The organism is Frischella japonica (assembly GCF_014489845.1).
In the GTDB taxonomy this organism is placed as follows: domain Bacteria; phylum Pseudomonadota; class Gammaproteobacteria; order Enterobacterales; family Orbaceae; genus Frischella; species Frischella japonica.
In genome coordinates this window covers 1-57671 of record NZ_JABURY010000003.1, presented here as the reverse complement: position 1 = coordinate 57671, position 57671 = coordinate 1, and the positions used below count along the sequence as shown (strand labels likewise).

Below are 57671 nucleotides of genomic sequence, written 5' to 3'. Positions count from 1 at the left end.
GATTTTTCGTCTTTTAAATCATCCAGAAATATATCACGTCTTATTGCTGGAATACGATATTCACGAGCAATGGCCATAGCTTTACTTTGGGCAATCGTACGACTATCCAAAAAGAACAAAGGATAATTTAATAAACTTTCCATTACTTTCCGCATACCTTCCACATTAGTCGTCATCTTACTACCCATATGATTATTTACACCAATGGCATAAGGGACTTTTAAAATAGCTTCGGAAATAATTCTTTGTATTTCTTCTTGGCTCATATCAGGTGTTAACGTATCTTTTTCAAGATATTGTTTACTTATTGGTGCCATAGGCAGGTGTATCATAACATCATTGCCTTGCTCATGTGCATAAAAAGCTATTTTTTCAGCATTCGGTGAATTAGGTAAAATAGAAACCGTAATCTCTGTTGATAATAAAATAATTTGCTCTTCAATAGATTTTCGATATCCAAAATCATCAATTACAATTGCCAATTTACCAGCCTGAGCTGAAGGTAAACACAGTAATATCAAACAAAAAATAGTGGAAATTAAAGAAGATATTCTAATCATTTTATTTCTTTAGCCATACACTTGGATCAAGTGCCTTACCATCACGACGAACTTCAAAATATAGAGCAGCACTACCTTGCCCACCACTTGTTCCAACTAAGGCTATCTCTTGTCCGGATTCAATTTTATCACCTACATTAACCAATACACGCTGATTATAACCATATAATGTCATATCACCCTTACCATGCTCTAATGCGACAATAAATCCATATCCTTGTAACCAATTCGCTAAAATAACCCTTCCATCAGCAATTGCCCTTACTTTGCTTCCTTCCATTGCCTTGATCACTAATCCTTTCCATTTGAGTTCCCCTTGTTGCGGTTCACCAAATCGGTGTAATAATGTCCCAGTTACTGGCCAATTAAAACGATGATTGGGTTTACCAATACCGCTCACTCTAGCCATTAATGATCTTTCATCTTTAGTTGGATTGTAATTGTAATCTTGCTGTTTGGCTCGAATTTTTGCAGCTTGTTTTGCTTCATCTTCGGCAATTCTTTTATTTTCAGCTTCAGCTTTGGTTATTTGTGCTTGTAATTTCGCTTCATTTTCTCTTAGTACAGCAAGTTTTAGTTGATTAAGTTGCATAGACTTATCTAATTCTAAAATCGTTTCATGGCGATCTTTTTGATTCGTGATTAACGCATCACGTTTCAATTTTTGTTTATTTTTTAGGTCGTTTTGCTGTTTTTGCTTTTCTTCTAATGAAGACTTTTTTTGATTTAATTCATCATGAATCTGTTTAAGCTCATTCATCCGATCCTGACGTTCTTGGTTAATATAACCATAATAAGTAATAATTCTTTCATTACGTTGACTTTCATTTGCTGAAAATATCAACTCCATATTACTTGTTTTTCCCAATTTAAAAGCACTCTCAAGCTGTTTAGCTAATATTTGTTGTTGTTTTGCTTGCTTCTGCTTTAACTTGCCAATATCAACATTAAGTTTTGCAATTTCATTACCTAATGATAAAAGCACCTTCTCACTTTTTTCTAGCGAGGTTAGTAAATTGGCTATAGATGTTTCTTGTTTTTCAAGTACAGAAATTAACTTATTCCGTTGCTGTTTTTGTTCTGCAAGTTTTTGTTCCTGTTGTTGAATTGTTTGGCGAATGGTTTGTAAATCTTGCCTATTATCAGCATAACTAAAATTGGAAGTAACAAAACCTCCAAATATAATGACCAACAAACAAAAAGCATTATATTGCATCATGAACCATTTATCGAATATTTGATAACAAAAAAATATCATTTTTAACTAAGCATAAAAAACAAACAACAATATCGTATAATATTTAGCCAAAACATCTATATTCTTTTATTACATATAGTTAAACATATATTTAATTTAAAACTAAACCAAAAATAAGTATTCAATTGTTATTATAAAACATAAAGTGGGTCATAAAGACCCACTTTATGTTTTATATAATAGCATGAGAATACACTCAATGTGTAATTGCAATTATTAATTAATAAAAAGTGTTTTACCAGTCATTTCTTTTGGTATTGGCATATCAATCAATGCTAACATGGTCGGGGCTAAATCCGATAACTTACCGCCCTTAATAGCTTGAAGTTTTTTCGGTCCAACATAAATCAAAGGTACAGGAAGATTAGTATGCGCAGTATGTGCTTGACCGGTTTTTTCGTCACGCATTTTTTCCGCATTACCATGATCCGCTGTAATTAATAATTGACCCGATACTTTATTAACCGACTCAACTACGCGACCAATGCAGCTATCTAAAGCTTCAACTGCTTTAACCGCAGCATCAAATACACCTGTATGACCAACCATATCACCATTTGGATAGTTACAAATAATAACATCATACTTTTGACTTTCAATTGCAGAAGTTAATTTATCCGTTAATTCACTAGAACTCATTTCAGGTTGTAAATCATAAGTTGCTACTTGAGGAGAATTAATAAGAATTCGGTCTTCATTATCAAAAGGCTGCTCAATTCCACCGTTAAAAAAGAAGGTCACATGAGCATATTTTTCAGTTTCTGAAATACGTAATTGCGTTTTATTATGTTTAGCTAACCATTCACCTAAAGTATTAGTTAAAGCTTCCGGAGCGTAGGCTACTTCAGATTGAATATCCGTTGCATACTCTGTTAAAGAGACGTAATGAGCAAAATTAATCACTCGCTCACGTTGAAAACCATCAAAATCTTTGCTAATAAACGCACGTGAAATTTCACGAGCCCGATCAGCACGGAAATTCATAAAAATCAAACTATCACCATCCTGCATTTTTACAGTTTCTTCATCAGCAGCACATATTACCGTTGGTTTAACAAACTCATCATTTTCATCACGAGTATAAGCTGCTTGTAATCCTTCAATTGCAGTCGCATAGGTAAATTCACCTTTCGCATCAGCTAATAAGCGATAAGCTTGTTCGACTCGATCCCAACGGTTATCCCGATCCATCGCATAATAGCGTCCAACTATAGAAGCTATACGTCCTTTACCTAAATGTTTAAATTTATCAGCAAACACTTTTAAACTCTGCTCAGCACTCCTTGGTGGAGTATCACGTCCATCTAAAAATGCATGTAAGTAGATTTTATCTGCTTTACGCGCAGCAGCTAGCTCTACCATAGCCATAATATGCTCCTCATGGCTATGTACGCCTCCGGCAGAAAGTAACCCCATAATATGCACAGCCTTACCTTTCACCACTGCATCATCAATCGCTTGTATTAATACCGGATTATTAGCAAATTCACCATCCATGATATCCTTTGACACTCTCGTTAAATCTTGATACACAATGCGACCAGCACCAATATTAGTATGACCAACCTCTGAGTTCCCCATTTGCCCTAATGGTAATCCGACTTCCATACTTGATGCATCAATTAAAGTGTTTGGATAGGTTTTAATCAATTTATCCATATTAGGTTTATGTGCTACCGCAATAGCATTATCTTGCTGATCTTCGCGATGACCATATCCATCTAAAATAACAAGAACGATGGGTTGTTTATTTGTATTATTCACATATGCTCCTACATTATCATTATTAATCTTCTAAAAGGAGACTATTTTACTATATAAGTTCAAATTGGGTATAACATTTGCTTTCATAGAAATACACCGACGTTAATATTACCTAGTTGCTAAAACTGAATCTAATTTACTGGATGAAATACAACATTATCTCCCCATAGCAAAAATCACAATAATTTATAGATAGCGATGATTTTTATGTTGTTGTTAAATATAAAAATGATGAACCAATCATCTATATTTTTTGGAAATATGTATATTTTGGATTATTTATGGAATCATTTTGATTATTATTGCTGCAATAAATACAAAAACTGCCAGCAAAATCAATACATTAATATTCTTATACAACATAGCCACACATCAACAATTAATAACAGTTGAGCTACATCAAAACAAACGACTCGAAAAAGTGGATAATACAATTGATTATCAATAGTGTTCATTTATAGTAGCTAATGCTACCCCATATATGTTTAGTATTGTTAATCATAAAAATGAGAAAACTTTGATTGGAATTCTTATAGTTTTGGTCAAAATAAAACTCTCTTGCTCAGAAGAATTCTATTTTTTACTTGTTAAAAATAAATTAACTTTAACAAGTATAACGTTATTATTGCTAAATATTTACCCTCAGTATAATTCCGGATTACTTCAATCAATATAACAACAACTCGACATTCAGTGGGTATGGTTTCCCCATATATTAACCAACGACGGCCAAAAAATTTATCATTATTTATTACAAGTTATAACTTTGAGATAAACAGGTTAACTGTTTGCAATTGGTTAATTACATTTATAGCACTGAATGGATAAAAATGAAATGAGACTGTATTGTAGAAATAATAGCGTCTACTAAAAGACAATTAACAACAATAAAAAACCTAGCATCAAGCTAGGTTTTTTATAACAAAAACATATTATTTGATTTTAGCTTCTTTATAAATCACATGCTGACGAACAACGGGATCATATTTCTTGATTTCCATTTTTTCAGGCATAGTTCTCTTATTTTTACTGGTAGTATAAAAATGACCTGTACCAGCTGAAGAAACTAATCTAATTTTTTCACGTACACCTTTAGCCATGATAATTTTCCTTTATATAGTTTCTTAGTAAGATTCACCACGGGCACGGATTTCAGCTAATACTGCATCAATACCCTTTTTATCGATAGTACGCATACCTTTAGCAGATACACGTAATTTTACAAAACGTTTTTCACTCTCAACCCAAAAACGATGAGTTTGAAGATTTGGCAGAAAACGACGTTTAGTAGCATTCAGCGCATGTGAACGATTGTTACCTACTAGTGGTTTTTTGCCTGTTACTTGGCATACTCGTGACATGTCAATAATTCTCCGAAATTTCTATACTATTTTAGTATACTTAGGCCTTAGACATAATGTGTTTAATGGAACATTTACCTCGTCAGGCTTTAGTTATTCTATGAGGCGATTGAGATGAGTTTCGATAACCAAATAGACTAACTTCTCACATTACACCTACAATATTAAGGTAGCGCAGTATACGCTGTTATGCAAAGATTCTCAAGCACTATTATAGCTTTGGTGATAAAAAATATACTTCTTCTGTGTTAATAAGCAACATTATAAATCCATCATATGAATATCATTATCAAATTCATTATAACAAAAATTATTCAAGATATTACTTATCATATAAATCAATATCTTTACATTATTATTCTTAAGTATTTAAACATTGATTCGATGCTTTTTAAGTTGAATTTTGATATGATTAGTTAATTGTTATTGTTATGTTTAGAGTCAAATAAATTATGTTACAGTGGATAACATCTTGGTGGAATAAGCTATCTTTTGCCTTTATTCGCCTACCGGTTGAATTTTTTGTCCAGAGCAAATCAATTCCTACGGACCCAATTAAAGAATTAAATATTAACCGTTTGGCGCCTATTTTGTATGTTTTACCATATAATTCGAAAATAGATTTAATGGTCGTACAAACGTTAAGCAAGAAATATCAGTTACCTGATCCTTTAGATGGTATAAAAACCGATAACGGTTTGTTACCGGCTTATTTATATATTGATAAAGGCCCTGGCATTTTTGTGTCTAAACAACAAAAAAATAAATCAATTGAGATTCTTCACCAATACATTACTGCTCATAAACAAGATTCTCAGCTTGATGTACAAATGTTGCCTGTTTCAGTGATGTTTAGCCGTGCCCCGGACAAAGAAGGTAAGAAAAAACTTTCTTTACAAGTCTTAGGAGGTACACGTAAATTTTTCAAAATGCTTTTTACTGGTCGCGATTGTTATACCCGTTTTTCACATACAGTTTCCTTAAAAAATATTGCCTTATCAACTGAAACTGAACAAGTATCAGAATTAGCACATAAACTATCACGGGTTGCTCGCATTCATTTTGCCAAACAACGTACTGCATCCGTCGGACCAACCTTACCGATAAGACAACAGATGCTAAAAAAATTATTAAATAATCAAGAAATCAGTGAGGCAATCAAGGAAGAAGCAAAAAGTAAAAATATCTCCCTTGAAAAAGCGAAAAAAAATGCCTTATTTATGCTTAATGAAATTGCCGCAAATTTTACCTATCGTGCACTGAAAATTACCGATTATATATTAACTTGGGCATGGAATCGCTTATATCAAGGCTTAAAAGTTACTAATGCCGACCCAATAAGAGAATTAGCGCAAAATGGTCATGAAATTGTGTATGCGCCATGTCATCGTAGCCACATGGATTACTTACTTTTATCTTATGTTCTTTACCGACAAGGGCTCGTACCACCTCATATTGCAGCTGGGATTAACCTGAATTTTTGGCCTGCTGGACCAATTTTCCGTCGGTTAGGTGCTTTTTTCATCCGCCGGTCATTTAGGGGCAATAAATTATATACCGCAGTTTTCCGAGAATATTTAGCCGAATTATTTATTCGTGGTTATTCAGTAGAATATTTTATCGAAGGTGGACGTTCACGTACAGGTCGTCTACTCGACCCCAAAACCGGTATGTTAATGATGACTATACAAACACTGTTACGTGGAGATCCAAGACCTATAACAATTGTACCGGTTTATATAGGTTATGAGCATGTTTTAGAGGTCGCGACTTACGCTAATGAACTACGTGGTGCTGCGAAGAAAAAAGAAAATTTGTGGCAAACAGTAAAAGCTTTTTTCAAACTAAAAAAATTAGGTTTAGGTTATGTTAATTTTGGTCAACCCATTTTATTAAATCAATTTCTTAACCAACATGTTCCTGATTGGCGAAATGCAATTGAAAAAACAGGTACAGTTAGGCCACAATGGTTAACGCCAACATCTAATCTCTTAGCAAAAAATATTATGGAAAGTATCAATTCATCGGCAGCCGTTAATGCGATGAATTTATGTAGTACATTTTTATTAGCTTCTCAACAAAATGCGTTAACCAAAAAACAATTAATCGAACATATTCATTATGCTGTCATTTTATTAAAAACGGTCCCTTATTCAGACTTAGTGACTATTCCTGAGCAAAATGCTGAACAATTGTTCGAACACGCCAAGCAGATGGGTAAATTTATCATAACTACAGATGAAGCTGGTGAAATTGTCAGCTTAACACAAGAACAAGCTGTATTAATGACATATTATCGTAATAATATTCAACATCTGTTAATCATTCCTGCTATTATTGCGCGCATCATACTTAAGCATAATCGTATATCACTTGATGAATTAACCAAGCAAATTGAGTTAATTTACCCATTAATTAAAGCCGAACTATTCATTAATTATAATGAGCAAGAGCTCTTGAACTATATTGAAAAATTATTACAATGTTTTGCCGATATCAATTTTATCAGTTATTCTTCCGAACGAATAACTATTAATTATTTGAAGCTAACATCATTACAGTTATTAGCATCAATTTCCAAAGATACGCTACAACGTTACGTAATTACTTTTTCACTATTACAAAAAGATCCATCCATAAGTCGAGCAAACCTTGAAAAAGAAAGTAGACTGATTGCTGAAAGGCTATCTGTATTACATGGTATTAATGCCCCTGAATTTTTCGATAAAGGAGTATTTTCAACTCTAGTATCTACGTTGCGAGATTTAGGTTACCTTGATGATACTAAAATAGAGAGTTTTGAAAAAATTAAATTAATGAATGATACGCTTAAACCATTAATTACTAACCAAGTCATGCAAACCATTGAAGAAATTTATTGAATAATATGCAATAAAATACCAATAAATATCACTAACCCAACATATTGATTATTTATGAATGCGCGAAAACAGCGTTCTCTTTTTCTATCAACAAGAATCACTTGTTGATAGATAAATAATAAAGATGCTATAACCAAGCTAACATAAAAATAACCCGACAATTGGTTCAATATCCCAATAACCATTAAAATCCAAACGGTACTAATCTGTAAAATACCAATTATAAGTTTATCGTATTTCCCAAATAAAATTGCCGTCGATTTGATACCTATTTTTATATCATCTTCACGATCTACCATCGCATATTCGGTATCATAAGCGATCGTCCAACAAATATTAGCTATAAATAATAACCAACATGTTAAAGGAAATTTGGCAAGGGTGGCAGCATAAACCATCGGAATGGACCAACTAAATGCAATACCTAGTATTATCTGTGGAAGATGAGTATACCGTTTCATAAAAGGGTATAACAAAGTTGTTCCAAATGCGAAAATCGCAATTAACCATGTAAGGGGCGGTAAAGTTAACAATAAAGCAAATGAAATCGCAATTAAAACAACAAACATAATTAATGCATTTTTGTTATTCAATTTACCACTAGCCAATGGACGATTTTTAGTACGCATTACATGGCCATCTAATTTGCGATCAGCAAAATCATTTATTACACAGCCAGCGGCTCTCATTATAATAACACCCAACGTAAAAACAATAAACAAATGCGGTGTAGGTATTCCCGTTAACCACAATGCCCACATAGTTGGCCACAATAATAACATTGTACCTACAGGTTTATCCAATCTTGTAAGTTGACAATAAGCTTGAATTTTTGACTTCATTTAGATAAGTGTTGTTATCGATTCATAAAAATGATTATAAAGGAATAACAAATGATTGTTAATTCTGTTCTAAAAACTCTCCTTTTATATTTATAGTTAACCAAAATTTGATTCTTGTAACTAACTCTCCAAAAATAATCGTAGTTAATATATTTAGTTGTTTTATTTATTAATAAAAATAGAATACTTTAATCGATTTTTCATATAAAATTCCAACATCTTTTCTCGCTAACAATCGGAGATCAAATGAAAATAGCAAAAGATTCAGTAGTAAGTTTAGCATATCAAGTTCGCACTAAAGATGGTGTATTAGTTGACGAAACAACCGTTGTTGCACCATTAGAATATTTACATGGTGCCGGTAATTTAATTAAAGGTTTAGAAGATGCTTTAGAAGGTCGCCAAAAAGGCGATAAATTTGATGTTGAAATTGAAGCAGACAATGCTTATGGCGAATATAATGACAACCTTGTACAAACTGTACCGCGTGATGTTTTTGTTGGTGTCGATGAACTTGAAGTAGGTATGCGCTTTCTGGCTGATACTGATCATGGACCTGTTCCAGTAGAAATTACGGCGATTGATGGCGATAATGTGACTATTGATGGTAACCACATGTTAGCCGGTCAAGATCTAAAATTTAATGTTGAAGTTGTGGATATTAGAGAAGCAACTGAAGAAGAACTTGCTCATGGACATGTACATGGAGCACATGGTCATCACCATCATGATCATGGTAGCTGTGGTTGTGGCGGACACGACCACGAAGAAGATGACCAAGATGACGGCTGTTGTGGTGGCCATGGTTGTGGTTGTAAACACTAGCCTTTTAATTTGTTCATTTACAAGGTGCTTTCCTAATGCACCTTGATAACCATTTTTCCGCTGTAATGGCATCTTCAATTTTGTGATTTATCTAGCAATTTAGAATAAATTTTTATCCATTTCTTAGTTTTTATTTATAGTATTTAATAAAAATCATCAAATACGTATGAGGCATAATAATATGATGCCAAGAGAAAAGTTACTAAAATTCGGTGCGCAATCACTTGCCGATCATGAATTATTAGCCATTTTTTTACGGACAGGAATCAAAGGAATACCGGTATTAACACTATCACAAATGTTGTTGAATGATTTTGGTTCACTTTATCATATGATAAATGCTAGTCACCAAGTATTTTGTCAAAAAAAAGGATTAGGTACGACCAAATATACACAATTACAAGCCGTAATCGAATTATCGAAACGTTATTTAAAATTCAAAATGACTGAAAATAATGTATTGACATCACCAACTCTTACCCATCATTATTTAGCGAGTCAATTAGCGAATAAAGACCGCGAAGTATTTTTAGTTATATTTCTTGATAATCAAAATCATGTAATATGTAGTGAAGAAATGTTTGTAGGTACATATAATTGTGTAGAAGTCCATCCTCGGGAAATAGTTCGCAAAGCATTAAAATGTAATGCCGCTGCAATTATTCTAGCTCATAATCACCCGTCAGGAGTAGCAGAACCAAGTCAGGCAGATCGCAAAGTTACTCAACAAATAGAAGAAGCATGTAATTTATTGGATATTCGTATTCTTGATCACTTTGTAATAGGTAAAGGTGAATACGTGTCTTTTGCTGAACGTGGATGGATATAACATATTATCAATCTTATAAAATACATCATACTTAATAACAGATTACTATCATACTATAAATATTAAATCATTTATTGCGATTGCTTATTTATTTTAATATTCATTACCGTCGATTATACCATTATTTAAACTTGCTATTTACAGTATTGACCAGATTACATTATTATTAGTATCCATTGTCTATTTAATTTATAATATCTATTATTTATAATATAACTTACTGAAAAAAAATGAAAAATCGAATTGAAGAACTCGAAACAAAAGTCAGTTTTCAAGATATTACTATCGAAGAATTAAATCAAATAGTTATTCAATTGCAAAGTGAAGTTACTAAGCTAAAAGAGCAATTAAAACTATTATCGAAAAAATTACAAGCTACGCATCAATCTAACATTGCTTCTTTAACTGAGGAGACCCCTCCACCACATTATTAATTAACAGCTATTCCAAATCTTAAATATAATAACTTTAACCCATAATAGCAAAACGTGATTAACACAGTTAACTGTAATAAACTAATTATGGTTGGATATATTTAGATAATTAGATAGTTAAGGAATTGTTCTAAATTAAAAAATAATATTTCTTAAACTATATCTGGACATAAAAAAACCGATAATCTCTTATCGGTTTTTCTATAAAAAATATTACTTACTCAGTTACAGCTTCAACTGCTTCACTTGTCGCTGGACGATCAACTAATTCTATAAATGCCATAGGTGCATTATCACCAGCACGGAAACCACATTTCATGATGCGAATATAACCACCAGGGCGATTTGCAAAACGTGGACCAAGATCTGAGAATAGTTTTTTTACTGCATCCGCATTACGGATTCGAGCAAAAGCCAAACGGCGATTAGCTACACTATCAGTTTTAGCTAATGTAATTAAAGGTTCAACTACACGACGCAGCTCTTTAGCCTTAGGTAAAGTTGTCTTGATAATTTCGTGTTCAACAAGTGAACTTGTCATATTACGAAACATCGCCTGACGATGGCTGCTATTACGATTAAGCTGACGACCACTTTTACGATGGCGCATAACTTTATCCTTCTTATATAAACTTTATATTAGTCTTCAACAATACTCGCCGGTGGCCAATTCTCTAAGCGCATACCAAGAGATAAACCACGTGAAGCGAGCACATCCTTAATCTCAGTAAGAGATTTCTTACCTAAATTAGGTGTTTTTAACAACTCAACTTCAGTACGTTGGACTAAATCACCAATGTAATGAACTGCTTCTGCTTTTAAACAGTTAGCAGATCGAACAGTTAATTCCAAATCATCTACTGGACGCAGAAGAATTGGATCAAATTCAGGTTTGTCTTCTTTCACTTCTGGTTGACGCACATCACGTAAATCAACAAAAGCTTCAAGTTGTTCAGCCAAAATTGTAGATGCTCGCCTAATTGACTCTTCCGGATCGATAGTTCCATTAGTTTCCATATCAATAACTAATTTATCTAAATCGGTACGTTGTTCAACACGAGCCGCTTCTACAGAATACGAAATTCTATCTATTGGGCTGAAACATGCATCAACTAATAAATGTCCTATTGGACGATCTTCATCTTCTGATCGAACACGAGCAGAAGCAGGAACGTATCCACGCCCTCTCTGTACACGGATACGCATACTAATTGAAGCATTTGCGTCTGTAAGATGACAAATCACAAGATCTGGATTAACAATTTCAACATCACCATCATGAATAATGTCATCAGCTGTAACAACACCAGCCCCAGATTTGTTCAATGTAAGCATTACATCATCTTTGCTGTGAACTTTAACTGCTAATTTTTTCAAATTTAGTAGAATGTCAAGCACATCTTCTTGGACGCCTTCTTTAGTACTGTATTCATGCAATACACCATCGATCTCAACTTCCGTTACAGCACATCCCGGCATTGATGATAATAAAATACGGCGCAGTGCATTACCTAGTGTATGACCAAACCCACGCTCAAGTGGTTCTAAAATCACTTTTGCATGTGTTTGATTATATTGAACAACTTCAACTAGGTGAGGTTTTAAAAACTCTGTTACAGAACCCTGCATTGTGTCCTCTCTTAAGTACTAAACTTTATTTAGAATAAAGTTCGACGATCAAATGTTCATTGATGTCAGCTGATAAATCAGAACGTTCAGGAATGCGTTTAAAAACACCTTCCATCTTGCTAGCATCAACTTCTAACCAAGTTGGTTTTTCACGCTGTTCAGCTAGCTCTAAAGCTGCTTTAACACGTGCTTGTTTCTTTGCTTTTTCGCGAACACTGATTACATCTTCAGGAGAAACCTGATAAGAAGCAATATTCACTACACGACCATTAACTAATACCGCTTTATGGCTTACTAATTGACGAGCTTCAGAACGAGTCGCACCAAATCCCATACGATAAACGACGTTATCTAAACGACGTTCTAAAAGGTTTAATAGGTTTTCACCTGTATTACCTTTGATTCTAGCAGCCTCTTTATAATAGTTACGGAATTGTCTTTCTAAAATCCCATAAATACGACGAACTTTTTGTTTTTCACGTAATTGAACACCATAATCAGATAATCGCGGTTTACGCGCACCATGCTGACCTGGAGCTTGTTCTAATTTACATTTACTATCTATTGCGCGAACGCCTGATTTAAGAAATAAATCAGTTCCTTCACGACGACTTAATTTGAGTTTTGGTCCCAAATATCTTGCCATTTTCTTTCTCCAATAAACCTAAAACGTCTAAGGGTTTAATTTAAAATTAAACACGACGTTTCTTTGGTGGACGACAACCGTTATGAGGAATCGGAGTAACATCAGTAATATTAGTGATGCGATAACCCGCAGCATTTAATGCACGAATTGTAGACTCACGACCAGGACCAGGTCCCTTAACCATAACTTCCAGATTCTTAATTCCATATTCTTTAACAGCTTCAGCGCAACGCTCTGCTGCTACTTGAGCTGCAAACGGAGTTGACTTACGAGAGCCACGGAATCCAGAACCACCAGCAGTTGCCCAACCTAATGCATTACCTTGGCGATCGGTAATTGTAACGATTGTATTGTTAAAAGATGCATGAATATGAGCGATACCATCAGAAACTTGTTTTTTTACACGCTTACGTGCGCGTACAGGTGTCTTTGCCATTCTTAATTACCCCGATTATTTCTTGATAGGCTTACGCGGCCCTTTACGGGTACGTGCGTTAGTCTTAGTACGTTGACCACGAACTGGAAGTCCACGGCGATGACGTATACCACGATAACAACCAAGGTCTAATAAACGCTTGATACTCATTGTTACTTCACGACGCAAATCACCTTCAACAGTGAATTTTGCAACTTGTTCACGTAACTTTTCAATCTGATCTTCAGATAGTTCTCTGATCTTAACATGTTCAGGAATACCTGCTTCAGCACAAATTGTCTTAGCGCGGGTATTACCGATACCATAAATTGCTTGTAACGCAATTACAGCATGTTGTTGATCAGGAATGTTAATGCCTGCGATACGGGCCACTATGCACTCCTATTGTTAATAAAAATATATCATTTCCTTTATGCTGAAAAGCCCGTTTTCAGGATACTCAAATAAAGGAAACTCAAATAATAAATTTGTAGGCTGGCTATTCTAGCCAGCTTTACTATACTTTGGCAAGTAAAATATGCAAAAGTTAGACAACTAAAAGTTAAAAATTAACCTTGACGTTGTTTATGCTTACCTTCAACGCAAATAACACGAACAATGCCATTACGTTTAATGATTTTACAATTTCTGCATAATCTCTTGACTGAAGCACGAACTTTCATGTTTTTCTCCGTAACTTCTGGCTAACTTATCGGCCATAACCTTTAAGGTTAGCTTTCTTTAAAACTGACTCATAACGATTTGGCATCATTAAAGTCTGTACTTGTGCCATAAAATCCATGATTACTACAACAACGATTAACAATGATGTCCCACCAAATTGAACGGGAACTCTTAACGTAGATGTAATAAACATTGGAACCAAACAAACTAAAGTAATATATAGAGATCCGACAAGCGTTAGACGTGTCATGATTTTATCAATATATTTTGCTGTTTGTTCCCCTGGACGAATACCAGGAATAAACGCACCCGATTTTTTAAGCTGATCTGCTGTCTCACGTGGATTGAATACTAAAGCTGTATAGAAGAAACAGAAAAATATAATCGCCGCTGCATATAAAATCATATAAAGCGGTTGATCATGTGATAAATACTGTCTCATTAATACAAAAATATAACGCCACCCCTCACCATCACCTTGTAACCATGATGCAGCCATAACTGGTAACATAATTATTGTTGAAGCAAATATAGCAGGAATTACACCTGACATATTAATTTTCAAAGGTAAATGAGTACTTTGCGCAGCATAAACACGACGACCTTGTTGGCGTTGCGCATAATTAACGACGATACGACGTTGACCACGCTCAACAAACACAACAAAATAAGTTATACCGACAAGAAGCGCGGCAACAACTAATAAAACTAGTCGATTCAATTCACCTGAACGAGCTTGTTCAATTGTTTCATAGATTGCTGGAGGAAGAGCAGCCACGATACCAGCGAAAATAATGATTGAGATACCATTACCAACACCACGTTCTGTAATTTGCTCCCCTAACCACATAAGAAACATTGTTCCTGTCACTAAACTTACTGAGGCAATGAAATAGAAAGAAAAACCAGGATTGATTACAGCATCTTTAAATTCTTCCATCCTTGGTAAAGAAGTCGCTACACCAACAGCCTGTATAATTGCAAGTACTAACGTACCATAACGCGTATACTGACTGATTTTCTTACGACCAGACTCACCTTCTTTCTTCAACTCAGCAAGCTTAGGGCTAATTGCCGTTAATAGCTGCACAATAATCGATGCAGAAATATACGGCATAATACCTAAAGTAAAAATTGAAGCTCGGCTTAATGCTCCACCAGAGAACATATTGAACATGCCAATGAGACCATTGTCACCTAACATTTTCGAAAGTGATCTTGTTAATACCTCAGTATTAATACCAGGAACGGGAATATAAGAACCGATACGAAAAACAATAAGCGCCAAAAGAACAAACATTAATCTTCTGGTTAGCTCACTACTACCGCCTCTTGTGCTTTTAAAATCAAATCCTGGTTGCTTTGCCATCTTTCTAATTATTCCTCAATTTTTCCGCCAGCAGCTTCAATTGCAGCTTTTGCACCTTTAGTAACATTAATTCCACGAACTGTTACAGATTTTGTAATTTCACCTGATAACATAATTTTCGCAAATTCAATATGGCTACCAATAACATTTGCGGCTTTCAGAGAATTTAGATCAACAACATCAGCCTCTACTTTCATTAATTCAGAAAGACGAACTTCTGCAGTTACTAAAGACTTACGAGATGTAAAGCCAAATTTTGGTAAACGACGATATAATGGCATTTGACCACCCTCAAATCCACGGCGAACACCACCGCCAGAACGAGAATTTTGTCCTTTAATACCACGACCACCTGTTTTACCTAAACCTGAACCGATACCCCGACCCAAACGCTTAGATGCATGCTTTGAACCTTCAGCAGGAGATAAAGTATTTAAACGCATTACTTATTACTCCTCTACTTTAACCATGTAGTAAACTTGGTTAACCATACCGCGCATCGCAGGAGTATCCTCACGCTCAACAGTATGACCAATGCCTCGTAATCCTAGTCCACGCAACGTCGCTTTATGCTTCGGTAAACGTCCAATAGAACTACGTGTTTGTGTGATTTTAATCGTTTTAGCCATGGTTCATTACCCCAAAATATCTTCGACGGTTTTACCACGTTTCGCAGCCACCATTTCTGGTGATTTCATATTTGCTAAACCATCAATTGTTGCACGCACCACGTTAATTGGATTTGTAGAACCATATGCTTTAGCTAGAACGTTACGAACTCCGGCAACTTCAAGAACGGCACGCATTGCACCGCCAGCAATAATACCTGTACCTTCAGATGCAGGTTGCATATAAACACGAGAACCCGTATGAGCACCTTTTACTGGATGCTGTAAAGTTTCGTTATTCAATGCTACGTTAATCATATTGCGACGTGCTTTTTCCATAGCTTTTTGGATAGCGGCTGGAACTTCACGCGCTTTACCATAACCAAAACCGACGCGACCATTACCGTCACCAACCACTGTTAGTGCAGAAAAACTAAAAATACGGCCACCTTTTACGGTTTTTGAAACGCGGTTAACTGCGATTAGTTTTTCCTGCAGTTCACCAGCTTGTTTTTCGATGTTTGACATCTTTAACTCCTACCTTAGAACTGTAGGCCAGCTTCGCGAGCAGCTTCTGCTAGCGCCTGAACTCGACCATGATATTGGAAACCAGAACGATCAAAAGCAACATCTTTAATATCTTTTGCCAATGCACGTTCAGCAATAGCTTTACCTACAGCTGCCGCAGCTTCTTTGTTTCCGGTATATTTTAAATTTTCACTGATAGCTTTTTCTAAAGTAGAAGCAGCTGCCAGAACTTCAGATCCGTTTGGTGCAATGATTTGCGCATAAATGTGACGCGGAGTACGGTGAACAACAAGACGTGTTGCCAATAACTCACGCATCTTACTACGTGCTTTCGTCGCACGACGGATACGAGATGATTTCTTATCCATAGTGTTACCTTACTTCTTCTTAGCTTCTTTAGTACGCACGACTTCGTCTGCGTAACGAACACCTTTACCTTTATAAGGTTCAGGACGACGATAAGCACGGATATCTGCAGCGACTTGCCCAATTAACTGTTTATCAGCACTTTTCAGGATAATTTCAGTTTGAGATGGACATTCAGCGGTTACACCTGCAGGTAATACATGTTCAATTGGATGTGAATATCCTAGTGATAATCCGATTGAATTACCTTTTAGTTGTGCACGATAACCGACACCAACTAGCTGAAGTTTTTTTGTGAATCCGGTAGTAACACCAATCACCATTGCATTAACTAATGCTCTTGCAGTACCTGCTTGAGCCCAAGCATCTGCTGCACCTTTACGTGGAGCAAATTTAATTTCGCTTGCTTCTTGGCTAATAACAACAGCATTATTAATAGAACGAGATAACTCGCCATTTTTACCTTTAATCGTAATTTCCTGACCATTGAGTTTTACCTCTACGCCAGCAGGAACAACGACAGGTGCTTTTGCAACACGAGACATTTTTTTCTCCCTTACGCTACGTAGCAGATAATTTCACCACCAAGACCTGCTTGGCGTGCTGCACGATCAGTCATAACACCTTTAGAAGTAGAAATAACTGCAATACCAAGTCCAGCCATCACTTTCGGCAATTCATCTTTACGTTTATAAATACGTAAACCTGGACGGCTAACACGTTGAATACTTTCTACAACAGCCTTACCTTGGAAATATTTTAATGCGATTTCCAATTCAGGTTTAGTGTCACCTGTAATTTTATAGTCTTCAATATAACCTTCTTCTTTTAGCACGTTGGCAATTGCCACTTTTAACTTAGAGGAAGGCATGGTGACCGCAACTTTGTTCGCAGCTTGACCATTACGAATTCGGGTCAACATATCTGCGATAGGATCTTGCATGCTCATCTATAACACTCCTCTGATTACCAACTTGCCTTTTTAAGACCCGGAATTTCGCCGCGCATAGCAGCTTCACGAACCTTAATTCGGCTTAGACCAAACTTACGAAGGACGCCGTGTGGACGACCCGTTTGACGACAACGGTTACGTTGACGTGATGGACTAGAATCTCGAGGAAGCGTTTGCAATTTGAGCACCGCATTCCAACGATCTTCATCTGTTGCATTCACATCAGAGATGATCGCTTTTAATTCTTGACGCTTTGCAAAGTATCTATTTGCTAGCTTAACACGCTTTTTATCGCGTTCAATCATTGATTGTTTAGCCATTAGTTTACCCTACCTTTACTTACGAAATGGAAAGTTAAAGGCTGACAATAATGCGCGGCCTTCTTCATCTGATTGTGCGGTAGTGGTAATAGTAATATCTAAACCACGAACACGATCAACTTTATCGTAATCGATTTCAGGGAAAACGATTTGCTCACGGATACCCATACTATAGTTACCACGACCATCGAAAGATTTTGCGCTTAAACCACGAAAATCTCGAGTACGAGGTAAAGCAATATAAACTAAACGTTCAAAAAATTCCCACATACGTTCACCACGTAGTGTGACTTTACAACCAATAGGATACCCTTGACGGATTTTAAAACCAGCAACTGATTTGCGTGCTTTAGTGACAAGTGGTTTTTGACCACTGATTGCAGTAAGATCTGCAACTGCATTATCTAATAATTTCTTATCAGTAATAGCTTCACCCACACCCATATTCAAGGTGATCTTTTCGATCCGAGGGACTTGCATGACAGATTTGTAGCCAAACTGTTCTTGCAGTTTATTTACTACCTGTGCATTGTAGTAATCATGCAGTTTCGCCATCGTACACTCCAAATTACTTAATTATTTCATTAGTAGACTTATAAAAACGGACTTTTTTACCGTCTTCAAAACGAAAGCCTACGCGATCTGCTTTGCCTGTAGCACTATTGTAGATTGCTACGTTAGAAACATTAATAGCTGCTTCTTTCTCAACAATCCCACCTTCTTGGTTTAGTTGCGGTACTGGTTTTTGATGTTTTTTCACCAAATTTATACCTTCAACAATCACTTTGCCTGTAGACAAAACGCTTTTAACTTTACCGCGCTTACCTTTATCTTTACCGGTTAACACGATAACTTCATCTTCTCGACGGATTTTCGCTGCCATTACCCGCTCCTTACAGTACTTCTGGTGCTAATGAAATGATCTTCATAAACTTCTCAGAACGAAGTTCACGAGTGACCGGTCCAAAAATACGCGTACCAATCGGTTGCTCACTGTTATTATTTAATATAACACAAGCGTTACGATCGAAACGAATGACAGATCCATCAGGACGACGAACACCTTTTTTAGTACGTACTACTACAGCTTTAAATACATCACCTTTTTTTACTTTTCCACGTGGAATTGCTTCCTTAATGGAAACTTTGATGATATCACCCACTGCAGCATAACGACGGTGTGATCCACCGAGAACCTTGATACACATTACGCTACGTGCGCCAGAATTATCAGCGACATCGAGCCTAGTCTGTTCTTGGATCATTTTAATGCTCCGTATAATAAATTATTGTCTAATCTACCTTCATCCACCTCAACTACCATGGATAAGAATAGACAACCAAAAAATCCCACTTACATGAGGGCGCCTAGTATAACACCACTCAAATAAAATGGGTAGTATAAAATAAACGGCTAATATTAGCCGTTTATGATATTGTGTGCAATTTTTAATCGATTAGATTAAATAACTGCCTTTTCAACAACTCGAACAAGAGTCCAAGACTTAGTCTTAGATAGTGGACGGCATTCCTTAATTTCTACAGTATCACCAATTCCACACTCGTTATTCTCATCATGTACATGCAATTTAGTCGTACGTTTAATGAACTTACCATATAATGGATGTTTCACTTTACGTTCGATAGCAACCACGATAGATTTATCCATTTTGTCACTGATCACACGACCTTGCTGAGTACGAACATTAGTAGTCATTACGCACCCGCCTTTTCAGTTAATAACGTTTTGATTCGTGCGATATCACGACGCACTTGTTTAACTAAATGAGTTTGTTGTAACTGACCGCTTGCTAACTGCATACGTAAGTTAAATTGCTCACGTAATTTGTCTAGAAGTTCAGTATTTAACTCTTCAACGCTTTTTTCGCGTAGCTCTTTTGCTTTCATTTACATCACCGTCTTAATTACAAAGGTGGTTTTAATCGGCAGTTTTGCTGCTGCCAACGCAAATGCTTCACGAGCAACTTCTTCCGGTACACCATCCATTTCATAAAGGACTTTACCTGGTTGAATCAGTGCAACCCAGTATTCAACGTTACCCTTACCTTTACCCATACGCACTGCAAGTGGTTTTTCAGTAATTGGTTTGTCAGGGAAAACTCGAATCCAGATTTTACCTTGACGCTTAACTGCACGAGTCATTGCACGACGTGCTGCTTCGATCTGGCGCGCAGTCAAACGACCACGACCAACAGCCTTAAGACCGAAAGTACCGAAGCTAATATCGGCACCTGCAGCAAGACCGCGATTGCGACCCTTATGCATTTTACGGAATTTTGTACGCTTTGGTTGTAACATCAGCGACGCTCCTTATTGTTTTCGGCCTTTACGCTGCTTTTTCGGTTGAGCAGCAGGTTTTTCTACTTGTTCAACGGCAGCCATACCACCAAGGATCTCACCTTTGAAGATCCACACTTTAACACCAATAATACCATAAGTAGTTAGTGCTTCTGAAAGTCCATAGTCAATGTCTGCACGAAGTGTATGTAATGGTACACGACCTTCACGATACCATTCGCTACGAGCAATTTCTGCTCCGCCTAAACGGCCACTAACTTCAACTTTGATACCTTTAGCACCAGCTTTCATAGCATTTTGTACTGCACGTTTCATTGCACGACGGAACATAACACGACGTTCTAATTGAGCAGTGATACTGTCAGCAACTAATTTTGCATCAAGCTCAGGCTTACGAACTTCGGCAATGTTAATCTGTGCAGGTACACCAGCAATGCTCGCTACGGTATTACGCAATTTTTCTACGTCTTCACCTTTTTTACCGATTACGATACCAGGGCGAGCAGTATGAATAGTCACACGGATGCTCTTAGCTGGACGCTCGATCACGATCTTCGAGATTGACGCTTGTGCTAATTCTTTATTTAGAAATTGGCGTACTTTAAAATCGCCTTCTAAATTATCAGCGAATTCTTTTGTATCTGCATACCAGGTAGATGTCCAAGGTTTGACAATACCTAATCGGATACCATTTGGATTTACTTTTTGACCCATTGCTATTCTCCAGACCTAGCGATCAGACACGATCACAGTAATGTGACTCGTACGCTTCAAAATTCGATCCGCACGACCTTTAGCACGAGGCATAATACGCTTCATGGTTGGCCCTTCATCTACGAATATTTTCGCAACTTTCAGATCATCAATATCAGCACCGTCGTTATGCTCTGCATTAGCAATCGCAGATTCTAATACTTTTTTAACTAGTACAGCCGCTTTTTTATTGGTGTAAGTTAAAATATCAAGTGCCTGTGACACACTCTTACCGCGCACTAAATCAGCAACTAAGCGAACTTTCTGTGCAGAAGAACGAGCGTGGCGATATTTTGCAATTGTTTCCATCTCTTTCTCCTACTTATTTCTTCTTAGCTTTCTTATCTGCTGCATGACCGCGATAAGTACGAGTCGGCGCAAATTCACCGAGTTTATGACCAACCATTTCATCGGTAACATAAACTGGTACGTGCTGACGACCATTATGGACAGCGATGGTCAATCCGATCATATTAGGAAAGATCGTTGAACGACGGGACCAAGTACGTAATGGTTTCTTGTCCCCGCTTTCCACCGCTTTCTCTACCTTCTTCAGCAAGTGTAGGTCAATGAAAGGACCCTTCTTGAGAGAACGTGGCATAGCTAATCCTCTATTTAATTATTTCTTATTGCGATGGCGAACAATATACTTATCAGTACGTTTGTTGCTACGCGTTTTCAATCCTTTGGCTTTTTGACCCCATGGAGACACAGGATGTTTACCAAAGTTACGACCTTCACCACCACCATGTGGGTGATCTACTGGGTTCATCGCCGTACCACGAACAGTAGGACGAACGCCACGCCAACGTGTTGCACCAGCTTTACCTAATACGCGAAGCATATGTTCTGAATTGCCAACTTCACCAATAGTAGCACGACAATCAGATAATACTTTACGCATTTCGCCAGAACGAAGACGAAGTGTTACATATGAACCTTCACGTGCAATGATTTGAACATAGCTACCAGCAGAACGAGCAAGCTGTCCGCCTTTACCAGGTTTCATTTCAATATTGTGCACGGTAGAACCAACAGGGATATTACGCATTGGTAAACAGTTACCTGTTTTAATCGATGCATCAACACCAGATTGGATCTGATCTCCGGCTTTTAAGCCTTTTGGAGCTAGAATATAACGACGTTCACCGTCTTTATATAAAACTAACGCAATATTCGCACTACGATTTGGATCATATTCCAAACGCTCAACTGTAGCAGGAATACCATCTTTATTACGTTTAAAATCAACAATACGATAATGTTGTTTATGACCACCACCGATATGGCGAGTAGTAATACGTCCATTATTATTGCGACCACCAGTTTTGCTCTTTGCATCGAGCAAAGGTGCATAAGGTTTACCTTTATGCAACTCTGGGTTAACCACTTTAACAACGTGGCGACGACCCGGAGATGTAGGTTTACACTTAACAACTGCCATTGTTCTTACTCCTCCGAATTACTCAGCGACGCCTGCAAGGTCTAAATTTTGACCTTCAGCTAAAGTGACGTAAGCTTTTTTCCAGTCGCTACGACGACCAATTTGTTGACCACGACGTTTTACTTTACCTTTTACAACTAAAGTATTAACATCGTTTACCTTAACTTCAAATAGTTGTTCAACTGCGGCTTTGATCTCTTTCTTAGTAGCATCTTTAGCAACTTTTAACACTAATGTGTTATTTTTCTCCATTGAAAGAGATGCTTTTTCAGAAACATGAGGTGCACGCAGGACTTTAAGCAGACGCTCTTCTAGAATCATGCTACTTTCTCCTCTAACATTGCCTCAACTTGTTTCACTGCATCAACAGTCATGAGAACTTTTTCAAATGCAATTAAGCTAACTGGATCAATACCAGCAACATCACGCACATCAACTTTATAGATATTACGTGAAGCTAAGAAAAGATTTTCATCAATTTCAGAAGAAATAATCAATACATCATTAAGATCCATTGCTTTTAATTTCTGAATTAATAATTTAGTCTTAGGAGCTTCTACAGTGAATTTCTCAACTACCACTAAACGATCTTGACGCACTAACTCAGAGAAAATACTCTTTAGTGCACCACGATACATTTTACGGTTAACTTTTTGGCTATGATCTTGTGGTTTTGCTGCAAATGTTACACCACCACTACGCCAGATAGGGCTCTTTACAGAACCTGAACGAGCGCGACCAGTACCTTTTTGACGCCATGGTTTTTTGCCAGAACCAGCTACTTCTGCACGAGTTTTTTGACCACGAGTTCCTTGACGAGCTCCTGATGCATATGCAACAACAACTTGGTGAACTAATGCTTCATTAAAATCACGTCCGAAGGTAGTTTCTGAAACAGAAAGCGCTTGCGCGTCTTTAACTACTAATTCCATTTCTATCTCCTCGACGTTAAGCTTTAATCGCTGGTTTAACAATTACGTCACTATTGATTGCACCTGGAACAGCACCTTTAATTAATAAAAGGTTACGCTCTGCATCAACACGTACAATATCTAAGTTTTGAACAGTTACTCGTTCATTACCTAGGTGACCTGCCATTTTACGACCTTTGAACACTTTACCAGGAGTTTGGTTTTGACCGATAGAACCATGTCCACGGTGTGCCAAAGAGTTACCATGTGTAGCATCCTGAGTACGGAAATTCCAACGTTTTGTAACGCCAGCGAATCCTTTACCTTTAGATGTACCAGTAACATCAACTTTTTTAACGTCAGTAAAAATATCGACATTAATGCTTTGACCTACAGTGAATTCGCCTTCTTCAAAACGGAATTCCCATAAACCACGACCAGCTTCAACACCAGCCTTAGCAAAATGACCTGCTTCAGGTTTATTTACACGGCTAGCTTTTTTGCTACCAGTAGTAACCTGAATCGCTTGATAACCATCCTTCTCAATATTTTTCACTTGAGTAACACGGTTAGCTTCAACTTCAATTACGGTTACAGGAATTGAAACACCCTCTTCTGTGAAGATTCGTGTCATTCCCACTTTTCGACCGACTAAACCAATCATTGTTTCGACCTCTTAATCCTTTTCAGCCCAGAATTAACCCAAACTGATCTGCACGTCAACACCGGCAGCAAGATCTAGACGCATCAGAGCATCAACTGTTTTTGGAGTTGGTTCAACGATATCGACTAGACGTTTATGAGTACGAATCTCGTATTGATCTCGTGCGTCTTTATTAACGTGTGGTGAAATCAATACAGTGAAACGCTCTTTGCGCGTCGGTAATGGAATAGGACCACGAACTTGCGCACCAGTACGCTTCGCAGTTTCAACGATTTCCGCAGTAGATTGATCAATCAAACGATGATCGAATGCTTTTAGACGGATTCGGATTCTTTGGTTCTGCATGAGACCAGAGCTCCACTATAAAAAAGTTATAACAAAAGACTACCCCTCATTCCCTGTTTCGATTGACAGGAGAGTGTAATCCGTTCTTTACGTAACCCCCAAATCGGGAGTATTGTGCGGATGTAACCAAGACTGGCATCCAATAAACCTCGCCCTTATTGAGCGAAGTCCGAGTATTATACTGAAAAAGCGAATCAATGCAACTGTTTAATTGTGCAAAATTGATTCTATTTGGCTAATCAATAATTTATTAAAATCAACATGAATTATACTTTAAATTAACAAATTGAATATTATCGATTTTTATATAATTTATCAGTAATAATAAATATCTGTTTCTCTCTTCTTAAACATTAATGAACCAAAAATCCATGCCGTATCGTGGTTATTTCATTTTATTAGCATCAAATGTTGATAATAAAGCAGCGATAAAAGATATGTTAGTTTATTTTTTATACTAATATTGTTTAGCTTGCTCAAGAATATTTAGTTACGGTATGATATGGTAAAAATCACATAATAAAATGATCTCATTTTGAAACTATCTTCTATTACCCAAGAATTGCTTTCTCTGTTACCTCCCGCATTAGCAGAGCACTACCAATTACTGACAACTTGTAGCTTATTATTCGTCGTTATTATCCTATTTTCTTTTACCAAGTTACGTATGGATATTATTGCACTACTTGCTATAACCGCTATTATAATGACCGGTGTTTTAACACCTAGCGAAGCATTGTCTGGCTTTAGTGACCCTAATATTGTCTTGATCGCTTTATTATTTATTATTGGTGAGAGTCTTGTTAGAACCGGTATCTCTTATCAGATGAGTGAATACATCTTAAAAGTAGCCGGTAAGAATGATATTCGGATTATTATCCTCATTATGTTAGCTGTCGCTTTATTAGGATCGGTAATGAGTTCCACCGGTGTTGTAGCGATTTTTATTCCCGTTGTTATCAGTATTGCCACTCATTCAGGTATACATGTAAAAAAATTAATGATGCCATTATGTATTGCTGCATTAATTAGTGGCATGATGACATTAGTAGCTACGCCACCAAATTTAGTTGTTAACAGTGAGTTAGAACGAGCGACACTTGAAGAGTTCAAATTTTTTTCTATTACACCAATTGGTCTGGGAGTATTAGCGGTTGGCATTATCTACTGTATTATTAGTCGCAATTGGCTCATATCGAAAAAAACCGCTAATGAATTACAACAATCGCCAGCGCGTAGACAGATAACCGATTTAATTCGAGAATATAAATTGTCTGGTAGAGCCCACCGAGCTCAAATATTACCTGGTTCATCTTTTATAGGTAAAACGCTCGATAGTCTCCATCTTAGGAGTCAACAAGATGTTAACGTAATTGGGATAGAACGTTGGCGTAAATTTAGAAAAGTCTTAATACCGGTCAATAGTATGACTGAATTTCGTGAAGGTGATGTGCTGCTATTGGATTTCTGTCATTCTGATGCCGATTATCGTAATTTCCTAGCGGCTTATTCTTTAGAACCTAAAGTGCTACGTGGCGAATATTTTTCTGATCAAGTAAAAGAAGTTGGTATGGCGGAAGTAGCACTATTACCAGAATCATCATTATATGGAAAAACATTGAATGAAATCGATTTTCGCAGCAAATATTTCCTCACGGTAATCGGTATTCGTCGTAACCATGCTCCAATTGAAGCGAATAACTTATTTGAAGAAAAATTACAAATTAGTGATACATTATTAGTCTGTGGCGATTGGGGATCCATTCGCAAATTACAAACGAAAACAAATGATTTCGTCGTGTTAGATTTTCCCGCAGATATGGATGATGTAGCGCCGGCAAGTTCACAAGCCATTGCGGCATTAATTAATCTTACCATCATGATTGTATTAATGGTAAGCGGTATTGTGCCAAATGTCGTAGCAGCATTGATAACTTGTTTATTAATGGGACTTACGCGCTGTATTGATATGACAAGCGCTTATAAGTCGATTCACTGGCCTAGTTTAATTTTAATTATCGGTATGATGCCTTTCGCTCTAGCACTCAATAAAACAGGTGGTATTAATTTATTCTCAGATTTACTCAAACAACATCTTTCTGGTTATGGACCATATGTCGCATTAACTTTCATTTTTTTACTCTGTTCTGTGGTGGGATTATTTATTACTAACACCGCGACAGCAATTTTAATTGCACCAATTGCCATCAATATTGCACTTGGGTTTGGATATTCTCCATACCCATTTGCTATGACAGTAGCCATTGCCACTTCAGCATCATTTATTACACCGGTTTCGTCACCGGTAAAAACCATGATTGTTGCTCCAGGTGGTTATAGTTTTGGTGATTTTGTTAAAGTTGGCGTACCATTGACCTTTCTAGTTCTTATTGTTGATATTCTCTTAGTCCCACTCTTTTTTCCATTTTAAGTAATTTTATGGGTTATCCTCAGTTAACAACTATGTTTAATTAGCTCAATGGGTAACATTGAGCTAAAAAATACCAATCTTTGGCCTCATAAATATTGTTCTAACTTAAACTGATAACTGCAAATCAATAACATTTAAGTATATACTAGTTAACGACAAAATAGAGAAGAGTTATACATTCTTCAAAGAATAACAGGTAATTATCATGATAGAACATAACATAAAACAACCTCTAAAAATTATTTTTGCTGGTACACCCGATTTTGCAGCAAAACATTTACAAGCACTTCTTGATTCTTCACATCAAGTCATAGCGGTATTTACTCAACCAGACAAACCGGCAGGTCGAGGAAATAAAATCACAGCAAGTCCGGTAAAACAACTAGCCCTACAACATCATATACCAGTTTACCAACCCGCAACGCTAAAAGAACTAACAAATCAACAAATGATTGCTGAACTTAATGCCGATATTATGATTGTGGTCGCTTACGGATTAATTTTACCGCAAGCTGTACTAGATATGCCAAAACTTGGTTGTATCAATGTTCATGGATCACTATTACCAAAATGGCGTGGCGCTGCACCAATTCAACGAGCATGCTGGGCAGGCGATAAAGAAACAGGCGTAACCATTATGCAAATGGATGCCGGGCTTGATAGTGGTGACATGTTATATAAACAAAAATGTATGATTGAAGAGCATGATACCAGTGCTTCATTGTATGATAAATTAGCTCAACTAGGTCCAGAGGCTTTACTTAAAGCCTTAACGCTAATCATCGAAAAAAAAATATACCCACAAAAACAAGATCAATCACAAGTTACTTATGCGGCAAAACTCTCAAAACAAGAAGCTAAATTAGATTGGCATTTACCTGCAGAACAACTTGAACGTTGCATTCGTGCTTTTAATCCATGGCCAATAAGTTACTTTGAAATCAATGGAGCACCAGTAAAAGTTTGGCAAGCCAATGTAATACTTAAAGCTTGTAAGCAGGAACCTGGCACGATCATACAAGCGGATAAGCATGGTATTCAAGTTGCCACCTCTGCAGGAATTTTAAATATTACTCAATTACAACCATCCGGAAAAAAAGTCATGTCTGCACAAGATATTCTTAATTCACGTAAAGCGTGGTTCACTGTTGGTAATAGCATTTAAATAATATATAAATGATAAAGTTTTTTATATCAATTCCCGTAATATCAAAATAATATGTTGAAAACTTTATCATTTTTTACAGGTTAAAAAACCCATTTATAATGTCATGACTAACACAAATTATTCTTTTGCTTTTATAAAAAAAAACACAGTAAAATATCAAAAATTTCAAAAAAAATAATGGCATACGTCTAAATATCCTCCTATAATGCTCAACGAATTAATATAATATTGAGAATATGAAAAGTGATAGCAAACCTAGTCAATTATAAAACTTTTCCCATTTGGTACATAAATACCATTCCAGAAATATTTAGAGAATCAAACCGCACAGATGAGGAAACTTGGATAAAACTAGCCATTTTTAAGGGTGAAATGGAATTTGCAACTTTGGATAACACTGGAAATATTACTGGCATGCATTATTTTTCTGTGGATAATCAACCTCCGTTTATCATACCTCAACATCGCCATAAAATTGTCACTGTATCAGACGATATCGAATGCCAACTATCTTTCTATTGTGATAAAAAAGATTATTGTCGTAAGAAATATGGCTTACCCCAAACACATAGCAATGTGATCAAAGCGACTAAAATTATAGCTGGAGGTAAGGCATTAGACTTAGGATGTGGATCAGGACGCAACGCATTATATTTAAACTTATTTGAGTTTGATGTTGATGCTGTCGATAAAAATGAAAATTGTATTAAAAATCTCAATCAAATCATTAAACAGGACTATCTCACAAAAATAAAAGCCAAAGTTTATGACATCAATCAAGCAAATCTAACTGGACAATATGACTTAATTATATCAACTTCAGTAATGATGTTCTTACAACCAGATCGAATTTCAGATATCATTAACAATATGCAGAATATAACCAATTCAAAAGGTTACAATCTTATTGTGAACGCAATGTCGACTGCCGATTACCCTTGTTCCATACCATTTCCATTTACCTTTAAAAAAGAAGAATTACGTCAATATTATCAAAACTGGAATATCATTGAGTATAATGAAAATGTTGAACAATTACATAAAACAGATCACAATGGTAATCACATACGATTACGGTTTGCAACGTTATTAGCTCAAAAGAAATGAAGAAATACTTCATACCGTAAAAAAATATCAATAAAGAGACCAATATGAACGAATAGTTCATCAGGGAATTCCCATTCAAAAGCTAACTTAGTTTTAAAACAACATAGTGATATTAATTAATGATCTTCTTTTGCATGATTCAAGCTATAACGAGGAATTTCAACCGTCAAATCCTCATCGTCAACTCTGGCTTGACAACTTAAACGACTATGAGGCTCAACTCCCCAAGCTTTATCAAGCATATCATCTTCTTGTTCATCGCTAGGTTCTAATGAATCAAAACCTTTTCGTACTATACAGTGACATGTAGAACACGCACATGACATTTCACATGCATGATCAATTTCAATATCATTACGTAATGCTACTTCTAAAATTGATTCACCCTTCTCAGCTTCAACTGTGATACCTTCTGGGCAAAGATCAGCATTCGGTAAAAAAGTAATCTTTGGCATAATTCGCTCTCTTTTTAAAATTCAAGGCTTAAATATCATCAACTCGCTGACCGGCCAATGCATGTTTAATGGAACGATCCATTCTTCTGGCAGCAAATTCTTGGGTTAAGTGATCCATTTTCTTAATTTGCCTCTCGATTTCACTACTATCTTGTTCTTCTGCTAATGTAGCTAAGCGTTGCTTTTCAATTAGAATCACATCAAGTTCCGAACGAGATAATAAATCAGCGTCTTGTGCCAAGGCCGTTTGTAAACTTTCTAATACTCGTGCAGCTTCAACTCTCTGTTCAGCAAGGCGCCGTGCTTGTTTATCAAATTCAGCATGACTTAACGAGTCTTGAATCATCTGTGCAATTTCTTTATCCGTTAATCCATAAGATGGTTTGATTTGTATTGCGGCTTGCACACCGGTAGATTTTTCGATAGCTGTAACACTTAATAAACCATCAGCATCAACTTGAAATGTTACCCGAATATGGGCTCCTCCAGCGGGCATCGGTGGAATACCATGTAATGTAAAACGCGCTAACGAGCGACAACCGGCAACCGTTTCACGTTCGCCTTGTAAAACATGGATCATCATCGCAGTTTGACCGTCTTTAAACGTTGTAAACTCTTGGGCATAAGCACATGGAATGGTCGTATTACGTGGAATGATTTTTTCCACTAACTCCCCCATGGTTTCAACTCCTAATGATAGCGGAATAACATCAAGTAATAACATGTCGGCATCGGGTTTATTCCCCACTAAGATATCGGCTTGAATCGCGGCACCAATCGCGACTACCCGATCAGGATCAATTGAGGTTAACGGCGTTTGATCGAAGAATTCGCCAACTCTGTCACGCACATAGGGAATACGTGTGGATCCGCCAACCATAACAACTTCAACAACATCAGTGATATCCACATTAGCATCTTTCAATGCGCGTCGGCATGAAAATAATGTTTTTTTAATTAAAGGTTCAATTAAATGATTAAATTCTTGGCGGGAAAGGTATCCGTGCCAACCATTAAAATCAATATTTACTTGTTCATAAATAGATAACTGCTGTTTGATCTGATTTGCCAGGTCGAGTAATTGCCGTTGTAAATACGGATCATAACGATTGCTCACTTTAGCTTTATCGGCAATCCATAAGGCTAATTGTTGATCAAAATCATCGCCACCTAATGCTGAATCACCGCCTGTAGCTAAAACTTCAAATACTCCTTTACTTAACCGGAGTATCGAAATGTCAAATGTGCCGCCCCCCAAATCATAAACAGCTATAACCCCTTCCTGCCCAGAATCCAACCCATAGGCAATTGCTGCAGCAGTAGGTTCGTTTAATAAACGCAATACATGTAATCCGGCTAAGTTTGCTGCATCTCTGGTTGCCTGACGTTGCCCATCATCAAAATACGCTGGAACAGTTATGACTACTCCATCTGGTGCTTGACCTAATGATTCATTTGCTCTTGTAACTAATGCACGTAAAATATCAGCTGAAACTTGAATCGGATTAACAGTTCGATTAACCAAATTTAAAATCGGTACGCCATTTTCGCCTGCGCTAAGTGAGTAAGGTAAATGATTATTATCTATATCACTAATATGACGACCCATCATCCTTTTAATCGAGCTAACAGTATTGTGTGGATCAAGAACAGCCCCTTGCTTAGCACGATAACCGATCGTAATTAAACTATTCCCATCATGATCAATACCATAATGTACCACAGAAGGAAGCAAATGGTTCCCTTCTAAATCAGGTAACGTTTCAGCTTGCCCACTTCGCACCGTTGCCACAAGTGAATTAGTTGTACCAAGATCTATACCTACCGCGACACGTCGTTGATGTGGTGGTGCCGTCTGCCCTGGCTCACTGATTTGCAATAAAACCATGAAATATTCTCTTTAGACTAATAGATTAATAATAAGATATTATAAATTAAACTGTTTTTCTTGAAGCAGCTCGATCTGTTCAATCAATTTTGCATAATAACGTAGCTTATATAATTGCTGTTTTGCCATTAGCCAATGAGATTGATTAATATACTCTAATAATTGTGCATAAATTTGATTTTTACGCTCAATCATCTCATCATAAAATAATGTTAACTCATCCCAATTTTGCGCATGTTCAAGATCATCCAGTTGCTCTCGCAACATAAATTGTTCCATCAAAAATGGACTATCATGAATAGTTTGCTGCTCTTCATTAATATTTATTCCTTCTAAACTTAGCCGATATTCGGCAGCTTTAATAGGATCTTTTAGGGTTTGATAAGCAGCATTGATGGAAGCTGATTGTTGCAAAATTGCAGCTTTTTCGTTATCTGGCGCTGTCGCATAGTTATCTGGATGAAACTGCCGCTGTAATTGCTGATAGTGTAAACTTAAAAGGGAACCATCAATGGGTAATACAACTGGTAATTGCAATAAATTAAAATAATTTTTTTCCATTTCCCCCCCTCTTATTTACAAAAGCAATATGCCTGACTAGACATTGAAACTTTCACCACAACCACACTCATTTTTAACATTTGGATTGCTGAATTTGAAACCTTCATTCAAGCCTTCTTTAACAAAATCTAATTCGGTACCATCTAAATAGACAAGGCTTTTTTTATCAACAATAATTTTGACTGATTTGTCTTCAAAAATTGTATCATCGTCATATATCTCATCAGCAAACTCAAGAACATAAGCCATACCAGAGCATCCCGATGTTTTGACGCCAAGACGTAACCCGATACCTTTGCCACGGTTAGCTAAAAATGAGTGTATCCGATTAGCTGCACTTTCAGTTAAAGTCACTGACATATCTTTTTCCTTTATTATGTATCCCATACCATTATCCGAATAACCATCTAAATTCATTACTAAATGTAGAAAGATTTATACTAAAATCTAATATATTTCGCATAAATAGTGCAACGTAATGTCGGAATATCATAATTTATTCAATGTATCTACATGCCATTTTTATAATTTGGCCAATAGATGAGGTGGATGACATATAATAAAAAACATATCACGATTAAAAATGATATTATTTTTTCTTACTTTTATAATCTTCAATGGCTGCTTTTATCGCATCTTCTGCCAAGATCGAACAGTGAATTTTTACCGGTGGTAGCGCCAACTCTTCAGCAATATCAGTATTTTTAATCGCACTCGCCTCATCTAAAGACTTACCTTTAATCCACTCTGTCACTAAAGAGCTTGATGCAATAGCACTACCACAACCATAGGTTTTAAACTTTGCATCTTCAATAATACCATTGTCATTAACCTTAATCTGTAAACGCATCACATCACCACATGCTGGTGCGCCAACCATACCACTACCAACATTTGGATCATTTTTATCAAATGAACCAACATTACGAGGATTTTCGTAATGATCGACAACTTTGTCACTATATGCCATAATTTTTCCTCGTTTAACTGTTTTTAATGGGCTGACCATTTGATTTGCGATAAATCAACACCGTCTTGGAACATCTCCCATAATGGAGATAAATCGCGTAATTTACCAATCGAATCATGTAACAACTTAATCACATAATCGACCTCTTCTTCGGTACTAAATCGACCTAACGAAAAACGAATAGAACTATGTGCTAATTCATCATTTAAACCTAGAGCGCGTAATACATAAGATGGCTCTAAACTTGCAGAAGTACAAGCAGAACCCGATGAAACGGCTAAATCCTTTAATGCCATCATTAAAGATTCACCTTCAACATAAGCGAAACTTACATTTAAAATATTTGCGACACTATGCTCCATAGAACCATTCAAATAGACTTCATCAATATCTTTTAAACCATTCCATAAACGTTGCTTTAATGCCTGTAAGCGGGCCATCTCGCTATCCATTTCTTGCTTAGCGATACGATAGGCTTCACCCATACCGACAATTTGATGTACCGGTAAAGTTCCCGAGCGCATGCCTCTTTCATGTCCGCCACCATGCATCTGTGCTTCAATACGAATACGTGGTTTACGTCTTACATATAAGCCGCCAATACCTTTAGGACCATATAATTTGTGACTAGAAAAGGACATTAAATCAACTTTCAACTTCGTTAAATCGATCGGTAATTTACCAACACTTTGTGTCGCATCGACATGAAAAACAATACCACGACTACGACATAATTCACCGATTTTTTCGATATCCTGAATAATACCGATTTCATTATTTACATGCATAATAGAAACCACAATGGTATCATCACGTATTGCTTGCTCTAGCTTCTTCAGGTCAATTAAACCATTTGTTTCTGGTGATAGATAAGTAACTTCATAGCCTTCACGTTCTAATTGACGACAAGTGTCTAATACTGCTTTATGTTCAGTTTTACAAGTAATAATATGCTTACCTTTGGCTTTGTAAAAGTGAGCCGCACCTTTAATTGCTAAGTTATCTGCTTCAGTCGCACCAGAAGTAAAGACGATCTCACGAGCATCGGCACCAATTAAATCAGCAATTTGATTACGGGCAATATCAACTGCCTCTTCAGCTTGCCAACCAAAACGATGTGAACGGGACGCTGGGTTACCAAATATGCCATCCAGCGTTAAATATTGCATCATTTTCTCTGCTACCCGAGGATCAACGGGAGTTGTTGCAGCATAATCCATATAAATTGGAAGTTTCATTTAGCGCTCCAATAATCAATATCTCATAATCAGTTAAGGTGATTGACTCGAATGACATTATCTTGTCTATCGGCGATAGTTTTAACATCTTCACTTTTGACGAGCTCACTCAATGTAATACCCGTTAAAAAACTATCAATTCGTTCACTTAACTCATTCCATAATGAATGGGTTAAACATTTAACACCACCCTGACAACCTTCCTCGCCATGACACTTAGTCGCAGTGACAGTTTCATCAACCGCTTTCACAATCGAACTGATGGCAATTTCATTCATTTTACGACCAAGTACATAGCCTCCACCAGGACCTCTAACACTGATGACTAAGCCATTTTTTCTAAGACGCGAGAATAATTGCTCAAGATAAGACAACGAAATCGCTTGCCTTACTGATATATCCGCCAACGACACAGGACCTTTTTTTGAATGAAGTGCAACATCAAGCATTGCAGTTACTGCATAGCGACCTTTTGATGTTAATTTCATAAGTTATTTCCTTTTTGATTTTAATCGCGTATTGTATATATCCTTTTTTTTTAGTCAAGTATTTAGTTGAGTATTTTAGTCGGATATTAACAATAGCTAAAATCAATCGTATAAAAAAGGGGCACCATTAGGTGCCCCAATATACATATAGAAAATTTATCTAGTTAGCTTAAGTATTATTTATTAATACTAAATTTAGTAATTATAGTACAAATAATATAAAAAAGAATAAATACAATTAAAGCATAATAAACAGAATTAAATAATAACAATGATAAACTAAATATCTGCGGTATAAAAAAACCACCAATTGCACCAATTGCTGATATAAACCCTAAAGCTGCCGCAGTTTCTGTCATAGCATTTCTCGTGGCTAATGTTTGATTAACACCTTTTAGTGTTAATCGATCAATGACATGTTGGCGGAATATAGTTGCAATCATTTGAAATGTTGAGCCACTACCTAATCCAGCTATAAAAAACATCAATAGAAAAGCGCTATAAAAACCGACGAATGAGCCCTCAATTGATAATATATTTGGTAGAGATAAAAATACAGATATGACTAAAATAATCATTAAAATATAATTAATTAAAGTCATATAAATACCATTAAATTTATCGGCGAACACTCCACCGATTGGTCGCGCCAGCACTCCAATCAAAGGTCCCCAAAAAGCCAAATAGGTTATATTGATTTCGGGAAAGAGTGTGTTAGATAACATCGCAAAGGCGGCGGAAAAACCGATAAAAGATCCAAATGTAGCTAAATATGGCAAACTTAATATCCACATCATTTTATCTTTCAATACCACCGATTGCAATTTAAACGATGCTTTTATGCCAGGTAAGTCATTCATTTTCCATAATGCTATTGCCGATAAAACAATCAGTATCGGTACCCAAATTAAAGCCGCATTCTGCAACCAAATTTTTTGACCATTTGCCAATAATATCCATTTTTCATCAAACATAGGTAAAAAGATAATAAAAGATGTGACTAATTGAATGACGCTAACTCCTAAACTACCCAATCCACCATTTAAACCAAGTGCCGCGCCTAAGTGTGCTTTAGGGTAAAAGAAACTGATATTTGCCATACTTGAAGCATAATTAGCACCACCCAAACCACATAACAACGCAATTAACACAAACTCGCTGTAAGACGTAGTCGGATTTTTAATCGCATATCCGAGCCATAGACAAGGAATAATCAAAATAAAGGTACTAAATGCGGTCCAAAATCGGCCACCAAAAATTGGAATAACAAATGAATAAGGTACCCGAAGAATTGCCCCAGAAATAGATGGAATAGCCGTTAATAAAAATAATTGCGTATTAGAAAAATGGAATCCAATTGCGTTTAAATGAATAGTAATAATACTAAATAGCATCCAAACACAAAAACTGAGTAATAAGCAACAAATTGAAATTTTTAAATTACGATTTGCAATTTTTTTACCCGTTCTTTCCCAAAACCAATCATCTTCTGGATACCATTGTTGTATTGTATGCAAAGTATAACTCATCATCTATCCCTCTACCATTTCGCTAAAAGATTAATCACCAACACCTTGATTGGAATTAAAAATAGTATAAAGGATTTGCAATAAATGTAAATTATATCAATGGGTTACAATTTTTTAACTGGGGATTTAATCGCATATTAAGAAATTACTTTCTTATTTTTTCTAATAATCGATACAAACTTTATTTATTAGTTTTTTCGCTGAAAAATCATTTTTTTATAGGACTTAGTCGGATAAAGAAAACATTAACCCATTACTTTAAATCATTTAATAACAAACCATATGATGGTTAAGTACTCTATTTGCCTACAAATTTGATAATGATTTTAATAACCTATTTTAAAAATTAATATCAAAAAAAATTTCAAGAAACTTTTATTAATTAATTTATAACCTATTAATTTTATTGTTGATAATTATCGATATGTTTAAATTATTTACTTTGTCTACAGCTTGACTGATTGCTCATATTTTACGCTATAAGCAATTATGGGATAACAAAACTACAGCGAGTTTATAACCATAAAACACGTTTAAATATGTTCTATCGAAAAGGAATACTGACATTACTTAATAGTGAAAATTCTTTTTTACCTGTGAATATTTTAAAAGCACTTTTATTAAGTAAAAAAGAATGTCTACCACCAAATAAAAAAGGCTCAATTCACTTGAGCCATATAAAATTATTAATCTATGATTAAAAACTGTAAGAAATATACTCTCTTGCCGTTACTATATAATAATAACATTTCTTAAACTAACTAAAATTTATGCTTCGTTATTACTTTTCTTTGGTTTCACGGTATAGTTATATATTACAAGCAAAGCAAAAATTGCCACAATAATCCCCATAATGATATCTTTATTGAACCATTCAGCCATATAACCGATAATAATACCAACACCGCAGAAATCAACATCAGAAAATGTAGTCGTATTGCCAAAACCGATAGAACCTAATACGGGTAATAGCAAAACAGGTAAAAATGTGACCAATAAACCATTAACAAATCCACCAAGCATTGCCCCTCGACGCCCGCCCATCGCATTCCCAAATACGCCAGCCGTTGCACCACAAAAGAAATGCGGAACTACCCCAGGTAAAATAAGTGATAATTTTAGTTGCCCTAAGACAAATAATCCAACCAAACCACCGAGAAAACTAAACATAAAACCAATCAATACGGCATTTGGCGCATAAGGAAATACAACCGGGCAATCCAAAGCAGGTTTAGCATTTGGCACTAATTTTTCAGAAAATCCAGTGAAAGCCGGCACAATTTCCGCAAGAATTAAACGTACGCCTTGTAGAATGATAAAGACACCCGCAGCAAAAGTAATTGCCTGAATAATAGAATAAACTAAATAGTTATCGCCGTGACTGAGTTTAGTATTTATATATTCAGGTCCAGCGCAAATTGCCAAAATCAAGTAGATGACCATCATGGTTAATGATATCGAAATCGAGCTATCACGTAAAAAACTCAAGTTTTTAGGGAGATTCATCTCTTCTGTCGAACGCGATCCTTTACCGACTAATTGTCCTAACGAGCCAGCTATGACATAACCTAATGTACCGAAATGACCAAAAGCAACATCATCATTACCCGTAATTTTACGCATTTGAGATTGTGCTAGCGCTGGAAAGAAAGCCATTATTAAACCAAGTACTAAAGCTCCAGTAAAGACTAACTGCCAATCTGTAAAACCGGCTACGGTCAAAATAATACTAATCATACAAGCCATATAAAAAGTATGATGACCAGTTAGAAAAATGAATTTTAAACGAGTGAAGCGGGCTACCACAATATTGGCTACCATTCCAAATGCCATGATCAATGCAGTTGTCACACCATATTCTTTCATAGCCATTGATACTATCGCTTCATTATTCGGAACAAAACCTTTTAAATTAAAAGCATGTTCAAACATTTCACCTAGCGGTGTAATTGAGTTAACGACGACACCAGCACCACCTCCTAACACCAAAAAACCGAGAATCGTTTTAACTGTTCCTTTAACTGTATCGGCAAATGATTTACGTTGCGCTATTAGTCCGATCATCGCAATAATCCCAACTAATACCGCGGGTACTTTTAAAATATCAACGATAAATTTCACGACTTCTTGAATCATAGCAACACCTCATAAATTTGATTATTGCTTAGCAAAATGTTCAACAAGCTTAGCTTCCAACTCGTTGATATCAATAATATTGTTCAAAACGACTAATTTATCTGCGGGAATACCCGAACTTGCAGCTAAATCTTTAGTCATGATAAATAAATCAGCCTGATCAGGTGTTGCCGATGCAAGATCTGCATGAGTAACTTCAGCATCAATCGCTAACTTTTTCAAAACTTTTTTAGTATTCATTTCAACCATAAAACTACTACCAAGACCAGAACCACAAACTGCCATAATTTTCATAGTGTTTATCCTTTTACCTATAACTATAAGTGTTAATAACGATTAATTACTGCCAAGACTTGCTCTCGGTCTTGTGCCTTAAATATTGTTTCGATGTCCTTGGATTCAGCGAATAATGCGGCTAATTGAGTTAACATATCAACATGACTAGAACTATCATTCGCTGCTAATAAAGTGATTAAGTAAACAGGATCATTCTCCGACGAATTAAATTTTACCCCTTTTTTCACTAACAACATGGATAACCCAAGTCGATTAACGCCTTGTTCTGGTCTAGCATGTGGCATTGCAATACCGGGTGCTAATACATAATACGGACCAATTGTTTCGTGCAATTGAAAAATTGCTTCGATATAAGCTGGTGTAATAGCATTATTTTCTAATAATGGTGATGCACAAAGCCTAATGGCTTGTTTCCAATCATCTACTGACTCAACAACATTTACCGTTTGTTGCGTTAACCATTTTGCTAGCATTTTTCCTCCAATAAAGCCATTATTGTGATTTTCTATTAAAAAGTTAGCATACTATGTAACAATAAAAATTAAAGAATATAAAAATTGTGATAGCGCTATCAAAAAATAATTAAATTTTTAACAATTCTGTGATACAGATAACATCTTTATATATTGAAAAGAAAATAAGAATGGTTACAGTCTAAGATAACATTATTGATTATTATTTCAAAAATTGACTTACCATATGTCAAAGCATTAATTTATATTCATGTCATTTAGCAATGAGTTATAGTCAAAATATATTATTAGTTTTGCTGCAATAGGAAAAAAAATGCAAGATACGAAGAAACGTCGCAACACTGGACAAATTACATTATTTGATGTGGCCAAATATGCTGGCGTGGGCACCATGACCGTATCAAGGGCATTACGTACACCAGAGCGAGTTTCTGATAAATTGCGCAAGAAAATACAAACAGCTATAGATGATTTAGGTTATAAACCGAACGTTGTGGCGAGCTTATTAGCGTCGGCATCTGCCAATCGATTAATTGCAGTCGTCACCACTAAAATTTGTGACCATTCAACGAGAATTTTACTTAATTCGTTACAAACAAGTTTAGCTAAAGATGGTTACACCACCTTAATTATTGAAACATATCACTATCATAAAAACGAAGCACAATTAATCAATGCACTGTACAGTCAGAATCTTGCCGCTATTGTATTATTCTATGTAGAAAATCCAACTATAATTGAAAAAATTGTTCACCGTAAAACATTACCGATAATAAACATCGGTATTCAATCTTACTCTTGTATCAATATCAATATTCAACCTGATGATAGTTTAGCAATGTTAATGTTAACAGAGTACGTTATCAAACAAGGTTATCGACATATTGGATTATTGTGTGCTAATCAACAATATCATCTTTTTCAACAACGATTGCATGGTTGGCATCGAGCAATGTTAGCTCATCATCTACCTACGCATAGAATTATCAATGCAGCTAAACCAGCTAGCTTTGCCACTGGAAGTGAATTGCTACCAGAAATGCTTTTAAATTGGCCCGAACTTGACGCTTTAATTTGTACTACTGACGAATTAGCAGGTGGAGTACTTAACGAATGCCATCGCCGCCATATTCGAGTCCCTTATCAATTGGCTGTATGTGGGTTTGGTGACAGTGAATTTAGTCAAGTCTGTGTCCCTCCATTAACAACTGTAGCGTTACCTGCTGAGCTAATGGGTCAACACACAGCAACACTTTTATTAAAACAGATTTGCCCTGATATTGATGATACTGAAACAGACTTATCATTTTTAATCCCCATTATCAAAACTAGAGCTAGCTTATAATATTGGCTCATTTCCTAAAATTAAGCACGATTGTCATTTGCTAATTTTAATAAAGATTGGCTTTCTTTTATAAATCGTTGAGCATAATCACCGAACCATTCGGTAACCTGATTAAAATGCTTGATAAACTGCTGCTTATCACCCTGATCAATTAATTGTACCATTTCACCAAATCGTTGATAGTAATGTTTAATTAACTCAATATTTTGCTCAGATGACATTATGATATCCGCATAAAGCTGTGGATCTTGTGCAAATAACCGCCCAACCATCATCAACTCTAAACGATAAATCGGTGAAGATAATGCAATAAGTTGCTCCAAATTAGCCTGTTCTTGCTGTAAATTTACACCATATGTAAATGAAGTAAAATGACGTAATGCTTGAATAAATGACATGCATTTATCATGTTCGCTAGCAGTAATAGGATAAAGAATTGCCCCCCAAATTTTCATCTGTTCAATCAGCCATTGATATTTTTCAACCTGCCGTCCGTCACAATAGACAATAACTTGCTTTGCTAAATTAGGCACATCAGGACCGAACATAGGGTGCAACCCGACAACAGGACCGCGATGTTTATTTAACATAGTTTGTAATGGGATTTGTTTTATTGAAGTAAAATCCGTTAAGATACAATCATGTGGTAGTTCCGGTAATTGATTAATTATTTCAACTGTTTTATTAATTGGTACAGTAATAATCACTACTGCTGCATCAGCGACCATTTCTGTAGCTTGATGCATATTTTTTGAACCCAATATTTTTACATAATAACCTGACAGTGTGAATAAACGAGTAAAAAGCCTGCCCATTTGCCCATTACCACCAACGATTACTACAGATCCCTGACCACTATAAACCTTCTTAAAACCTTTATCATTTTCACTAATGTACGATTCCCGCATAAGACGTCGAAGAATATCCTCAATTAAATTAGGCGGAATACCTGCCTGTTCAGCTTCATAACGTCGTTTTGCTAGCATTGTAGATTCGCGTTTGGGATCATAAATCGGTAGACCATGCAAGCTTTTTACTTCCCCGACTTGTGCAACTAATTCCAGTCGCTTGGCAATTAAAGATAAAATTGCTTGATCGATTTCATCAATCTTATCACGTAAACTGTTTAATTCTACCGACATAAAAACCCCAAATACGTTTTAATAATATGTTATTGTATTAAGAATACTGCAAAATGCATTAACGTTAACTCCATTCCTTTACCAATTTATCAAAATAAGATATTCTTTTTTTACCATAACTATATAAATATTTATTAAGCAATTAAGATAAAAGATTGCGTAACTACCTAGCATAAATTCGCAGCTAAAGACCATTAAGAATCCCACAATCCAAGTCTCTACATTCAATCTTAGTTAGTCTTCGTGGGTTACTATCTTAATTTTTTAGTCAAACCAATAAATACAGTCATAACCTATTAGATTAAACCTAGTACATAAATAACCTAATGTGAAATAAAACTTTAATTTCTCATCTGCCTAAAACTCTAATATTAATTTAATCCACTTAACAGTATAACGGATTTTTGCTAGCATGATGAATAACTTTAGTCATTCATTTTTTTATCTATGAAATTTATTTCGTTTAACATTAACAGCCTAAGAGCAAGAATTCATCAACTTGAAGCTATTATCAATAAATATCAACCCGACGTAATCGGCTTACAAGAAACCAAAGTTCATAATGAGCTGTTTCCAATTGCAGAGCTAGAACATTTAGGCTATCACATGTATTACCATGGTCAAAAAAGTCATTATGGTGTTGCGTTATTAACCAAACAAGTAGCAAATACCGTACGTTATGGATTACCGACCGATACCGACGATGCACAATGCCGCTTAATTGAAATCAAAATACCCAGTAAGCTCGGTGAAATTACAATTATTAATGGTTACTTTCCTCAAGGAGATAACCGAGAACACCCGATTAAATTTCCTACTAAACAGAAATTTTACCAAGATTTATTTGATTATTTGCAGACGGCTGCCCTTAATCAACAATTAACCATTATCATGGGTGATATGAATATTAGTCCGACCGATTTAGATATAGGCTTGTCAGAAGAGAGTAAAAAACGTTGGTTAAAAACGGGTAAATGTTCATTTTTACCAGAGGAACGCCAATGGATGGCGCAAATTTTTCAACTTGGCTTTGTCGATACTTTCCGCTCGCAAAATCCACTGAATAAACAATATTCATGGTTCGATTACCGCTCTCGTGGCTTTGATACTAATACGGGACTAAGAATTGATTTGATATTAGCCAGTCAGCAGTTAACACAATACTGTATCAATACAGGCATTGATCTTGAAATTCGGGGTATGGATAAACCCTCTGACCACGCACCAATTTGGGCTGAGTTTGACTGTTGATTTGTATTTATAAAGTGATTATAACCAATGTTTTATAGAACTAAAAACTAAGTTAACAAACGTCTATAAACGTATCACTTATCAAGATATGAATTAATGAGATTGTATAAAAAAAGCAATGTATAAAATTAATGACTGCGTTCCCAAAACCGTAATAGCATTAATTTATAAAATATTTTAATTAATCAAACAAAAAGGTTTGCTGATAAAGGGTATTTATGTTAGGTAATAGTGCAATTTTGTCTGTTAAAGACCTCAATCAAATGGTCAAAGATTTACTAACCGATAGTATCGGTCAAATTTGGTTAATCGGCGAAATATCTAACTTTTCTAAACCGACATCAGGTCATTGGTATTTTACATTAAAAGATGAGGCAGCACAGGTTCGATGTGCTATGTTTCGAAATAGCAACTTTCGAACTGGATTCACCCCACACAATGGTCAACAAGTTTTGGTCAGTGCATCAGTAACACTTTATGAAGCAAGAGGTGAATATCAGTTAGTCATCGATAAATTACAACTAGCTGGAGCTGGTTTACTCCAACAACGATTTGAACAGCTCAAACAGAAATTACAACAAGAAGGGTTATTTGAAATCTCTCACAAGCAACCGATTCCTAAAAATATTCAAACTGTGGGTATAGTAACCTCTTCAACCGGTGCAGCTTTACATGATATTTGCCAAATTCTTAACCGTCGTGATCCAAGTTTAGCGATTATAATTTACCCATCTCTAGTACAAGGCGACGGTGCTGCGGCTCAAATTGCAAGAATGATTGAAATAGCCAATCAACGACATGAATGTGATGTGTTAATAGTTGGTCGTGGAGGGGGATCATTGGAAGATTTATGGCCATTTAATGAAGAGGTTGTTGCCAGATCCATTTTTAATAGTCAATTACCCATTATTAGCGCTGTTGGTCATGAAATCGATTTCACTATTGCCGATTTTGTTGCCGATTTACGAGCAGCTACGCCATCTGCTGCTGCAGAATTGATTAGTCGTGATAAACATGATCAAATGAAAGATTTGAAAGTGCTAGAGCAACATCTTGCCATGGCAATTGATCATGTACTGCTAATAAAAAATCAACACTTACAAACCATACGTCACCGATTACAAACCCAACATCCACAAGTTAAGCTTGTAAAACAACAGACACTATTGCTGGCTCAACGTCAAGCGCTACATCTAGCTATAAAGCAAACGTTGCTAAGTCATAGTAATAAACTAAATCATTTAACTCAAAATATACAACGATTAACACCCAAGTATCATATTGAACGTTATCAGCAAACAATTTCTCAAAAAAAACAGCAATTACTTACCAATATTAACTTACAGCTACAAAATGCTAAACATCAATTTGTTATTCAAACCTCACAATTGAATATGGTTAGTCCATTAGCAACATTAGAACGTGGTTATTCTATTACCACTGACTATCAGCAACATGTTATTACGAGTACCAATAATATTAAAGTAGGTGAAACAATCACTACAAAGCTATTGTCAGGAAAAATTATCAGCACTGTGACTAACATCAAAGACAGCTAATACAAAAATAGACCTAACGCCAGAAGATATTTTATCTGACTATTATTATTGATTTAATTTAGTCGTTGAATGACGAATGATTAGTTCACATTCAATCATTTTTGCCAGACGAATCGGTTGATCACAATTCAGCATTGAAACTAATAACAGCATAGCTTGTTCTCCCATTTCAAATAGTGGTTTATAAATCGCGGTAATATGGTTCAATGGTTGATAAGGTTTATGGGAATTATCATGTACAAACTGTAACAAAGATAATCGTTCCGGAATATTAATTTTCATTGCTCGACATTGATCAATGACACCACAAATAGCACTTTCTGTACTAATGCTATAACCAGATGAACTATTAGATTGTTGCTCTCGATCGAGAAAATTTAAACTTAAGCAATCAGTACATATGATTGCTGATGGTGGTTGTGTGCTGCTCATCATTGTTCTTAAAGCAGTTTTACATGCTGAATAACTAACTGATTGATAAGCAATTAATTTATCATTTACCATTATATTCGCCCGAGCTAAGGCTTGTTGATAGCCGTTGAACAGTTGATAAACCTCATTACGTTCTTCCTCCGCCAATAATATCGCAATATTCCTGTGACCTAAGCTCAGCAAATATTCAGTTGCTTGATAACCAATGGATAAATGATCGAAATAAATACAAGGTAAACTCATTGAAAATTGGTTAATTAATACTATCGGTGGTAATGCATGTTGAAATTGTAATAGGCGCTTTAAATAAGGCGAATCATTGATGATTAAAATACCATCTAAATGATGATTGATGGTATAACTAATAATTTGTTGAATCTCGTTTTCGTTAAAATAAATAAATCGTAAATAAAGCAATTTATACCCTTCCATTTTTGCTTTATATTCAATACCATGATTAATCAAACTATTCGGAATAAGTTGATTATCAATGACTAAAATTGTATTACTTTGGTTAACAGCGTGATAATTTTTGAACAATTCTTTTGCATCAAAATTGAGTTCTGAAATAGCTTGATTAACCCGACTCTGGGTATCCCGATGCGTTAAATGTGGTGTGTGTATCACTCTGGAAACCGAAGCTATTGATAATCCAGCACGCTGAGCAATTGCCTTTAAAGTAATTTTTCGTTTCGACATAATATATTTGGGCTATAACTATTATTTATTTAAATTACCAATAATTAGTCAAAAGATCAGAAAATTAGCTAATTTTTACGATACAATTCGCAATATTTTAGAAATACAGTTAAAAATTACTACGTCAAAATAACAATATCGCACAATAATTCTTCGTGATATAAATTAACATATGATTATCAACGATTAATCTAATACTGCTATTATGTACTTAATCAAAGCATGGATAAAATCATATATAATATTTCTCAGATTGTCTTAACGAATTCTTTTATCTCGATAATTACACGATTTTATATTCGCAATGACTAAGGTTTTATTGCATAATATTAAGGTTATATTTGAGGAATAATTATTTATGGAACTCTTATGTCCTGCTGGTTCTTTACCAGCACTAAAAACTGCAATTGATAATGGCGCTGATGCTGTTTATATTGGTTTAAAAGATGATACCAATGCTCGCCATTTCGCTGGACTAAATTTTAATGAAAAACGACTATTCGAAGCATCAGATTATGTTCACAGGAAAGGTAAAAAATTGCATATTGCGATAAATACTTTTGCTCATCCTGATAATTTCTCTCGCTGGCAAAATGCCGTTGATATGGCAGCAAATATTGGCGCTGATGCCCTAATCTTAGCTGATTTAGCAATACTTGATTATGCGGCTGAAAAATATCCCGATATTGAACGTCATGTATCTGTTCAAGCTTCATCAACAAACATTGAATCAATCAAGTTTTACCATAATAATTTTAAACCACATCGTATTGTGCTACCTCGAGTATTATCAATCCATCAAGTTAAGCAATTAGCCCAAGTATCGCCAATTCCACTGGAAGTGTTCGCTTTTGGAAGTCTATGTATTATGGCGGAAGGTCGTTGTTACCTTTCCTCTTATTTAACAGGAGAATCACCGAATACTGTTGGTGCTTGTTCGCCTGCAAAATTTGTCCGCTGGGAGGAAACCGAACGCGGATTAGAATCGCGTTTAAACAATGTGTTAATAGATTGCCATAAGAAAGGTGAAAATGCGGGTTACCCAACTTTATGTAAAGGTCGTTATTTTGTTGAAAATACCTTATACCACCCGATTGAAGAACCAACAAGTTTAAATACGATTGAACTATTACCAGATTTATTTTCTGCCAATATTGCATCAGTAAAAATTGAGGGTCGTCAGCGTAGCCCCGCCTACGTCGAGCAAGTGACTAGAGTCTGGCGTCAGGCAATTGATCGCTATTTGATGAATCCTCATGCTTATCAAGCTGAAAAACAATGGATGGATATACTAGGCTCAGTGTCAGAAGGTAGTCAAACAACTTTAGGGGCCTATCATCGTAAATGGCAATAAGATACCTATTGAGCAACATTAGTCTTTATTCTTAAGGGAAGTTTTATGAAATATGCCTTAGGTCCAATTTTATATTATTGGCCTAAAATCGAAACAGAAAAATTTTATCACGCGGCGATGCAAAGTGAGGCCGATATTATTTATATGGGTGAGACGGTTTGCACTAAACGTCGTGAAATGAAAGTTGCCGACTGGATCGCTTTAGCAAAAGAAGTATCTAATTCGGGTAAACAAGTTATATTATCAACATTAGCGCTATTGGAAGCGGCATCGGAAATTAATGAAATGCGCCAATTAGTCAATAATGGTGAATTCCTTATTGAAGCAAATGACTTAGCCGCTATCAATTTAGCGCAAGAACACCGATTACCTTTTGTCGCCGGCCCGGCAATTAACTGTTATAACGCATTGACACTTAAGTTATTACAAAAACAGGGGATGATTCGATGGTGCATGCCTGTCGAATTATCACGCGATTGGTTACTCAATGTATTACATCAATTTGAATCACTTAAAATTCAACGTCAATTTGAAATAGAAGTATTTAGTTATGGTTACCTTCCATTAGCTTATTCTGCACGCTGTTTTACTGCGCGCTCTGAAGATAGACCAAAAGATAAATGTGAAACATGTTGTATCAAATATCCTACTGGTCGTGAGGTTTTTTCTCAAGAGCAACAGAAAGTTTTTGTACTTAACGGTATCCAAACTCAAAGTGGTTATTGTTACAATTTAGGTAATAATCTAAAAGATATGCAAGGTTTAGTCGATATTGTCCGTTTATCGCCACAGGGAATTGAAACCTTAGCAATGTTGCAACAGTTTAAAGCTAACGAAACGGGTCAAGTTCCAATCAAAATTATATCTAAACACGATTGTAATGGTTATTGGAATGGTATTGCCGGACTTGAGTTAACGAAATGAATTTTGATCCTATCTTTTTTCGTTCACAATTTCCTTCTCTACAATCTGAAGGGATTTATCTTGATTCTGCAGCTACAGCTTTAAAACCGTTAGTCATGATTGAAGCTACTAATCGTTACTATCTTAATGCCACTACAGTATTAAGAAGTAAACATTCCCAAGCACTAGCCTTAGATGCACAATATGAATTAGCGAGAGTACTGGCTGCTGATTTAATTAATGCACCATTTAATCATGAAATTATCTGGACTAAAGGGGCGACTGAGTCAATTAACCTTGTAGCTCAGAGTTATGCACGAAATCGTTTACAATCAGGTGATGAAATTATTGTCAGTGAACTAGAACATCATAGTAATCTCATTCCTTGGTTACAAGTGGCCGAACAAACAGGCGCAAAAGTAATTAAATGGGAAATTGAAGCAGACGGTACATTATCCACCCAACATCTACAATTATTGATGACAAATAAAACTCGCATTATTGCTGTTACACAAATGTCAAATGTTACTGGATATCAACCTAATATAGCTAAAATTAGCCAACTAGCTCATCAATACAACGCAATCATTGTCGTCGATGGTGCACAAGGTGTCATTCATGATGCCATGGATGTTCAACGATATGACATCGATTTTTATACTTTTTCTGCCCATAAATTATATGGACCAACAGGTTTGGGCGTGCTATACGGTAAATCAGAATTATTACAACAAATGAATTGTTGGCAAGGCGGGGGGAAAATGCTCAAAACTACCTCCTTTACTGATTTTAAACCGGCTAATCTTCCGTATAAATTTGAAGCTGGCACGCCAAATATTGCTGCAGTAATTGGCTTTTATGCGGTATTAGATTGGTTAAAAACCCTAGATAGTAATACTGCCGAGCGATACACAATTGATTTAGTGAGATATACCTATAAAAAATTATGTGCATTGCCAAATATCAAAATACATAGTAGAGCAAATAGTCCTCTGTTAAGTTTCTCTTTTACTGATATTCATCATGATGATATTGCCATTTTACTTACGGAACAAAATATTGCCATTCGAAATGGCGAATTGTGTGCACAACCTTTGATAAAAGCCCTAAATTGTAAAGGTGTGATTCGAGCATCCTTTATGCCATATAATTCACAAACTGATGCAGATAAATTTCTTTTTGCGGTTGAAAATGCATTATCAATATTAAAATGATAGACTTATTTAACAGCCTCATTTTATCTTTTTGAAAAATTTTATTAATTGAAACGTTATGCCTTGTCATTAATTGTAGCATATTTAATTTTACTGATTATTTTTCAACTATGTTACAATCATAGTACTACATTGATTATAATTTAAATATTATGCCCTTAGTCACCCAAGATCAGTTATATGCTTTGTTTTCAACCCTCAATACTTGGCAAGATCGCTACCGAGAAATAATAAAACTAGCTAAACTGATGCCAATCTTACCCGAAGAAGCTCGATCAATTGAAAATCAAATATATGGCTGTGAAAATCATGTTTGGTTAATAGTAGAAAAAAATAGTCAACACCAACTCAATTTTTATGGTGATAGTGAAGGTCGTATTGTTAAAGGCTTGATGACTATTTTACTAATTTTAGCTAACGGTAAAACCGCGGTCGAAATAGCAGAATTTGATTTTGCCGCAGTATTGAAGCGATTAAAAATTATTGATGAATTAAGTGAATCCCGTCAGTTAGGGGTGCAAAATATCATAAATAAAATAAAAAATTTAGCATCAATGAACTAATTGAATAAAAACTCACCTATAACACATTTTTATGCATAAAATAATTGAACGCTAGTTAAAACAATCATTTTAAAGCCCCTAACTATGGGGCTATCTCGTTTGTAATTTATTTTCAAGTTAATCCACATAAGTGAAAATTTTTGTGACCAATTTAACCTTTGCCGTTTTACTTGCTATTTCAGCAGCAATATCGCCTTCATTGTGGTTAACAATACCCAATAAGAAAACTTCACCATCTTCTGTAATAACTTTTATATCACGAGCTTTAGTCTCTTTATTTGCGATTAAATTAGCTTTCACATGCGTTGTGATCCATGCATCATTTGCCATGGTTCCAGCTCCCACAATATTTCCAACTCGTATTTGATTATAAATTTTAGCCACACCGTCAACACTATGTGCCAATTCTAGTGCTCGATTAATAACAGCTTGTGATTTCGCCTGACCGATAAGAAGAACATTACCATTATAAGAGGAAGCTACAATACGCGAACCTTTAAAATACTCTTCTTCATTTTTTAACTTCAAGCTGATTTTTGAATCAATTGATGTATCATCAACCTGCTTACCTGTTGTTCTAGGATCAGAGGCGATTTTCGCTACCCCAGCTCCCGCACCAATAAATGCTGCAACACACCCTTGTAACATCAATGCGCCAGTAACTATTGAAATAAGTAATACTATTTTTTTCACAAATCAATCCCCTATTTTTGTAATTAGTTAGGCAATCTTGATACAATTTAGTATTTAAGCTCACCCATATAATCGACCATGCTTTTTTATTTTCTTTGCAGTAGTAATCAACACGATTTAACGTAAAAAAAGCATATTCTCAATAAGTTGACAAAGGCAATTTAATACCAACAACTGCATTTCACATATTGTTCTTTCTTTATGAGAAGGAATTCTAATTTCAATATCATTCTGACCCAATAATCCTACCACGGTACCACCATCACAACCAGTAATGGCGATAACAGGTAGATCTTTAATAACAGCTTCCTGTACTGCCCTAATAATTGATTTATCATTACCGTCAGTGGTAAGAATAATTAATACATCATCTTGCATTGCTAATGCTTGAATCTGTTTAGCGTAAATATCATTTACTTGATGGTAATGATTTGCTACCGTACTAATCAAAATATTATCACTAACTAATGCAATCGCAGGGATACTAGGACGTTCAATATCAATACCACTCACTAATTGAGCAGTAAAATTTTGTACATTCGCCGCAGATATACTATTACCACAACTCAACACTTTATTACCATTAAGTAAGGCATTAATAATAATGTTAGCAGCTTGCTCAATTGGTTGACTTAATGCTTCCGCCATCACAATTTGAGTTTGAATACTTTCAGTAAAATAATTTTTAATTGTACTTAACATTACCGCTATTTCTCATAATATCACACAGATTGTGATCGCTTGTATTTCTATAAAGAAAAGGCATTTTTTATCCATTGCCAATCTTTTCCTGTAAACGTAAAGATATCAAAGCGAAATTCACATAACTCACTGTTAATATCCTGCTGAAACATCCAATGATAAGCAGCATGGATAATTTTAATTTGTTTCGCGCGCGTTATCGTTGAAGTAGCATTACCAAATAAATCATTTTTGCGATAACGAACTTCAACAAAAACCAAACACCCTTGATCCTGCATCACCAGATCAATTTCACCTAATCTAGATTGACTATTTTTTGCGATTAACTTTAAACCATTAGAGCATAATGTACGGCATGCTAATGCTTCATAATATTGCCCTAATTGACGTTTATCTAACATTAATCAACCGCAATTTCACTACCATCTTGATAACGGATCCATGATAATTTACGAGAGATATCACATTGATTGGCAACGGATAATTTTCCTGTTTTTCCATCAATACTTTTGCTCTTATAAGGTACTAAATTATCAAATTGGCTTGATAGCGCCCAGGCATCAAATCCCATTGCATATAAACGAGCCAAAGAATAATCATTTTTAATATAATCAGGTAATTGCGAATAATATTCATCGTGCTTGATAATTAGAGGTATATCACTTAGTTGTAATTGATCCATATCATAACGAAAATCAGTTGTAGTATTAGCAATATTACTTCTAGAACTCGCGTAAAGCGCAGGAATATTTTTTTTACTTGTTTTGACACTACTGGTATTTTTAGAGTTATTACCTGCACTTGATTTCATCTCAAGCATCGATTTAATTAAGGTCAGCTCTTCATGCGAAGCATAAATATAAATAGCATCAAATTCAACTTGTTTTTTAGGCATAACTTGTCCATTCTGATCAACATCTGCTGTGATTAATGGCACACCCTCTAATTCAATACCCACGCCAGAATTCATTTTCTTACTCAATTCTTCAGCTGAATCAAAATATTGAACATAAACGGGACTTGATGTCGGATGAGCGATATTCCATTGCTGAGCAAAACTTTTAGCAACACGTTCACCAAGATTATTATGAGGAATAATCAATAATGGTTGTTTTTTCTTTTCATTATAAATATGTTGCGCAGCATCTTTAGCTTCATCTTCTGGGGATAAAGCAAAAAAGCAGATTTTTGTAGCTGAATCAGACGATAAAGAAATATCTTCAATTTTATTTAATGCTAGCACTGGAATATCGCTGGCAGACTGCAATAGCGTTTGTACATTTTGTTTTAATAATGGTCCTACAATTAATTGTGCACCTTGTTGCTTCGCTCGTATGATTAAATTCTCAATAGAATCACTATTGGTATCGTAAAAATTTATATCTTGTTGCAAGTCTGGCGAAGATGCTTTAGCAGCATCTTGATAACCTAACCGAATTGTCTCACCAAATATTTTAGACTTACCACTTAATGGTAGAAATAATGCAATTTTTCTATTTTCAGCAGCATCTGGTAGATGATATTTTTCACCGTAAATATCTCTCGGTAGATAAGTTGCCGCAGGATGACCTGAATATTGTATTTGCCATTCACTAACAGCATTTTTGAGAGCTTGATATTGCTCCTCTTCCAATTTAGCTATCGCATCGGCATCAATATCATCTTGGTTATTAAAAGCGTACATTTTTATATTGCTTTTATAAATATAGAGTAAATCAATCCACCCTTGTAATACATAATCATCTGCATAAATTAAAATTTGATTAATTTTTTTATCAGATAAATTAGTTAAAAAATTCCACGTATTATTGATAGTATCATGACGTTGGTTAACCGAGCCATATTTTTCAAGTTCAATATAATCATGAAGTTGGGCATTATAATCTTTTTTGAGACCATCTAAGTCAATCTTTATCTTATAGTAACGAATTGTTTGTTCTTCACTTAAACTTGTCGGCGATATGGATTTAAAATCAAATTTTTGTTTAGTTTTTACTGCAATTTCACCTTCTAATAAGGTCTTCTCTTTTAGTTGCTCAGCATCTAAATTTTGTGGAAGCTGATTAAATAATTGGACTGCTTGTTTAACATTATTTTCAAGCAACAACGCCCGAATAGCGAGCAACTGCCAATTAATTTTCTCATTACCTGAAACGTTTTCAGCTTGAGATAGATAATACTGCGCATTTTTAGTTTGATCATAACTTATTTGCTTAGGAATATAACTAGGACATCCTGTTAAAAAACTAATCAATATTGCAATCAAACTTACTTTAATAAAATTTAACCATGCAGAAGGAAAACCTGACAATCTTTGCAACTTAATCATTATAAAATCTCTTTCGTTTATTGAATTGTGTAGGCAATAATTAACAACTGATACAGTAAAAAAGTTTTAATTTAGATAATATTTACTATGAAAATTAATAGTATTAATTAAATCATTGTTATACCTTAAGGTAACTTATCCCCAAATACGTTGAACATGTATCGTAATTTCTTCACGATCATGATAAAGCTGTTTCGCTTGAATCTGGGCATTAACTCGATGTTCTTTTAATTGTTGTTCCAGAAATAACATATTTTGTTTTACTTCTTCATAACGTTTTTTCATGGGTAATTTTAAATTGAAAATAGTTTCACGACATAAACCGTTAACTAACCAATCAACCATTAATGCGGTCACTTTTGTCGGCTTTTCTACCATATCACAAACTAACCAATAGATACTATTCTTTTTTGGTCGAAATTTAAAACCATCTTCTTGATAATGTTTAACTTGTCCTGATTCCATTAGCAATTTATCCATTGGACCATTGTCAACAGCACTAACCATCATACTCCGTTTGACAAGTTGATAAGTCCAACCACCAGGACTAGCTCCTAAATCAACGGCATTCATGCCACCTTTTAAACGTTCATCCCATTCTTCATATGGAATAAAAACATGAAAAGCTTCTTCTAATTTCAAAGTAGAACGACTAGGTGCATCTGGCGGGAATTTTAACCTTGGAATTCCCATATAAAATGGCGAATTATTATTACTATATGAGTAACCAATAAAACAGCTAGTGCTGTTAATAAATAAAATATGAATAACCGGTTTTGACGGGTTTTCAACTTTCAATAAAATTTGATTTGCACGTAAAGCTTGCCTTAAAGGTACGGTAAACTTTCGACAAAAATTTGCTAATTCTTTAGCCTCATTAGTATCTGGAATTTCAACACGCAAGGATCCGGCACGAGAAATATTACCTTGAATGGCCTCAATCAACGGCGTAATTCTATCTTGATTAGATAGTTCAGTTAATTGCGCTCCCGCAACAAATATTTGTCTAGCAAAAATAAGCGTTTTAAAATTAATCATTTTGATTAACTTTTCCGCTTCATCTGCTTGATAGCATTCAAATTCAACATAAGCACTTGATGGTAAGGATTTAGTAAAACCATAAATCCCTAATTCAGCAGCCTTATCTGTAATTTCTGCGGCACACTCTTTCTCAAAACCTGAACGACAATATAAAATAACACGGTTTAACTTTTGCATTATAATTTATTAATACTCAATATAATGGCGCTTAGTTTAGCATAGAGTTAAGCTAATTTCATACTTATCCATAAATAGTCTTTGAATGCCCATACAAAAAATTTTATTTCTAGCGGGAAATTTTTATCACATAAAAAGTTTCTATGCGGCTAACATTGCCGCATAAATAATAATACATCATACCGCCACTGGCGCTTTAATTGCTGGATAAGGATCATAGCCCTCAATTGCAAAGTCTTCGAATTCGTAATCAAAAATTGTAGGTGGTTTTCTTTTGATAACTAGTTTTGGTAACACTCTTGGTTCTCTACTTAATTGTAATTGAGTTTGTTCCATATGATTGGAATATAAGTGAGTATCGCCACCTGTCCAAACAAAGTCGCCAACCTCCAAATTACATTGTTGAGCTATCATATGTACTAATAATGCATAACTAGCAATATTAAAAGGTAAACCGAGAAACACATCACAAGAACGTTGATAAAGTTGGCAAGATAATTTACCATTCGCTACATAAAATTGGAAAAATGCATGACAAGGTGCAAGCGCCATTTGCTCTAATTCGCCAACATTCCAAGCTGAAACAATAATTCGACGTGAATCAGGATCGTTTTTTATTTGTTCAATAACTTGACTAATTTGATCAATTTGACGACCATCAGATGCTTGCCACGAACGCCACTGTTTGCCATAAACAGGTCCTAAATTTCCATTTTCATCTGCCCATTCATCCCAAATTGTAACTTTATTATCTTTCAAATATTGAATATTCGTGTCACCTTTTAAAAACCAAAGTAATTCATGGATAATTGAACGTAAATGACATTTCTTTGTGGTGACTAACGGAAAACCTTCTTGCAAATTAAAACGCATTTGATAGCCAAAAATTGACAATGTTCCGGTGCCAGTACGATCTGACTTTGGCGTTCCTTCTTCTAAAATTTTTTGCATAAGTGCTAAATATTGTTTCATTTTTAATCCTATAAATACATTTTAACAATGGGTAATACAAATTTAGGTTTAATATTTTAAACCATTTGGGGATTTATACGCAAAATAGAAAAATATTATTCCAAAAATAATCATTGGTAGGCATAAAATTTGCCCCATACTGATAATATTAAAGAACAGACCTAATTGTTCATCGGGTTGTCTAAAAAATTCAATTACAAATCTGAAAATACCATATAATAATAAAAATAATCCTGATACGCTTCCTGTAGGTCTAGATTTACGAATAAACACATTCAAAAGTATAAAAAGGATTATTCCTTCAAAAACCATTTCATAAAGTTGAGAAGGATGACGAGGCAAAATATAACCGCAATTAACAAATAGTTCAGTCCATTCTGGATGACTTTTGACATAGGCAAGATCAGCAAAATTTGACGTTGGAAATAACATTCCAACAGGAGAAGTTGTAACGCGTCCCCATAATTCACCATTTATAAAATTACCTAAACGGCCAAACATTAAGCCTAGTGGAATTAACGGTGCAACAAAATCAGAAACATCAAAAAAACGTTTATGCGTTTTTACTGCAAAAAGTCCAATAACCACTAATGTCCCAATTAAACCTCCGTGAAATGACATACCACCTTCCCATACACGAAATAGCACTAGTGGATCAGCAAGAAAAACTTTAAAATTGTAAAAGAGTATATACCCAACTCTTCCTCCAATAAACAAACCAAGAAATCCCCAAAATAATAAATTTTCAACTTGCTCTTTAGTCCAACTATTGTGGTCTTTTTTAATTCGGATATTAGCTAATAACCATGCCCCTAATACACCAAATAAATACATAGCACCATACCAATGTAAGGAAACAGGGCCAATTGAAAATATAATGGGGTCAAAATTAGGAAAAGATAAATAATGTTTCATTTTTTTACATACTTCTTCTTTTTACGTTTATGTGCAAAGAAACTAAAACGCTTCTTATGTACAGAATTATTGACTTTAGGAACTTCAGTCGTGTTTTGAATAGGCATTTCTTTTTTTTCGCTTTGTATCGAAAAAACTGATGAAGAAAATTCTTTCATCGCTTTACGATAAACATCACGTTTAAAAGAAATGACTTGCCTGACTGGATACCAATAGCTGACCCAACACCAATCATCAAATTCAGGCATCTGTGTCGCAGCTAAATTAATCGCTGAAACATCAGATACTAATTCCAGAAGAAACCATTTTTGTTTCTGACCAATACAAATGGGTTCATTCTCCCAACGTATCATCCGTTTGGGTAATTTATACCTTAACCATCCATTAGTCACTGATAGAATTTTTACATCTTTAGGCAATAAGCCAACTTCTTCATTTAATTCCCTAAACATAGCTTGTTCAGGAGTTTCATTATTATTAATTCCGCCCTGAGGAAACTGCCAAGAATTTTGACCAAAACGACGCGCCCATAATACCTGACCCTGTCGATTACAAATAATAATTCCTACATTTGGACGGTAGCCATCATGATCAATCACCGACTACCTCAAAATAAACCTTTACTTAGGTTAGATTGTTACATATATCAGAATTAAGGTAAACCATTGGTATAGAAAAAACATCATTGAAAGGTATAACATTAAATATGATATAAAATTGTCGCTAACTAAAGGGAAAATTATGAATATTTTATAAAATAAGGGAGCATTGAAAATTTATAATAAGATATAGCAGAATTAATGAAAAAATATTGAATTGATAGTCTGGCGGTGACCTACTCTCACATGGGGAAATCCCCACACTACCATCGGCTCCACGGCGTTTCACTTCTGAGTTCGGCATGGGTCAGGTGGGACCACCGCAACATCGC

The 57671-nt window shown here is 35.4% G+C and carries 69 protein-coding genes and 1 rRNA gene (1 of these 70 running past the window's edge); 14 read left to right on the top strand and 56 right to left on the bottom strand.

All coding sequences use genetic code 11. From position 1 onward, the window contains the following. From FcAc13_RS00645 to rpmB, 5 genes are all read right to left on the bottom strand, one after another. Positions 1–560 carry the 5' portion of a divergent polysaccharide deacetylase family protein gene (locus FcAc13_RS00645; protein WP_187754276.1) on the bottom strand. 175 nt of this gene lie to the left of the window's left edge, so 560 of the gene's 735 nt are visible here — the first part of the coding sequence; the start codon lies at positions 558–560; the stop codon falls past the left edge of the window. Between the two features lies 1 nt (position 561). Further along, positions 562–1779 (bottom strand): murein hydrolase activator EnvC, encoded by a 1218-nt coding sequence (gene envC / locus FcAc13_RS00640; protein WP_187754275.1) that lies wholly within the window; start codon positions 1777–1779, stop codon positions 562–564. A 255-nt stretch (positions 1780–2034) separates the two neighbouring features. Continuing rightward, positions 2035–3582, bottom strand: a complete 1548-nt coding sequence (gene gpmM / locus FcAc13_RS00635) for a 2,3-bisphosphoglycerate-independent phosphoglycerate mutase (RefSeq protein WP_187754274.1) — start codon at positions 3580–3582, stop codon at positions 2035–2037. A 932-nt stretch (positions 3583–4514) separates the two neighbouring features. After that, positions 4515–4682, bottom strand: a complete 168-nt coding sequence (rpmG, locus tag FcAc13_RS00630) for a 50S ribosomal protein L33 (RefSeq protein WP_025314526.1) — start codon at positions 4680–4682, stop codon at positions 4515–4517. Positions 4683–4706: 24 nt separating this feature from the next. Next, entirely contained in the window at positions 4707–4943 is a 237-nt protein-coding gene (gene rpmB / locus FcAc13_RS00625) for a 50S ribosomal protein L28 (RefSeq protein ID WP_187754273.1), read from the bottom strand. Between the two features lie 452 nt (positions 4944–5395). Here rpmB and plsB point away from each other — a divergent pair, with 452 nt between their 5' ends. Next, complete coding sequence (gene plsB, locus FcAc13_RS00620) at positions 5396–7825, top strand: glycerol-3-phosphate 1-O-acyltransferase PlsB (RefSeq protein WP_187754272.1); 2430 nt, start codon at positions 5396–5398, stop codon at positions 7823–7825. Here plsB and ubiA read toward each other — a convergent pair. Continuing rightward, positions 7819–8667, bottom strand: coding sequence for a 4-hydroxybenzoate octaprenyltransferase (gene ubiA, locus FcAc13_RS00615; RefSeq protein ID WP_187754271.1), 849 nt, complete (start codon positions 8665–8667; stop codon positions 7819–7821). The two genes, plsB and ubiA, sit on opposite strands and share 7 nt — an antisense overlap. Positions 8668–8913: 246 nt before the next feature. Here ubiA and slyD point away from each other — a divergent pair, with 246 nt between their 5' ends. From slyD to FcAc13_RS00600, 3 genes are all read left to right on the top strand, one after another. Then, positions 8914–9492 (top strand): peptidylprolyl isomerase, encoded by a 579-nt coding sequence (slyD, locus tag FcAc13_RS00610; RefSeq protein ID WP_187754270.1) that lies wholly within the window; start codon positions 8914–8916, stop codon positions 9490–9492. A gap of 181 nt (positions 9493–9673) precedes the next feature. Beyond that, on the top strand, positions 9674–10321 hold the full coding sequence (gene radC, locus FcAc13_RS00605; RefSeq protein WP_246415068.1) for a RadC family protein: 648 nt from the start codon (positions 9674–9676) through the stop codon (positions 10319–10321). A gap of 230 nt (positions 10322–10551) precedes the next feature. Beyond that, positions 10552–10755, top strand: coding sequence for a SlyX family protein (locus tag FcAc13_RS00600; protein ID WP_187754268.1), 204 nt, complete (start codon positions 10552–10554; stop codon positions 10753–10755). 217 nt (positions 10756–10972) lie between these two features. Here FcAc13_RS00600 and rplQ read toward each other — a convergent pair whose 3' ends face one another. The 28 genes from rplQ to rpsJ form a co-directional block, all read right to left on the bottom strand. Beyond that, positions 10973–11365, bottom strand: a complete 393-nt coding sequence (gene rplQ / locus FcAc13_RS00595) for a 50S ribosomal protein L17 (protein ID WP_187754267.1) — start codon at positions 11363–11365, stop codon at positions 10973–10975. 29 nt (positions 11366–11394) lie between these two features. Continuing rightward, on the bottom strand, positions 11395–12384 hold the full coding sequence (locus FcAc13_RS00590) for a DNA-directed RNA polymerase subunit alpha (RefSeq protein ID WP_187754266.1): 990 nt from the start codon (positions 12382–12384) through the stop codon (positions 11395–11397). 25 nt (positions 12385–12409) lie between these two features. Beyond that, the gene (rpsD, locus tag FcAc13_RS00585; protein WP_187754265.1) at positions 12410–13030 is read right to left on the bottom strand and encodes a 30S ribosomal protein S4; all 621 of its coding nucleotides are present in this window, start codon (positions 13028–13030) and stop codon (positions 12410–12412) included. 46 nt (positions 13031–13076) lie between these two features. Further along, positions 13077–13466: a 30S ribosomal protein S11 gene (rpsK, locus tag FcAc13_RS00580; RefSeq protein WP_039103346.1), complete on the bottom strand. Its 390-nt coding sequence runs from the start codon at positions 13464–13466 to the stop codon at positions 13077–13079. Between the two features lie 15 nt (positions 13467–13481). Then, complete coding sequence (gene rpsM, locus FcAc13_RS00575; RefSeq protein ID WP_065558590.1) at positions 13482–13838, bottom strand: 30S ribosomal protein S13; 357 nt, start codon at positions 13836–13838, stop codon at positions 13482–13484. Between the two features lie 176 nt (positions 13839–14014). Further along, on the bottom strand, positions 14015–14128 hold the full coding sequence (gene rpmJ / locus FcAc13_RS00570; RefSeq protein WP_187754264.1) for a 50S ribosomal protein L36: 114 nt from the start codon (positions 14126–14128) through the stop codon (positions 14015–14017). Between the two features lie 26 nt (positions 14129–14154). Continuing rightward, on the bottom strand, positions 14155–15498 hold the full coding sequence (gene secY / locus FcAc13_RS00565) for a preprotein translocase subunit SecY (protein WP_187754263.1): 1344 nt from the start codon (positions 15496–15498) through the stop codon (positions 14155–14157). 8 nt (positions 15499–15506) lie between these two features. Further along, entirely contained in the window at positions 15507–15941 is a 435-nt protein-coding gene (rplO, locus tag FcAc13_RS00560) for a 50S ribosomal protein L15 (RefSeq protein ID WP_187754262.1), read from the bottom strand. Positions 15942–15947: 6 nt separating this feature from the next. Further along, positions 15948–16127, bottom strand: a complete 180-nt coding sequence (gene rpmD / locus FcAc13_RS00555; protein ID WP_039103338.1) for a 50S ribosomal protein L30 — start codon at positions 16125–16127, stop codon at positions 15948–15950. Positions 16128–16133: 6 nt separating this feature from the next. Beyond that, the gene (rpsE, locus tag FcAc13_RS00550) at positions 16134–16634 is read right to left on the bottom strand and encodes a 30S ribosomal protein S5 (RefSeq protein ID WP_187754261.1); all 501 of its coding nucleotides are present in this window, start codon (positions 16632–16634) and stop codon (positions 16134–16136) included. A gap of 14 nt (positions 16635–16648) precedes the next feature. Continuing rightward, the gene (gene rplR, locus FcAc13_RS00545) at positions 16649–17002 is read right to left on the bottom strand and encodes a 50S ribosomal protein L18 (protein ID WP_039103335.1); all 354 of its coding nucleotides are present in this window, start codon (positions 17000–17002) and stop codon (positions 16649–16651) included. 9 nt (positions 17003–17011) lie between these two features. After that, positions 17012–17545: a 50S ribosomal protein L6 gene (gene rplF / locus FcAc13_RS00540; RefSeq protein ID WP_187754260.1), complete on the bottom strand. Its 534-nt coding sequence runs from the start codon at positions 17543–17545 to the stop codon at positions 17012–17014. A gap of 11 nt (positions 17546–17556) precedes the next feature. After that, positions 17557–17949 carry a 30S ribosomal protein S8 gene (gene rpsH, locus FcAc13_RS00535; RefSeq protein ID WP_187754259.1) on the bottom strand — a complete coding sequence of 131 codons (393 nt, stop codon included), beginning with the start codon at positions 17947–17949 and terminating at the stop codon, positions 17557–17559. Between the two features lie 17 nt (positions 17950–17966). After that, positions 17967–18272, bottom strand: coding sequence for a 30S ribosomal protein S14 (gene rpsN, locus FcAc13_RS00530; RefSeq protein ID WP_039103329.1), 306 nt, complete (start codon positions 18270–18272; stop codon positions 17967–17969). A gap of 15 nt (positions 18273–18287) precedes the next feature. Then, complete coding sequence (gene rplE, locus FcAc13_RS00525; protein WP_187754258.1) at positions 18288–18827, bottom strand: 50S ribosomal protein L5; 540 nt, start codon at positions 18825–18827, stop codon at positions 18288–18290. A 13-nt stretch (positions 18828–18840) separates the two neighbouring features. Next, positions 18841–19155, bottom strand: a complete 315-nt coding sequence (gene rplX / locus FcAc13_RS00520) for a 50S ribosomal protein L24 (RefSeq protein ID WP_187754257.1) — start codon at positions 19153–19155, stop codon at positions 18841–18843. 10 nt (positions 19156–19165) lie between these two features. Next, positions 19166–19537 (bottom strand): 50S ribosomal protein L14, encoded by a 372-nt coding sequence (gene rplN, locus FcAc13_RS00515; protein WP_187754256.1) that lies wholly within the window; start codon positions 19535–19537, stop codon positions 19166–19168. Positions 19538–19734: 197 nt separating this feature from the next. Continuing rightward, positions 19735–19989: a 30S ribosomal protein S17 gene (gene rpsQ / locus FcAc13_RS00510; protein ID WP_039103324.1), complete on the bottom strand. Its 255-nt coding sequence runs from the start codon at positions 19987–19989 to the stop codon at positions 19735–19737. Next, on the bottom strand, positions 19989–20180 hold the full coding sequence (gene rpmC / locus FcAc13_RS00505; protein ID WP_187754255.1) for a 50S ribosomal protein L29: 192 nt from the start codon (positions 20178–20180) through the stop codon (positions 19989–19991). The genes rpsQ and rpmC overlap by 1 nt, the downstream gene beginning before the upstream one ends. Beyond that, the gene (gene rplP, locus FcAc13_RS00500) at positions 20181–20591 is read right to left on the bottom strand and encodes a 50S ribosomal protein L16 (protein ID WP_187754254.1); all 411 of its coding nucleotides are present in this window, start codon (positions 20589–20591) and stop codon (positions 20181–20183) included. 12 nt (positions 20592–20603) lie between these two features. Next, entirely contained in the window at positions 20604–21305 is a 702-nt protein-coding gene (gene rpsC, locus FcAc13_RS00495; RefSeq protein ID WP_187754253.1) for a 30S ribosomal protein S3, read from the bottom strand. A gap of 15 nt (positions 21306–21320) precedes the next feature. After that, positions 21321–21653 carry a 50S ribosomal protein L22 gene (gene rplV / locus FcAc13_RS00490; RefSeq protein ID WP_187754252.1) on the bottom strand — a complete coding sequence of 111 codons (333 nt, stop codon included), beginning with the start codon at positions 21651–21653 and terminating at the stop codon, positions 21321–21323. A gap of 13 nt (positions 21654–21666) precedes the next feature. Continuing rightward, positions 21667–21945 carry a 30S ribosomal protein S19 gene (rpsS, locus tag FcAc13_RS00485; protein WP_039103318.1) on the bottom strand — a complete coding sequence of 93 codons (279 nt, stop codon included), beginning with the start codon at positions 21943–21945 and terminating at the stop codon, positions 21667–21669. A gap of 18 nt (positions 21946–21963) precedes the next feature. Then, positions 21964–22788 carry a 50S ribosomal protein L2 gene (gene rplB, locus FcAc13_RS00480; protein WP_187754251.1) on the bottom strand — a complete coding sequence of 275 codons (825 nt, stop codon included), beginning with the start codon at positions 22786–22788 and terminating at the stop codon, positions 21964–21966. Positions 22789–22806: 18 nt separating this feature from the next. Continuing rightward, positions 22807–23109 carry a 50S ribosomal protein L23 gene (gene rplW, locus FcAc13_RS00475; RefSeq protein ID WP_187754250.1) on the bottom strand — a complete coding sequence of 101 codons (303 nt, stop codon included), beginning with the start codon at positions 23107–23109 and terminating at the stop codon, positions 22807–22809. Next, positions 23106–23720, bottom strand: a complete 615-nt coding sequence (rplD, locus tag FcAc13_RS00470) for a 50S ribosomal protein L4 (RefSeq protein WP_187754249.1) — start codon at positions 23718–23720, stop codon at positions 23106–23108. The genes rplW and rplD overlap by 4 nt, the downstream gene beginning before the upstream one ends. Before the next feature lie 16 nt (positions 23721–23736). Continuing rightward, positions 23737–24363: a 50S ribosomal protein L3 gene (gene rplC, locus FcAc13_RS00465; protein ID WP_187754248.1), complete on the bottom strand. Its 627-nt coding sequence runs from the start codon at positions 24361–24363 to the stop codon at positions 23737–23739. Between the two features lie 33 nt (positions 24364–24396). Next, positions 24397–24708 (bottom strand): 30S ribosomal protein S10, encoded by a 312-nt coding sequence (gene rpsJ, locus FcAc13_RS00460; protein ID WP_187754247.1) that lies wholly within the window; start codon positions 24706–24708, stop codon positions 24397–24399. A 571-nt stretch (positions 24709–25279) separates the two neighbouring features. On the opposite strand from rpsJ, the gene FcAc13_RS00455 reads away from it, so the two are divergent. The 3 genes from FcAc13_RS00455 to tehB all read left to right on the top strand — a co-directional run bounded on the left by FcAc13_RS00455 (position 25280) and on the right by tehB (position 29414). Beyond that, complete coding sequence (locus tag FcAc13_RS00455) at positions 25280–27139, top strand: SLC13 family permease (protein ID WP_370633712.1); 1860 nt, start codon at positions 25280–25282, stop codon at positions 27137–27139. A gap of 220 nt (positions 27140–27359) precedes the next feature. Then, positions 27360–28304 carry a methionyl-tRNA formyltransferase gene (gene fmt / locus FcAc13_RS00450; RefSeq protein ID WP_187754295.1) on the top strand — a complete coding sequence of 315 codons (945 nt, stop codon included), beginning with the start codon at positions 27360–27362 and terminating at the stop codon, positions 28302–28304. Positions 28305–28553: 249 nt separating this feature from the next. Continuing rightward, on the top strand, positions 28554–29414 hold the full coding sequence (gene tehB / locus FcAc13_RS00445) for an SAM-dependent methyltransferase TehB (protein ID WP_187754294.1): 861 nt from the start codon (positions 28554–28556) through the stop codon (positions 29412–29414). A gap of 116 nt (positions 29415–29530) precedes the next feature. Here tehB and fdx read toward each other — a convergent pair whose 3' ends face one another. The 11 genes from fdx to FcAc13_RS00390 all read right to left on the bottom strand — a co-directional run bounded on the left by fdx (position 29531) and on the right by FcAc13_RS00390 (position 39449). Further along, positions 29531–29869 carry an ISC system 2Fe-2S type ferredoxin gene (fdx, locus tag FcAc13_RS00440; RefSeq protein ID WP_187754246.1) on the bottom strand — a complete coding sequence of 113 codons (339 nt, stop codon included), beginning with the start codon at positions 29867–29869 and terminating at the stop codon, positions 29531–29533. Between the two features lie 28 nt (positions 29870–29897). Beyond that, positions 29898–31757, bottom strand: coding sequence for a Fe-S protein assembly chaperone HscA (hscA, locus tag FcAc13_RS00435; RefSeq protein ID WP_187754245.1), 1860 nt, complete (start codon positions 31755–31757; stop codon positions 29898–29900). Between the two features lie 39 nt (positions 31758–31796). Beyond that, positions 31797–32318, bottom strand: coding sequence for a Fe-S protein assembly co-chaperone HscB (hscB, locus tag FcAc13_RS00430; RefSeq protein WP_187754244.1), 522 nt, complete (start codon positions 32316–32318; stop codon positions 31797–31799). Between the two features lie 36 nt (positions 32319–32354). Next, entirely contained in the window at positions 32355–32678 is a 324-nt protein-coding gene (gene iscA / locus FcAc13_RS00425; protein ID WP_187754243.1) for an iron-sulfur cluster assembly protein IscA, read from the bottom strand. 229 nt (positions 32679–32907) lie between these two features. Further along, on the bottom strand, positions 32908–33288 hold the full coding sequence (gene iscU / locus FcAc13_RS00420; protein WP_187754242.1) for a Fe-S cluster assembly scaffold IscU: 381 nt from the start codon (positions 33286–33288) through the stop codon (positions 32908–32910). A gap of 23 nt (positions 33289–33311) precedes the next feature. After that, positions 33312–34526, bottom strand: a complete 1215-nt coding sequence (locus tag FcAc13_RS00415; protein ID WP_187754241.1) for an IscS subfamily cysteine desulfurase — start codon at positions 34524–34526, stop codon at positions 33312–33314. Between the two features lie 29 nt (positions 34527–34555). Beyond that, positions 34556–35014 (bottom strand): Fe-S cluster assembly transcriptional regulator IscR, encoded by a 459-nt coding sequence (gene iscR / locus FcAc13_RS00410; RefSeq protein WP_187754240.1) that lies wholly within the window; start codon positions 35012–35014, stop codon positions 34556–34558. A 176-nt stretch (positions 35015–35190) separates the two neighbouring features. Continuing rightward, positions 35191–36543, bottom strand: coding sequence for an MFS transporter (locus FcAc13_RS00405; RefSeq protein WP_246415067.1), 1353 nt, complete (start codon positions 36541–36543; stop codon positions 35191–35193). A 768-nt stretch (positions 36544–37311) separates the two neighbouring features. After that, positions 37312–38679, bottom strand: a complete 1368-nt coding sequence (gene ulaA / locus FcAc13_RS00400) for a PTS ascorbate transporter subunit IIC (RefSeq protein WP_187754238.1) — start codon at positions 38677–38679, stop codon at positions 37312–37314. Between the two features lie 21 nt (positions 38680–38700). Then, the gene (locus tag FcAc13_RS00395) at positions 38701–38973 is read right to left on the bottom strand and encodes a PTS sugar transporter subunit IIB (protein ID WP_187754237.1); all 273 of its coding nucleotides are present in this window, start codon (positions 38971–38973) and stop codon (positions 38701–38703) included. Between the two features lie 32 nt (positions 38974–39005). After that, a complete protein-coding gene (locus tag FcAc13_RS00390; RefSeq protein ID WP_187754236.1) occupies positions 39006–39449 on the bottom strand; it encodes a PTS sugar transporter subunit IIA in 444 nt (147 codons plus the stop codon). A gap of 313 nt (positions 39450–39762) precedes the next feature. Between FcAc13_RS00390 and FcAc13_RS00385 the strand changes: the two genes are divergently transcribed. Further along, a complete protein-coding gene (locus FcAc13_RS00385; RefSeq protein WP_187754235.1) occupies positions 39763–40794 on the top strand; it encodes a LacI family DNA-binding transcriptional regulator in 1032 nt (343 codons plus the stop codon). Positions 40795–40814: 20 nt separating this feature from the next. Here the strand turns inward: FcAc13_RS00385 and tyrA are convergent, their stop codons facing one another. Then, complete coding sequence (tyrA, locus tag FcAc13_RS00380) at positions 40815–41936, bottom strand: bifunctional chorismate mutase/prephenate dehydrogenase (protein ID WP_187754234.1); 1122 nt, start codon at positions 41934–41936, stop codon at positions 40815–40817. Between the two features lie 447 nt (positions 41937–42383). On the opposite strand from tyrA, the gene xthA reads away from it, so the two are divergent. Together xthA and xseA are read left to right on the top strand one after the other, a co-directional pair. Continuing rightward, positions 42384–43187 (top strand): exodeoxyribonuclease III, encoded by an 804-nt coding sequence (gene xthA, locus FcAc13_RS00375; RefSeq protein WP_187754233.1) that lies wholly within the window; start codon positions 42384–42386, stop codon positions 43185–43187. Positions 43188–43405: 218 nt separating this feature from the next. Next, the gene (gene xseA / locus FcAc13_RS00370) at positions 43406–44746 is read left to right on the top strand and encodes an exodeoxyribonuclease VII large subunit (RefSeq protein ID WP_187754232.1); all 1341 of its coding nucleotides are present in this window, start codon (positions 43406–43408) and stop codon (positions 44744–44746) included. A gap of 45 nt (positions 44747–44791) precedes the next feature. On the opposite strand, the gene FcAc13_RS00365 is transcribed toward xseA, so the two are convergent. After that, positions 44792–45877, bottom strand: coding sequence for a LacI family DNA-binding transcriptional regulator (locus FcAc13_RS00365; RefSeq protein WP_187754231.1), 1086 nt, complete (start codon positions 45875–45877; stop codon positions 44792–44794). A gap of 358 nt (positions 45878–46235) precedes the next feature. Here FcAc13_RS00365 and ubiU point away from each other — a divergent pair, with 358 nt between their 5' ends. The 4 genes from ubiU to FcAc13_RS00345 all read left to right on the top strand — a co-directional run bounded on the left by ubiU (position 46236) and on the right by FcAc13_RS00345 (position 49911). Next, positions 46236–47231 (top strand): ubiquinone anaerobic biosynthesis protein UbiU, encoded by a 996-nt coding sequence (ubiU, locus tag FcAc13_RS00360; protein ID WP_187754230.1) that lies wholly within the window; start codon positions 46236–46238, stop codon positions 47229–47231. 45 nt (positions 47232–47276) lie between these two features. Beyond that, on the top strand, positions 47277–48155 hold the full coding sequence (locus FcAc13_RS00355) for a U32 family peptidase (protein ID WP_187754229.1): 879 nt from the start codon (positions 47277–47279) through the stop codon (positions 48153–48155). Beyond that, entirely contained in the window at positions 48152–49348 is a 1197-nt protein-coding gene (gene csdA, locus FcAc13_RS00350; RefSeq protein ID WP_187754228.1) for a cysteine desulfurase CsdA, read from the top strand. The genes FcAc13_RS00355 and csdA overlap by 4 nt, the downstream gene beginning before the upstream one ends. Positions 49349–49500: 152 nt before the next feature. Continuing rightward, positions 49501–49911, top strand: a complete 411-nt coding sequence (locus FcAc13_RS00345; protein ID WP_187754227.1) for a SufE family protein — start codon at positions 49501–49503, stop codon at positions 49909–49911. Between the two features lie 117 nt (positions 49912–50028). On the opposite strand, the gene dolP is transcribed toward FcAc13_RS00345, so the two are convergent. The 9 genes from dolP to rrf form a co-directional block, all read right to left on the bottom strand. Then, positions 50029–50604 carry a division/outer membrane stress-associated lipid-binding lipoprotein gene (gene dolP, locus FcAc13_RS00340; protein WP_187754226.1) on the bottom strand — a complete coding sequence of 192 codons (576 nt, stop codon included), beginning with the start codon at positions 50602–50604 and terminating at the stop codon, positions 50029–50031. Positions 50605–50721: 117 nt separating this feature from the next. Beyond that, the gene (locus tag FcAc13_RS00335; RefSeq protein ID WP_187754225.1) at positions 50722–51306 is read right to left on the bottom strand and encodes a D-sedoheptulose-7-phosphate isomerase; all 585 of its coding nucleotides are present in this window, start codon (positions 51304–51306) and stop codon (positions 50722–50724) included. Positions 51307–51353: 47 nt separating this feature from the next. Then, positions 51354–51707: a YraN family protein gene (locus FcAc13_RS00330; protein WP_187754224.1), complete on the bottom strand. Its 354-nt coding sequence runs from the start codon at positions 51705–51707 to the stop codon at positions 51354–51356. Next, positions 51707–53635 (bottom strand): penicillin-binding protein activator, encoded by a 1929-nt coding sequence (locus tag FcAc13_RS00325; protein WP_187754223.1) that lies wholly within the window; start codon positions 53633–53635, stop codon positions 51707–51709. Before FcAc13_RS00325 ends, FcAc13_RS00330 begins: the two co-directional genes overlap by 1 nt. Before the next feature lie 135 nt (positions 53636–53770). Next, positions 53771–54853, bottom strand: coding sequence for a 23S rRNA (cytidine(2498)-2'-O)-methyltransferase RlmM (gene rlmM, locus FcAc13_RS00320; protein WP_187754222.1), 1083 nt, complete (start codon positions 54851–54853; stop codon positions 53771–53773). Between the two features lie 177 nt (positions 54854–55030). Then, the gene (gene thyA, locus FcAc13_RS00315) at positions 55031–55825 is read right to left on the bottom strand and encodes a thymidylate synthase (RefSeq protein WP_187754221.1); all 795 of its coding nucleotides are present in this window, start codon (positions 55823–55825) and stop codon (positions 55031–55033) included. A gap of 48 nt (positions 55826–55873) precedes the next feature. Next, complete coding sequence (gene lgt, locus FcAc13_RS00310; RefSeq protein WP_187754220.1) at positions 55874–56740, bottom strand: prolipoprotein diacylglyceryl transferase; 867 nt, start codon at positions 56738–56740, stop codon at positions 55874–55876. Continuing rightward, positions 56737–57339, bottom strand: coding sequence for an RNA pyrophosphohydrolase (gene rppH, locus FcAc13_RS00305; protein ID WP_187754219.1), 603 nt, complete (start codon positions 57337–57339; stop codon positions 56737–56739). Before rppH ends, lgt begins: the two co-directional genes overlap by 4 nt. 223 nt (positions 57340–57562) lie before the next feature. After that, positions 57563–57671 (bottom strand): 5S ribosomal RNA (rrf, locus tag FcAc13_RS00300); the annotation flags it as partial.

What these genes read in the sequence shown, in the direction of transcription:
- envC (WP_187754275.1), bottom strand. Translation starts at nt 1,779, where the DNA reads ATGATGCAATATAATGCTTTTTGTTTGTTGGTCATTATATTTGGAGGT.
- rpmG (WP_025314526.1), bottom strand. Translation starts at nt 4,682, where the DNA reads ATGGCTAAAGGTGTACGTGAAAAAATTAGATTAGTTTCTTCAGCTGGT.
- rpmB (WP_187754273.1), bottom strand. Translation starts at nt 4,943, where the DNA reads ATGTCACGAGTATGCCAAGTAACAGGCAAAAAACCACTAGTAGGTAAC.
- plsB (WP_187754272.1), top strand. Translation starts at nt 5,396, where the DNA reads ATGTTACAGTGGATAACATCTTGGTGGAATAAGCTATCTTTTGCCTTT.
- ubiA (WP_187754271.1), bottom strand. Translation starts at nt 8,667, where the DNA reads ATGAAGTCAAAAATTCAAGCTTATTGTCAACTTACAAGATTGGATAAA.
- slyD (WP_187754270.1), top strand. Translation starts at nt 8,914, where the DNA reads ATGAAAATAGCAAAAGATTCAGTAGTAAGTTTAGCATATCAAGTTCGC.
- radC (WP_246415068.1), top strand. Translation starts at nt 9,674, where the DNA reads ATGATGCCAAGAGAAAAGTTACTAAAATTCGGTGCGCAATCACTTGCC.
- FcAc13_RS00600 (WP_187754268.1), top strand. Translation starts at nt 10,552, where the DNA reads ATGAAAAATCGAATTGAAGAACTCGAAACAAAAGTCAGTTTTCAAGAT.
- rplQ (WP_187754267.1), bottom strand. Translation starts at nt 11,365, where the DNA reads ATGCGCCATCGTAAAAGTGGTCGTCAGCTTAATCGTAATAGCAGCCAT.
- FcAc13_RS00590 (WP_187754266.1), bottom strand. Translation starts at nt 12,384, where the DNA reads ATGCAGGGTTCTGTAACAGAGTTTTTAAAACCTCACCTAGTTGAAGTT.
- rpsD (WP_187754265.1), bottom strand. Translation starts at nt 13,030, where the DNA reads ATGGCAAGATATTTGGGACCAAAACTCAAATTAAGTCGTCGTGAAGGA.
- rpsK (WP_039103346.1), bottom strand. Translation starts at nt 13,466, where the DNA reads ATGGCAAAGACACCTGTACGCGCACGTAAGCGTGTAAAAAAACAAGTT.
- rpmJ (WP_187754264.1), bottom strand. Translation starts at nt 14,128, where the DNA reads ATGAAAGTTCGTGCTTCAGTCAAGAGATTATGCAGAAATTGTAAAATC.
- secY (WP_187754263.1), bottom strand. Translation starts at nt 15,498, where the DNA reads ATGGCAAAGCAACCAGGATTTGATTTTAAAAGCACAAGAGGCGGTAGT.
- rplO (WP_187754262.1), bottom strand. Translation starts at nt 15,941, where the DNA reads ATGCGTTTAAATACTTTATCTCCTGCTGAAGGTTCAAAGCATGCATCT.
- rpmD (WP_039103338.1), bottom strand. Translation starts at nt 16,127, where the DNA reads ATGGCTAAAACGATTAAAATCACACAAACACGTAGTTCTATTGGACGT.
- rpsE (WP_187754261.1), bottom strand. Translation starts at nt 16,634, where the DNA reads ATGTCAAACATCGAAAAACAAGCTGGTGAACTGCAGGAAAAACTAATC.
- rplR (WP_039103335.1), bottom strand. Translation starts at nt 17,002, where the DNA reads ATGGATAAGAAATCATCTCGTATCCGTCGTGCGACGAAAGCACGTAGT.
- rplF (WP_187754260.1), bottom strand. Translation starts at nt 17,545, where the DNA reads ATGTCTCGTGTTGCAAAAGCACCTGTCGTTGTTCCTGCTGGCGTAGAG.
- rpsH (WP_187754259.1), bottom strand. Translation starts at nt 17,949, where the DNA reads ATGAGCATGCAAGATCCTATCGCAGATATGTTGACCCGAATTCGTAAT.
- rpsN (WP_039103329.1), bottom strand. Translation starts at nt 18,272, where the DNA reads ATGGCTAAACAATCAATGATTGAACGCGATAAAAAGCGTGTTAAGCTA.
- rplE (WP_187754258.1), bottom strand. Translation starts at nt 18,827, where the DNA reads ATGGCGAAACTGCATGATTACTACAATGCACAGGTAGTAAATAAACTG.
- rplX (WP_187754257.1), bottom strand. Translation starts at nt 19,155, where the DNA reads ATGGCAGCGAAAATCCGTCGAGAAGATGAAGTTATCGTGTTAACCGGT.
- rplN (WP_187754256.1), bottom strand. Translation starts at nt 19,537, where the DNA reads ATGATCCAAGAACAGACTAGGCTCGATGTCGCTGATAATTCTGGCGCA.
- rpsQ (WP_039103324.1), bottom strand. Translation starts at nt 19,989, where the DNA reads ATGACTACTAATGTTCGTACTCAGCAAGGTCGTGTGATCAGTGACAAA.
- rpmC (WP_187754255.1), bottom strand. Translation starts at nt 20,180, where the DNA reads ATGAAAGCAAAAGAGCTACGCGAAAAAAGCGTTGAAGAGTTAAATACT.
- rplP (WP_187754254.1), bottom strand. Translation starts at nt 20,591, where the DNA reads ATGTTACAACCAAAGCGTACAAAATTCCGTAAAATGCATAAGGGTCGC.
- rpsC (WP_187754253.1), bottom strand. Translation starts at nt 21,305, where the DNA reads ATGGGTCAAAAAGTAAATCCAAATGGTATCCGATTAGGTATTGTCAAA.
- rplV (WP_187754252.1), bottom strand. Translation starts at nt 21,653, where the DNA reads ATGGAAACAATTGCAAAATATCGCCACGCTCGTTCTTCTGCACAGAAA.
- rpsS (WP_039103318.1), bottom strand. Translation starts at nt 21,945, where the DNA reads ATGCCACGTTCTCTCAAGAAGGGTCCTTTCATTGACCTACACTTGCTG.
- rplB (WP_187754251.1), bottom strand. Translation starts at nt 22,788, where the DNA reads ATGGCAGTTGTTAAGTGTAAACCTACATCTCCGGGTCGTCGCCACGTT.
- rplW (WP_187754250.1), bottom strand. Translation starts at nt 23,109, where the DNA reads ATGATTCTAGAAGAGCGTCTGCTTAAAGTCCTGCGTGCACCTCATGTT.
- rplD (WP_187754249.1), bottom strand. Translation starts at nt 23,720, where the DNA reads ATGGAATTAGTAGTTAAAGACGCGCAAGCGCTTTCTGTTTCAGAAACT.
- rplC (WP_187754248.1), bottom strand. Translation starts at nt 24,363, where the DNA reads ATGATTGGTTTAGTCGGTCGAAAAGTGGGAATGACACGAATCTTCACA.
- rpsJ (WP_187754247.1), bottom strand. Translation starts at nt 24,708, where the DNA reads ATGCAGAACCAAAGAATCCGAATCCGTCTAAAAGCATTCGATCATCGT.
- fdx (WP_187754246.1), bottom strand. Translation starts at nt 29,869, where the DNA reads ATGCCAAAGATTACTTTTTTACCGAATGCTGATCTTTGCCCAGAAGGT.
- hscA (WP_187754245.1), bottom strand. Translation starts at nt 31,757, where the DNA reads ATGGTTTTATTGCAAATCAGTGAGCCAGGGCAGACGGCACCACCACAT.
- hscB (WP_187754244.1), bottom strand. Translation starts at nt 32,318, where the DNA reads ATGGAAAAAAATTATTTTAATTTATTGCAATTACCAGTTGTATTACCC.
- iscA (WP_187754243.1), bottom strand. Translation starts at nt 32,678, where the DNA reads ATGTCAGTGACTTTAACTGAAAGTGCAGCTAATCGGATACACTCATTT.
- iscU (WP_187754242.1), bottom strand. Translation starts at nt 33,288, where the DNA reads ATGGCATATAGTGACAAAGTTGTCGATCATTACGAAAATCCTCGTAAT.
- FcAc13_RS00415 (WP_187754241.1), bottom strand. Translation starts at nt 34,526, where the DNA reads ATGAAACTTCCAATTTATATGGATTATGCTGCAACAACTCCCGTTGAT.
- iscR (WP_187754240.1), bottom strand. Translation starts at nt 35,014, where the DNA reads ATGAAATTAACATCAAAAGGTCGCTATGCAGTAACTGCAATGCTTGAT.
- FcAc13_RS00405 (WP_246415067.1), bottom strand. Translation starts at nt 36,543, where the DNA reads ATGAGTTATACTTTGCATACAATACAACAATGGTATCCAGAAGATGAT.
- ulaA (WP_187754238.1), bottom strand. Translation starts at nt 38,679, where the DNA reads ATGATTCAAGAAGTCGTGAAATTTATCGTTGATATTTTAAAAGTACCC.
- FcAc13_RS00395 (WP_187754237.1), bottom strand. Translation starts at nt 38,973, where the DNA reads ATGAAAATTATGGCAGTTTGTGGTTCTGGTCTTGGTAGTAGTTTTATG.
- FcAc13_RS00390 (WP_187754236.1), bottom strand. Translation starts at nt 39,449, where the DNA reads ATGCTAGCAAAATGGTTAACGCAACAAACGGTAAATGTTGTTGAGTCA.
- FcAc13_RS00385 (WP_187754235.1), top strand. Translation starts at nt 39,763, where the DNA reads ATGCAAGATACGAAGAAACGTCGCAACACTGGACAAATTACATTATTT.
- tyrA (WP_187754234.1), bottom strand. Translation starts at nt 41,936, where the DNA reads ATGTCGGTAGAATTAAACAGTTTACGTGATAAGATTGATGAAATCGAT.
- xthA (WP_187754233.1), top strand. Translation starts at nt 42,384, where the DNA reads ATGAAATTTATTTCGTTTAACATTAACAGCCTAAGAGCAAGAATTCAT.
- xseA (WP_187754232.1), top strand. Translation starts at nt 43,406, where the DNA reads ATGTTAGGTAATAGTGCAATTTTGTCTGTTAAAGACCTCAATCAAATG.
- FcAc13_RS00365 (WP_187754231.1), bottom strand. Translation starts at nt 45,877, where the DNA reads ATGTCGAAACGAAAAATTACTTTAAAGGCAATTGCTCAGCGTGCTGGA.
- ubiU (WP_187754230.1), top strand. Translation starts at nt 46,236, where the DNA reads ATGGAACTCTTATGTCCTGCTGGTTCTTTACCAGCACTAAAAACTGCA.
- FcAc13_RS00355 (WP_187754229.1), top strand. Translation starts at nt 47,277, where the DNA reads ATGAAATATGCCTTAGGTCCAATTTTATATTATTGGCCTAAAATCGAA.
- csdA (WP_187754228.1), top strand. Translation starts at nt 48,152, where the DNA reads ATGAATTTTGATCCTATCTTTTTTCGTTCACAATTTCCTTCTCTACAA.
- FcAc13_RS00345 (WP_187754227.1), top strand. Translation starts at nt 49,501, where the DNA reads ATGCCCTTAGTCACCCAAGATCAGTTATATGCTTTGTTTTCAACCCTC.
- FcAc13_RS00335 (WP_187754225.1), bottom strand. Translation starts at nt 51,306, where the DNA reads ATGTTAAGTACAATTAAAAATTATTTTACTGAAAGTATTCAAACTCAA.
- FcAc13_RS00330 (WP_187754224.1), bottom strand. Translation starts at nt 51,707, where the DNA reads ATGTTAGATAAACGTCAATTAGGGCAATATTATGAAGCATTAGCATGC.
- FcAc13_RS00325 (WP_187754223.1), bottom strand. Translation starts at nt 53,635, where the DNA reads ATGATTAAGTTGCAAAGATTGTCAGGTTTTCCTTCTGCATGGTTAAAT.
- rlmM (WP_187754222.1), bottom strand. Translation starts at nt 54,853, where the DNA reads ATGCAAAAGTTAAACCGTGTTATTTTATATTGTCGTTCAGGTTTTGAG.
- thyA (WP_187754221.1), bottom strand. Translation starts at nt 55,825, where the DNA reads ATGAAACAATATTTAGCACTTATGCAAAAAATTTTAGAAGAAGGAACG.
- lgt (WP_187754220.1), bottom strand. Translation starts at nt 56,740, where the DNA reads ATGAAACATTATTTATCTTTTCCTAATTTTGACCCCATTATATTTTCA.